Raw genomic sequence first — 57,671 nt, forward strand, 5'->3', positions numbered from 1 at the left:
GCTAACCTATGCTGAAATCCTTGAATTTTTAGAAATGGCAGGGGAGGACCCTAGTGGAATTATTTTTTACCCGTATCTTACTGGCAGTGGAGCACCGTACTCCAATCCGCATGCAAAGGCTGCTTTTCTTGGACTAAAGAAAAGTCATGGTAAAGCTGATCTGCTAAAAGCAGTGCTCGAAGGAAATTCCTATCAGATGGAAATGATCCGAGAGGAAGCAGAAAAAGCGACAGGAATTAAATTGAACAAAATGAGTGTAATTGGCGGTGGCGTTCGTAATCCTATTTGGATGAAGATTAAAGCAAACATTTCTGGGATTGAACTTATCCTTCCGGATATAACCGAAGCTGCACTTAGTGGAGCAGCATTAATCGCTGCTACTGGGGAAGGGGTATTCTCCTCTTTAGATGATGCTGTGGCTAATACATTTTGGAAGTCAGAAAAAGTGGTCCAACCAAATAAAAAAATCTATAAAAGTTATCGGACAATCTACGAAAGTCAGTTTAAATCGATTAATCAGATAATTGGAAAAATTCAATGATATGATAATGAACATATAAAAGAAATCCAGCAATAGGGATAGGAGAGCCAAATGGTAGAATTTCGATTGCTAAAAGATGACGAGTTTGATCAAGCCGTTGCTTTAGCTGACCAAACCTTTCGAGATGATGAGAATACTTCGATGGGTGAAGCATTCCCCCAAGTATTCTCGCCTGCACTAAAGCAATCATACGGAGCTTTTATAAATGGTAAATTAATTTCCTTTATCGGTTTAGTGCCTTCCGTAATCCACTTAGGGTCTGCGGAAATTCAGGCATACTCAATCGGATCTGTTTGTACACATCCCGATCACCGAAAGAAAGGCTATGCTAGCATTCTTTTAAATATAGTTTTTGACCATGTTAAGAGGGCGAATGCTGCCATTTTGTTTATATCTGGAAGTCTGCCTTTGTACATAAAAGCAGGCTGTTTGTTCTATGGGAAATTAAATAAATACGATATCCATAAGCATGACTTGCAAATATCCGAAGGCTACTCAGTTAGAGAATTGCTCCCTTATGATTGGTTTTATTTACGAAAATTAATTCAAGCTCGTAAGGTCTATTGTGAGCAGAGCATATTTGAGTTTGCAGTTTTAAATCAAGCAAAAAGTTATGCAAGCATTCTTAAAATGAAACACAGAATTCTTGTAGCTGAAGCGGAAAATGAAATGAAAGGTTTTGTTGTTTTGGGAGTCTCTGATTCCTCAGCAGGTGAATCAACATCCCGGGTCATTGAATGGGGAGGAGACCCGCAAGCTATTCAAGCAATTCTGGCCGAATCGTTCCAGTATGGGTTCTCTTCAATCAGGATGTCAATTCCTACGTATGAATGGGAACTTAATAGACTCCTTCATTCTTTTGAAAAGACTGTAGCAACATTTCCAGGGACCATAAAAATTACTAACTTGGATTTGTTTTTAGAGCAATTAAAACCTTATTTAAGCGGAAAAATAGAAATCATTAATGTTGATGAGAAACATAAAAAAGTACTATTCAATCAAAAGTCGATGATCGTTGACAACGATGCTTTTGAAAGATTAATTCTTTCGGGAGATTCCAATTTAGACGGTTGTTTAAATGATATTTTTCCAATTCCACTCCCATTTCCTGAAGGCTTAAACTATGTTTAGCGATTAGAAGTCAGTCAATCAATTTAAACACTATATTATAGAAGAAAGTGGGGTTTGTATGTTACTAGGTTTTCAAACAGCAAATTACTTTGCCCGGTCCACTAACTATCAAACTAGTATGGATGATTGGGGATCTGCCGAACGAAAAGTTATAGAAAATTTTAGTCTGACTGAATTTGAGCGAATTTGCAGTGATATTAAAGGGGCAGGATTCCAACATATCGAACTTTGGATGGGGCATGCGTTTCCAAAGTTTATGACTCCCTATTTAGCAGATGAATTAAAGTCCATTTTGCAGCGCCATGGATTAAGTGTTTATTCGTATTCTTGTTCGCTTGGTGATCCGGTTAGATATCCTAGATGGACACGCCTTTGTTTTGAAACAGCAAAAATGCTGGGTATTAATATGATCACCAGTGGAATTACGAAAGAGTCAGCTCCAATCATTTATTCATTATGTAATGAGTACAGCTTAAAGGTCGCAGTTGAAAATCATCCTGAAAAACACCCTGATGAGATAAAGGCTGTTATTGGAGATTATGGAGATCTGCTTGGGGCAGCAGTCGATACTGGCTGGTTTGGTACACAAGGATTTAATGCACCTGAAGCACTATGGCAGTTAAAAGATTCTCTTTTTAATGTCCATTTAAAGGATGTTAAAGAAGTTGGGGAACATCATCCAGTATCCCTAGGTTCAGGGATTGCCAATATTGAAGAATGTGTGCAAGCATTGAAAGAGATGAACTACAATAAAACGGCTTCGATTGAGCAAGAGTCCGGAGACCATGATCCTACGAATGAGTGCGCAATTGCTCTTAAATGGATAAGTGAAATGCTTGAAAAGAATCCTATTGCAGACAAATCTATTAAGAAATAACACTAAGCATTAATTTCTAATTAGGAGAGGATCTAAAATGGTACGTTTAGCTGTGGTTGGTTCTGGTTGGCAGGGACAAGGTCATTTAAATACCATGAAAGACATAAAAGGTATTGAAGTGGTAGGTATTTGTGATTTAAATGAAGAGATGTTAAAGAAGGCGGTAAATAAATTTGAAGTAAAAGGCTTTAACAACTATGTGGAAATGCTCGAGGAAACAAAACCAGATGGAATCGTCATTTGTACCCCGCCAGAAGTCCGTGAGTTTCTGGTTCGTGAGGCAGCAGAGCGCGGAATTCATTGCTTTATTGAGAAACCACCTGCAAAAAATCTCGAAATGGCAAAAAAAGTCGATGAAATTTTAGACCGTACAGGTGTTATTAATAGTGTTGGTTTTATGTACCGATATAGCGGTGCAGTAGAGAAAACAAGAGAATTGATTGCCGGCAGAAGTGTGGCGCTAGTACGAAGCGCTATGCTTGATGGACTTGCGCTAAGACCAAATTGGCCTCGCTGGTTTTTTGATAAAGAACGTTCGGGAGGACCGGCATTTGACCAAGCCATTCATATCTTTGATGTATCGCGGTATTTGCTTGGAGAAGTAGACCAAGTAACGGGGTACCAAGATAATCTTGTAGTACCTAAAGCGGAAGATTTTACGATTGAAGACAGCTTTAGTGTCACCATGAAATATACCAATGGTATTTTGCAATCGCATACACATACCTGGTCATATCCAGGTGTTTTTACCCAAATAGAGCTTATTTCAGATGAACTGCACTTAACCCTTGACCTTGCAAAAGGAATTGTCAGCGGTAAAGTTGAGGAACAAGAAATCTTTTTTGAATCAAAAGATGATGCATTGTACCGTCTTGAATTAGAGGCATTCGCAATGGCGATTGCTGAAAATAATCAAGAACTCGTCCTTTCAACCTATAAAGATAGCATTCAATCACTTTCAGTTGCATTAAAAGTGGTTGAGGCTCTTGAAACAGGTACAAAAGTAAAAATTTAGTACAATCAATAATGGGTCTCCCCTGCGGTTTTCTTAATTTTTTTATGATTAATAGGAGGGGAGACTTTTCTTTCAACCCGTTTAAAATATGAACATTCATTAGGCTAAACCAAAATAAGGGGCTTTCAAAATTATGGATACTATTTTAATTCGTAATGTTCGTTTGATAGGTAATGATGAACCGAGCCTTGGGTGCGTACTTATTCGGCATGGAAAATTAGTATCAGTTCAAAGCGGTGATGACCTATCTGTTTTTGCTGCAGATTGTGAAATCGATGGAAACGGACATTTGCTTATTCCAGGAATGATTGATGTGCATATTCATGGTGCAGATGGCTTTGACATGATGGACGGTACCATCGAGAGTATAGAGGCCGTATCCAAAGCATGCGTTCGAACAGGCTGCACATCCTTCTTGGCCACTTCAGTATCCTCTTCATTAGAGGACCTACTTAAAATGATTGCTAACGTAAAAGAGCTTTCAGGCAAGGAACCAGGAGCTCGAATTTTAGGACTTCATATAGAGGGACCGTATTTAAATGTAAAACGTAAAGGAATGCAAAATGAGTGCTATTTGCGGCACCCTGATTTGGAGGAAATGAAAAAGCTCATAAACAAATCAGGCTCGCTGCTTCGAATGGTAACATTGGCACCGGAGCTCCCGGGCGGCCTTGAAATGATACGTTTCTTAAGGGACAAAGGAATCATTGCTGCCATTGCCCATTCTGACGCAACCTATGAAGAAGCGAAGCAAGCATTTGCGAATGGTGCAACCCATGTTACCCATTGTTTTAATGGGATGAGGCCCATACACCACCGGGATCCTGGATTAGTCTTAGCTGCATTTGAAGAAAGCAGCGTTAGTGTACAAGCGATTGTGGATGATGTACATCTTCATCCAGCTATAGTAAGGCTGTTATATCGGGAGAAGGGACCAGAAAAAATGGTTCTGATTACTGATGCCCTTCAGGCTATGGGTTTGGGTGACGGAACCTACTTATTCGGAGGACATGAGGTTAGAGTGATTGACGGGGTCGCTAAATTGGGTGATGGAACACTTGCATCAAGTACGGTGACAATGAATGAAGCTTTGGAGAAAACCATTCAGACAGGAATACCATTGAGGGATGCCGTTAGGATGGCGACATTGACACCGGCGAACGTTTTGGGCTTAGAGCATAAAGGGCGGATTGAACCTGGTGCGGATGCTGACTTAGTTTTAATGAACGACCGCTTCGAAGTTTTATGGACAATGGTAAATGGGAAAATAATATATCGTCGTGCCTAAAATCCTTTAAATACAACAATGAGGCGTGAATCCATTTAGTTTCGGCTCCCGCCTCATTGTTGTTAAAAATTAAACCTTTAAATGCTTTTTTATGATTGACGAAGAAAACCTCTTAAATAATTTATTGAAAGTTGAACATCTTCTGTCATTGATCTTTTTGGTTTAGTATTTTGGGGATGCCAGAGTTCGAGTGCCAGCCAGCCCCTATACTGAGCTGATGCAGCTGAATCTATCAAGGAGGCGAAGTTGATATCTCCTTCAAGTAAGTCTTCAGTTGGAACGTTCCCATTTTGGTTGCGTAGGTGAAAAGCATATATCCGATCAGGGTAGGCATTTACCCACTCAATTGGATTGCAGCCAGATACATAGGCCCAACTGGTATCGACACATAGTCCTACACGTGGATCTGCATATTGGACGACCGAGCGGAGGTCTCCCGTTGCATTATGGTTATCAGCTGCATGATTGTGCAAGCAAACCTTTAATCCCATTGGGGCAACAAGTTCAGAAATACGGGACAAGTTTTCTCCCTGTTGCTTAAAATGATCTTCCGATTTGGCTATCGGAGTTTTCCAACTAATAGGATCAGCATTTAAAAGCAAATCTGTGCCATTCGCTGCTGCTAAGCGTTCGGCAAATGGCAGCACATTTCGCTCCACATCAAGATTGTTGAATGGCTCATGTAAAGGGAGGCCGATATAGGAGGCTGAGACCTCCAATCCGTAGGATCGTGCAAGTTTAAGTTTTTCTGGATCGGCATCGATTTCAACAGCATCGAGGCCCGCTTCGGCACAAGCCTGGAAAATCTCGTTCCACTCGATTTTTTTACCGTCCATTTTCCAGCGTTCAGTCCAGCCATACATATTAGATGAGAATCCTAGTATGTTCAAATTGTTACTCCTTTCTGCGCCATGTCGATTGTTTGTTTTTGGCCCGTTTCCGCAACAGAATATAACGATGATATGCATTGGAAATTATTCAGCGCTTGTTGATTAACGTTCGCGTGTGATTCAAGTCCTTTCACTTTTCGATAAAAGTGAAGAAGAGGGTTATCAAAAATGGTGTACTCACTCCTAGGTCCAGTTTCTACTTGTTCTTCAACTATTTGACCTTGGTGGTCGTAACGACGGAAGACTGGCTGTTTTGAATCAAATGGAGTCCATCTGAGTGAGCCAAGTGTTCCTTCGATTTCCGCCTTTACATATCCTTCACCATGTGCACATGAAGCACGCTCGTAATGGACTTGGATTGGATGGTTATCCTTGTTGTATGTCATAAATGCGCTAACATGTGTTTCAACGTCAAATGGTATATCGCTTGGATCTATTTCCGTAATCGGTTTAGCAATCCAAGCGGCATTGATTTCAATTTTGTCTGGACTAAGTATGTCGTTCAGTGTTGCAAAGTCGTACGGTCCCCAATCCATTAGAACACCACCGCCGCTTTGTTTGGAATCTAAAAACCAGCGACTTGTAGGTTGATATTCAATTCCTGACCGGCTTCGCTCCCATTTGTTTACGAACGTAACATGGTAGATGTCTCCGAGACATCCAGAGCGGATTACGTTTTTTACTGTTTCCATATGAGGCATACCTTTAAAACGTACGCTGCAACATCCTATCGATCTATTATGTTTTTCAGCGATTTGGACCATCTCTTTGGCTTGTGTGACGCTCATCGCAAGAGGTTTTTCACAAAGGACATGACGTCCCGACTCGAGTGCGAGCTTTGTTGGATCAAGATGCGCCATAGGAGGCGTACTTACGATTACGATATCATCATGTTGTGCTGCCTCGGAACTGAGCATTTCTTCCACCGAAGAAAAACTTGTGGCCTCAGGGAATTTCTCACAAAACATAGTTAGGGCATTTGGGTTTGTATCAGCGACACGCAATTGAATCGGTTCGGAAAGTTTATTTGCCGCTTCTGCATGTGTACGTCCAATTACACCAGCGCCTATTATATAAAGTCTCATATCTTTCACCTCAGGACTAATTTATGGTTCTACAATACCATAGCTAAAAAATTAAGTTCTCCTCAAAATGGGAGAGAAACTTATCATTTTGTACAAAGTCGAAACTAGTGCAGGTGGTGTGAAAAATGTATGTTGAACATTTACATTTGCCGCGTTCTTTCGCGTTTTGCCGCGTCTGGGGGTCAAATGAGGAGCATGACTTGCATGTTCATGACTGTTTAGAAATTGGAATTGTCCTTAAAAATGAACTTGAATATAGATTCAACGATCAGACTTACCTCGGTCAGCCAGGGGATGTATTTATTTGCCGACCTTTCGAGCCTCATTGGAGTTTTGCTCAGACTGAAAGGCCATTCGAATGCATTCTTGTTTTGTTTACACCGTCTGCTGTAAAGAAAATTCCAGATGGAAATCAGCTGCTTCAACCTTTTTATACTGCACAAGGTCTACAGCCTTTGATTCCGGCTGGAACGATTTATGCACAAACAATAAAGCAGGCGGCAGAATCAGCAATGAAAGCACAAGAACAGGGAGCAGATAAATGGGTGACACGTCAGTACATGCATTTAATCGATATTTTGTTACAGGTAAATCAGTATGCTAAAAAATCGCAATCTATTGATAATTTAAAGTTACCACCCACTGAAATAGCTGAAGTAGTAGGATATTTACTTGATCACTATCAAAAGCCAATTGATGTTGAAACACTTTCCCGGCAAACAGGAATGGGACGAACCATGTTTTTTAAAGATTTCCGTATGTTAACAGGACTTTCACCAAATGAGTTTCTCAATCGACTTCGCGTACAATGCGCAATGGATTTACTTCGTTCTACGAAAGAAAGTGTGCTTGAACTTGCATATGCAAGCGGATTTCAGTCTTTAAGTTCCTTCAACAAGCAATTCAAAAGGTATACTGGTCAATCTCCTCGGGAGTATCGAAAGAGGGATTAAGTTTCTCTATTTAAAAGTAATATAATCATAAAAAAGAGCGACTATTATAGTCATTCCAGAGGAGGATTTTCGTGGGCAAAAGGCTAATCGTTGTTATAATGAACTGGATTTGGCGGCTTTCATGGATTAATTTATTATGGTTACTATTTTCAGTTCCTCTCATTACCATTATTCCTTCAACCTTTGCCATGTATTCAGTAATGAATAAGCTGGTCAAGGAGGATGAAGATATTGATATTTTACCGGTCTTTATAAAAGAATTTAAAACATATTTGATAAAGAGTTTTCCGCTTGGGGTAGCTTTAGTCCTACTTAGTGCGTTTATTTATGTAGATTTGATGGTTCTAAAGGAACAATCAGAAGGTATCATGCTAATTCTACGCTATGCTATTCTAATTCTAGCAATTTTATTCATTCCGATTGCCCTTTATAGTATCCCGGTATTTGTAGAATACGAGACTCCGTGGTTTAAATCGCTGCCGCTTGCCTTTATTTTAGCAATGAAAAAACCAGTCAACATAATTATGACTACCTGTGGAATTCTGGGGGTTTTATCTGTATTATTGTTTTCTACCGGTATTGGAATTCTGTTTTTTGGGAGTTTGTGTGCATTGCTTTGTACGAAAGGAGTACTTTCAGGGCAAAACAAGGAATAGTCTTTTATTACTAAAGATCGGGATTTTACCCCGATCTATTTTTTATTAAAAAAATTTTCAAAATATTATTGACTTTGAAAGCGCAACCATAGATAATTTAGGAAAGTCAACAAAATCCCACATAAATAGTTAAAATCACAAAATAGGAACGTTACCAAAATAACAAAACGTCATTATTCCAATTAAATCCACGTCATTCAACATTTTGGTAGATTTTAAATTTGTGAATTTATCAAGTTAAAAGTGAGATTGTGTCTGACTTAAACGATTTTAAATTATAAGGGGGAAAACGTATGAATGGTTTAAGAAAATCTTTCGCATTACTTTTAGTTCTAGTAATGGGACTAGCAACCTTTTTAGCCGGATGCTCAGGGTCTGACAAAGCAACAACCAAGGAATCTACTAAAAGTGGTGGCTCAAAAGATGAAGTGGTTGAACTAGATTTTTGGTCATTTTGGGGATCTGAAATTCGTAAACCTATTATCGAAAAAATTGTTGATGACTTCAATAAATCTCAAAACAAAATCCACGTAAAATATACATTTCTTCCATTTGGGGATATTTGGACTAAAGAGCTGGCATCAGTGGCGGCCGGTAATCCGCCGGATGTAATTATCAATGACATCAACACCGTTCAACAACGTGCAGATAAAAACCAAGTTCAAAGTTTAGAAGAATTCATTAAGAAAGATCCAGAATTGAAAAAGCAATACTTTCCGGAACTATGGAAAGCGGTTCAGAAAGATGGAGTCCCATATGCACTTCCTTTCAATACAGATACCCGTTTACTTTTCTGGAACAAAGATATATTTAAACAAGCAGGTTTAGATCCAGAACAGCCTCCAAAAACATGGGATGAACTAAAAGAGTTTGCTCAAAAAATCGACCAGAAAAATGGAAGCCGTTATACACGAATGGGATTCATGCCAAGACAAAGCATCAATTCAGATATTTGGATGTTTAATGCTACTGGAGGTGGATATTGGGATTATAAGCAAAATAAACCGGTTGTGAACGATCCTAAAGCTATCGAAGCACTTCAATGGGTTCGTGATTATGAACAGCAATATGGGGATAAAGTCATCAATACGTTTAAGGCCCAATTTGGTGATAACCAAGCAGATCCATTTGTTTCAGGAAAACTTGGAATGATTATTCAATCGGCAACTAGCTACACGAAACTCCGTGATTACGGAAAAGGAATGAATTTTGGTGTTGCTCCACTTCCTGAATTCAAATCAGGAAATGGTAATACTTCTTGGGGTGGCGGATTTGTAGCAGAAATACCAAAAGGTGCAAAACATGCGGAAGCTTCTTATGAATTTATCAAGTATTTAACAGGTGCAAAAGCACAAGAATACTGGGCTGTTAAAAACTTTGATAATGTTGCAAATATTGAAGCGGCAAAAAATGCAGGCCAAAGTAGTGAAATGTCCGAAAACGACAAGCGTGTTTATAATGCAGCAGTAGAGAATCTTAAACAAACAATTCTGACACCAATCCCACTTCAAGCCCCTGATATGATTAACCTAATCAATCCTGAGTTGGATAAAGCGTTGTTAGGAAGTAAGTCATCTAAACAGGCTTTGAATGATGCTCAAAAAGCAGTAGAAAATTTAGTGAAGAGTTCAAAATAATTCATTTGATTAAACAGGGAGTGGAATTCATATTCGCTCCCTGATTTCATAACGGTACAAAGAGGAGGACAGAAGAATATGCAAACTGAGATTTCGACAGAAGTTAGTACGAAACCAAAAATGAAGAAGTTTTCCAAAAAAATGACACTTGAGCAAAGGGAAGGGCTGAACGGGTATATTTTCATCTCACCATGGCTAATAGGGTTTCTCCTCTTGACTGCGGGGCCAATGTTGTTTTCGCTATATGCCAGCTTTACGAATTACGATATTACCTCAAGAATGGACTTTATTGGATTTAAAAACTATATCCGCATGTTTACCCAAGATGACCTTTTCTGGGTTTCATTGGGGAATACACTTTATTATGTTGCCATCTCCGTACCTTTATCAACCGCTGGCGCCGTGTTATTGGCACTATTATTGAACCAAGGGGTACCAGGAATGAGGCTTTTCCGCACAATCTTTTATCTTCCAGCCGTATTATCTGGTGTCGGTGTTTACTTGCTGTGGATGCAATTATTAAATCCAGATTCAGGTCTAGTCAATACTGTTTTATCTTGGGTAGGAATATCGGGTCCCGCCTGGTTATTAGACCCAAATTGGACGAAACCTGCATTAATCTTTATGAAGCTTTGGAGTCTTGGCGGCGGCATGCTTTTGTTCTTGGCGAGTTTACAGGGAGTTTCCAACTCACTATATGAAGCTGCAGAAATAGATGGAGCAAATGTTTTTCAACGTTTTAGACATATTACCTTACCAATGATCTCGCCTATTATTTTCTTCGAATTAGTCACAGGATTAATTGGAGGTTTCCAAGTTTTCCAGGAAGCTTACGTTATGACGAGTGGAAGCAGTAGTGGATCTTCTGCACTTGGCGGCCCAGCTAACTCCCTTGTTTTCTATAATTTACACATGTTTGAGAAAGCATTTAAATTTTTTGATATGGGATATGCCATGGCCATGTCGTGGATTCTATTTTTCATTGTTTTAATCTTCACTGTTATTAATTTAAAATTAGCTCCGCGATGGGTGCACTATGAAGGGGATGAGCCGAAATGAGTTTAGTTTCACATAAGAAAACATCATACTTCGAAAGTGTAAAAGTTCGAAAAAAGATCTCAAAAACCATTATTACCATTATTCTCATAATGGGAAGTCTTTTAATATTATCTCCTGTGTGGTGGATGTTTGCCACTTCGGTCAAAAGTATGGGAGAGATCATGCAATTTCCTCCAACCTTTATCCCAAAAGAATGGCATTTTGAAAATTATATAGAAACATGGAAAGCTGCTCCATTTACACACTATTTATTAAATACTCTGATTATCTCACTTAGTGTTGTAATTGGGAATGTAGTATCCAACTCTTTTATTGCCTATGGATTTGCGAAAATTCGCTTTAAAGGCCGGAACGTTTTATTTGCCGCGGTGCTGGCAACTATGATGATCCCTGGTTTCGTTACCATGATTCCGCATTATGTTATGTATTCCAAAATTGGCTGGTTAAACACTTATCTGCCATTAATTGTCCCTTCGTTTTTTGGAAGTGCCTTTAATATCTTTCTACTCCGTCAATTTTTCTTAGGGATACCGAATGAATTAATCGAGGCAGCAAAAATTGATGGTGCCAGCCATTTTTATATTTGGTCAAGGATTATGATTCCACTTGCCAAACCGGCGATTGCTACAGTAACCATTTTCTCGTTTAATGGCGCATGGAATGATTTCTTAGGTCCTTTGCTCTACATAAACAATGACTCACTTTATACATTACAATTGGGACTCCAAGTATTTAAAGGGCAGCTTGAGACACAATGGAACTATTTAATGGCAGGTTCTATACTCGTTTTACTTCCGGTTATTACTTTATTTTTCATTTTCCAGAGATATTTTATTGAAGGAATGAATTTATCATCTGGATCAAAGGGTTAATACTATATGGATCACCCTGTCGTTATAGGAATGGATATAGGCGGTACAAAAACCCTCATTGGCTTAGTGGATTCTCAAGGGAAAATAATTGCCAAAAAACAATTTCCTACAAACATTAGCAGCAAGCCAGAAGAACATTTAATGAAATGCATAAACGTTTCCCAAATCCTTTTAGAACAAAATAAAATCAGCGAAAATTTTGTGTTAGGAATGGGTGTCAATGTCCCGGGGTTAGCAGATTCAAGAAATGGTATTTTAACCTTTGCTCCATATGCTGGTTGGAAGAATGTTAAGGTACGGGAGATAATCCAACCGTATTGGTCTGGGAAACCTGTATTAATCGCTAATGATGTAAATGCCTGTGCCCTTGGGGAGCTTTTGTTCGGTAAAGGGAAAAATATTAGGGATTTCCTCTGGATTACGATTAGCACAGGCATCGGAGGCGGAGTAATAGTAAACCGTCAATTGGTAGAAGGGAATACCTTTATTGCAGGGGAGATTGGACACTTTGTTGTTGAGTGGGAAAATGGCAATCAGTGTTCCTGCGGAAATAGGGGATGCTTAGAGGCTTATAGTTCTGGAACCGCAATTGCAAATCAAGCAAAAATTCAAATCGAAAGTAATATAGGTGCAGAACTTGCCCACTATCTAAATAAAAGAAAGTTATTCATTTCTGCAGAAACTGTGGCAAGAGCAGCATATGAAGGGATTAAATCAGCAAAAGAAATTTATAGAAATGCAGGAACTCATCTTGGCAGAGCACTTTCTTATGCTATTATTCTACTAAATCCAGGGGCAATTATTATTGGCGGGGGTGTCAGCCAGTCATTTGACTTACTTGAACCATCAATAAGAGAAGTACTTGAAACATCAGTTATAAGTGAGAAAAATCATACGATCCCTATTTTTACTACAGGACTGGGCTATGAAGCGGGATTAGTTGGAGCTGCAAGCTTGGTTTACTTGAATGAAGATTCTATTCAATCAAATTAAAATGGGGGATCGGATGATGTTTCAATCTTATTTTAGTAACTACAAAAAAGAATTTTTGGAGACAATTGATTCTTTGGACGTAAATGTGATTCACAAAATCTACGAAACGATGGAAGAGGCACGGAAAAATAGAAGGCAAATTTTCCTTATTGGAAATGGAGGCAGTGCCTCTAGCGCTTCACATTGGGCTTGTGATTTTGCAAAAGGTGTTAATGTAGGGGAAAGTATCCGCTTTCGGTTGATTGCTTTGACTGATAATACTCCATTAATAACTGCATATGGGAACGATGCTGAATATGCAGATATCTATGTTGAACAGCTTAGAAATCTCTTAAATCCAGGTGATGTAGTAATTGGATTATCTGTCTCAGGCCATTCTGAAAATATTGTTCGAGCTTTTCAGTATGCCCAAGATCAGGGAGCAATAGTTATATCATTAATTGGGAATCGAGAGTGCAGGATGAAAGATTTTTCAGATATCTCTCTTGTTATTCCTTCTAACAATTATGGTGTTGTAGAAGACGCACATATGTATGTGAACCATGTTATCTCACAATATATTAAAATTACAAATCAAAATAAAACAATAGAGACACTTTAATCTAAAAGGGAGTTATAGAGTTATGACAAAGCAAATGAAGCTAAAAAATGTACTAACATTAAAAGGTGCCTTAGTAAATGCTGAACAAAACGGCTATGCGATTGGATCCTTTTCACCACGCTATACTCCAATGATACGACCTATTCTACGTGCAGGGCAAAAAACACAATCCCCATTGATCGTTCAAATATCACAAAAAGAACTTGAACGTTATGGTATTACACCATTTGAATTTGCAGAGGAATTTTACACGGCCTTAACCGAAGAAAAAATCACGGTACCTGTTGTCCTGCACCTTGATCACACAAAACAATTTTCAGTTATTAAAGATGCGATTGAAGCAGGATTTACCTCTGTTATGATAGATGCCTCAGAAAAAGACCTTGAGGAGAATATCTCCATTTCTAGAAAAGCTGTAGATTATGCTCATGCGAAAGGCGTATCAGTGGAAGCGGAATTAGGGAAGATTGGAACTACCGATTTTGTAGAGACAGATAAAGATGAAGAACTTTATACAGATCCTGAGGAAGCATTAAAGTTTGTGAACGAGACTAAATGTGATGCCTTGGCTGTTTCAGTTGGTACTGCACATGGAGTCTATAATGTGAGACAGCCAAAAGTGGACCTTGCACGTTTAATAGCCATTCGCGACCTTACTCCAGTTCATTTAGTTCTTCATGGAGGATCCGGAGTTCCATCTGAGATGATGAAAGATGCAATAAAACTTCCTAAGGGCGGAATCAGTAAAGTAAATATTGCAACGGATTTAGAAAATGCATTTCTAAAAGCTATTTCTCGAGAGGAAAGACTGACAAATACGGAGTGCAAAGCCTTAACACCAGAACAGTTAGAAATTGGGCGAAAAGCCGTTGAAACTACTGTGATTGAAAAGATTCAAGATTACCTAAGCAGTGGCAATCAATCAGGAAAATTCGTTCTATAAAAGGAGAGGCTTTCCCATGAATAATTCCCCATTTCCTATAAGAGGAGTAGTAGAAGGATTTTATGGTGCTTTTTATACAGCTCCTGAACGAAATGATTTAATTTCATTTATCTCTGAATATGGATATAACCTATATGTTTATGGACCGAAAAATGACCGCCAGCATCGTGCCCGCTGGCGGGAGCCTTATCCTGACTTTATAATGGAACAATTTGCAGAAACAGTCAGCCATTCCAAAAAACTTGGAGTGGAATTTTGTTATTCCATCGGATCAGGCGTTTCGATTAATTATGCAGCAGAAGAAGATTTCCAATACATTACTTCTAAATGGAAAGCGTTCTATGATATTGGGGTAAGAACATTTATGATCATGCTGGATGACATAAAAGCCGAATTTTTGCATGATGAGGAACGGAAACGTTTTAAAAGCTATGGAGAAGCACATGTCCATTTAACAAACAGGCTTTACAATTGGCTGAAATCAATAGACAAAATGTGTACTTTGTCCATTTGTCCTACAGATTACCATGGCAAAGCACCTTTTAGTGACTATATTCATGAACTTGGTGAGGGGTTACTCTCTGGTATCGATATTTGTTATACAGGTCCTGAGATTTGTTCAAAAACAATATCTGAGCAAGATGCTGCTAATTTTGCAGAGGCTATCCATCGAAAACCTATAATTTGGGATAACTATCCCGTTAATGATTTAGCGATGACTTCGGAAATGCATATTGGTCCAATTACAGGGCGTGATGCTTCCCTACCATCTGAATGTAAAGGATTTATTGTGAATACCATGAGCCAAGCAGAAGCATCAAAAATTTCCTTAATAACATACGCAGATTATTTTGAAAATCCTGAAGGCTATAATGCTTGGGTTTCATGGGAAAAGGCATTAAAAAGGGTTGGTGGTGAGGATAACTATAATGCATTGAGAACCTTTGCTGAAAATTCATTATATTGCTGTCTCGGTTTTGCAGAAGCGGAAAAGCTGGAAGCTCTTACTTCCAACGTCTTACTTGAACTCCATTCTGGTGAAAGTGCATCAACAAGCCAAGCAATGAACAAACTGTACAATTATTTAGATTTACTAGATGAGGCAGGGTATCACTTAAAGTTTAGGATGACTAATTATGCGTTGAGGAATAACCTGCTTTCATGGATTGAATTGATGGAAAGCTGGGCCTGGGCTGGCAGAAGGGCTATTGCTGTTTTAAAGGCATTAGAAAATAAAGAAGAAGTAAATGGCTTGCTTTGCTGGTTAAAGGATTCAATCGGAGAAGTGGAAAAACATCCAAAGCGTTTTGCAGGATCGGTACTATTGCCTTTAATAGAGTATACAAGGGTGAAGGTTGCAAAGGATTTTGGAGCGTTGGTTTTCCAAAATGAGTAGTAAAGTTATCTATATTTGATTAGTAAATAATTGGGGCTGTGAACCGAAAAATGAGACAAATAACTACTAACCTATTTATATACGAAAGTACTTGTCATGTCTATGTGATTAAAACAGGGGAAAGGGCAATCTTAATAGACTTTGGAAACGGCAATGTTCTAGATAAATTACATGCAATTGGTGTAGATAGAGTCACGGACATTCTAATGACCCATCACCACCGCGATCAAGCACAAGGTCTGGAACTGGCAAAAGAGGCGGGAATTCGGATTTGGGTGCCTCATACGGAGCAAGATTTATTTGACAAAGTGGATGAACATTGGAAAGCAAGAGCAATAGATAATAACTATAACATGAGGCAGGATCGCTTTTCCCTTCTTCAATCTGTCCCCGTTTATGAAACATTAAAGGATTATTCAACACCGATGATAAACGGAATAAAGTTCACCATTGTTCCATCACCAGGCCACACCATTGGATCAATTTCTATTCTGGCTGAAATAGATGATAAAAAATTAGCGTTTACTGGGGATTTAATATACTCCCCTGGAAAAGTATGGTCTTTGTCCGCAACCCAATGGTCGTATAACGGGGGAGAGGGACTGGCATTAAGTGTTCTTTCATTACTGGATTTAAAAGAGAGGAATCCTGATATGCTTCTCCCTTCACATGGACACGTAATGGAAGAACCCTTAAAAGCGATTAATCTTTTGGTTGAACGATTGAAAGAGCTTATGAAGCAGCGAAAGCATAATCCACGGCTGCACCAGCTTCGCGAAGAACCATATGAAGTTATCACTCCGCATCTGTTAAAAAATCGTACAAGTATGGCAAATTCATATGTCGTTCTATCTGAAAGTGGTAAGGCGCTGGTGATTGACTTTGGCTATGATTTTATTGGGGGAATTGCGTCTGGAAGTGATCGCGCTTCGAGGAGACCTTGGTTATATACCCTTCCAAAATTAAAAGAACAATTTAATGTTGAAAAAATTGATGTGGTGATTCCAACCCATTATCATGATGATCATGTAGCTGGAATGAATTTATTGAAGGACATCGAAGGAACAGAAATATGGTGTCCAGAAAATTTCTCGGAAATTTTAAAACATCCAAAAAAATATAACTTGCCATGTATTTGGTATGACCCAATTAAAGTAGACCGAATCCTTCCACTTGAGGAAAAAATAAAATGGGAGGAATATGAATTTACCATTTACGAACATCCAGGGCATACTCTTTATGCTGCTGCCATCTATTTTACTGTTGATGGAAAAAAAGTACTTGCAATAGGTGATCAGTATCAAGAAACAGGAGATTACAACTATGTTTATCATAACAGGTTCCGAATAAGAGATTATGTGGATAGTGCTAAGCTTTACAAAACTCTTAAACCTGATTTTCTTATTTCTGGCCACTGGGATCCAGTATTTGTAAAGGAAGACTTTCTTAAGCAAATTGAAGAGAAAGGTAAAGTGCTGGAAGAGCTTCATCTGGAGTTATTACCAGAAGATGTGGATTTTGGCCCAGAAGGTTTTGGGGCGTTTATTCAACCCTATCAAACTTCCATTCAAGATGGAGAAACATTCACGGTAACGGTTGAATTAAAAAATCCCTTTTCCGAAGAAAAAGAGATGTCTGCCATGTTAATTACACCGGAAGGCTGGCTTGTAGAGAACAACGATTTTCGAAAGCTATTGGCTCCAAAAGGATCGATACAATATAATGCATCCATTACCGTCCCAAAAGGACAAACAGGGTACCGGGAACGAATGGCAGTTGACCTAACAGTCGGAAACCAATGTTTCGGTCAACATGCAGAAGCATTTGTTTCCATTATTAATATACAAGCATTAGGAGGGAAAAGCCTTGCCTGAGAAAACAGTTGCCGTGGAGGAAAAATCCCTTCCGAAAATGAAAGATAAAACATTACATATGATTGGAAATGCCCATCTTGATCCTGTTTGGTTATGGCAATGGCAGGAAGGGTTTCAAGAAACAAAAGCAACCTTTCGATCAGCTCTTGACCGCATGAAGGAATATCCTGAATTTGTGTTTACAAACAGTTCTGCCGCTAACTATGTATGGATTGAAAATAACGAGCCTGAAATGTTTGAGGAAATCAAACAGCGTATAAAAGAAGGACGCTGGGAAATTGTCGGGGGCTGGTGGGTTCAGCCGGATTGTAATCTTCCCAGTGGAGAATCGTTTGTACGGCAAGGGCTATACGGACAAAGATATTTTCAAGAGAAGTTTGGTGTGACAGCTAAGGTTGGATATAATGTGGACAGTTTTGGCCATCATGGAATGCTTCCGCAAATTTTAAAGAAAAGTGGTATGGACTATTATATTTTCATGCGTCCAAGCCCGCAGGAGAAGGGCCTTCCTGGAAGATTGTTTTGGTGGGAATCAGATGATGGTTCAAGAGTATTAGCTTTCCGGATCCCATACGAATATTGTACATGGGGGAAGGATGTAGAGAAACATGTCCGCCGTAACGCTGCAGAATTAAAAGCACCATTTAATGATTTAATGTGCTTTTATGGGGTTGGAAATCATGGCGGTGGCCCTACAAAGGAGAACCTTGAAAGTATTAAACGGCTAAACTTTGAACCAGAATTCCCTTCATTAATCTTAAGTACTCCAAATAAATTCTTTGATGAATTGATGAAGAAAAATCTTTCATTCCCTGTTGTTCATGATGACCTGCAGCATCATGCCAGCGGATGCTATGCGGTTCATTCAGGAATAAAAAAATGGAATCGTGAAGCGGAAAATATGTTACTAAAAGCGGAAAAATTCTCAGCACTTGCAAATTGGACAACAGGGCAAAAATATCCGATTACGGACTTAAACTGTGCCTGGAAAAATGTTCTGTTCAATCAATTTCATGATATTTTAGCAGGAACAAGTTTGGAAGAAGCATATGATGATGCTCGGGATATGCATGGAGAAGCAATGTCCATTGCATCGAGAGGAATGAATTATGCCGTCCAATCATTATCCTGGAGAATCGATATTGAAGAAAAAGAAGGCATGAAACCAATTGTTGTCTTCAATCCCCATTCTTGGCAAAGCAAAGTAAATATTGAGCTTGAAGTTGGTGGATTAAAACCTGGTGATATTCTGGTTGATCAAGAAGGAAACCAAATTCCAATGCAGACGGTTCAATCACATGCAACGGCTGGCGGCCGTTATCGAATAAGCTTTATTGCTGAACTTCCCTCGATGGGATATAGGGTTTACAAAATCATTCACTCTGACGATTCAAAAGAGTTTGCACCCATTAAGGCAGCCGACACTTTCTTGGAAAACGAAAGATTACGAGTTGAAATCAATCCAGTAACTGGATTTATAACTAGTCTATTTGATAAATCAAAGAAGCTTGAATTGCTTGACGGGCCAGCAGCAAGACCAATTGTAATCAATGATAAAAGCGATACCTGGTCCCATAATGTTCTTCAATTTAAGGATGAAGTTGGATTCTTTATGGCCAAAAGTGTGAAGCTTGTGGAACACGGTTCAGTAAAATCGGTTATTCGTGTGGTAAGTGAATATGGAAAATCTACATTCGTTCAAAACTTTACATTGTATAAGAATTTAGACCAAATCGATGTTCAATGTACATTAAATTGGCAGGAACAATTTAAACTATTAAAGCTTAAATTCCCAGTCAATCTGATATTTAGAAAAGCGACATACGAAATTCCATATGGACACATTGTCCGAGAGTGTAATGGGGAAGAGGAACCAGGGCAAAACTGGATTGATATTTCAGGGACTCATCCTCCCACAGGAGAAATGTACGGTTTAAGTCTATTAAATGACGGGAAATACAGCTTTGATATCCATAACAAAGAAATGAGTATGACCATTTTACGCAGCCCCATTTATGCACACCATGATCCAACTGTTCCAATTGATAGCGGCCATTACACATTTATTGATCAGGGAGTCCAAAAATTTTCTTACTCTTTGCTTCCACATCAAGGGAATTGGGAAACAGCCGGAACAGTTAAGCGGGCAACAGAATTAAATCAAAAACCTATTAGCATTATAGAAACATACCATAAGGGCTCACTTCCACAGATAGATTCTTACTTAACCGTTGATGAAGATAATGTCATCGTAAGTGTTGTTAAAAAGGCAGAAGACAATGACGATCTCATTATTCGTGCTTATGAAACCGCCAATGAAGAAACTACAGCAGTGATCGATTTGCCAAAATGGAATCGAACGATTAAAGCGGAGTTTAAACCATCGGAAATTAAAACATTCCGAATTCCAAAGGATTCATCTGAACCAATTATTGAATCAAATTTACTTGAATGGGAAATGTAAGATAAAATCAGGTTGAGAGTTTAGCTCTCAATCCTGATTTTTGAAAAAAATTATTTCTTATAAGTCTTACTCACTTTAAAGAGAAAATGCATTTCCAGGGGGAATTAATTCATGATTGTAGCTGAACGGCGTAAGTTCATCAAAGAATTATTAATCAAGAATAAAAGTGTAAAAGTTTCTGACTTAGTAGAATTACTACATGTGTCTGAAGAGACTATTCGACGTGATTTACTTCAGCTTGAAAAAGACGGGATAGCAGAAAAAAACTACGGGGGAGCGATGCTTATTGAAGACGCTTCAAATTTACCTGTAATTCTTCCTGTTGGTGAAAGAAAGCTGCAATATTCACGGGAAAAGGATTTAATTGGGAAAGTAGCCGCACAATTAGTCAAAGATGGGCAAACCATTATTTTAGATGCTGGTTCTACTACTTGGTATGTGGCGAAAAACTTGCCTGACAATACGAACTTAACAGTAATTACAAATGCCATGAATATTGCTGAAGAATGCAGTAATGATGAGACAGCCTCCATTTATTTATTAGGGGGGAAACTCCGTAGAAAAACGATGAGTCTTATAGGGCCTCAAGTTGAAACGGAGTTAAAAAAATACAGCGCTGATTTTGTCTTTTTAGGGACATCAGGAATTTCTTTAAGGCAAGGGTTTACAAGCTCAGATTTATATGAGGCAGAGATAAAAAGGGGAATGGTTACGGCTGGACAAAAAATTGTTGTGGTGGCAGATCATAGCAAACTTGAGAAAGCTGGTTTAACCACTTTTTGTAAATTTGAAGAGACAGATATTTTTATTACAAGTGATTTAACTGATAAAACACTGATCAAGGAAATTGAAAAAAAAGGTGTTGAAGTCATTATTGCACCTGTATCAAAAGAGACATTAGCATAATTTTTTAAACACAAGCAATAGGAGTTGATTTCTTCGTGCTGAGTTATTGGAAGAGGCAGGATGTATCCCAAAAGTTTAGCACGCTTTCTCTATTGAGAAGGGAAGTGAGGAGAACAAACAGGTTGTTTGTTTTTCCCCCTGACTTCTATGAAATTAACATTCTATAAAAACAAACTGGCATAAGGGAGGTTGTTTCAATGGTAAATGTTGCGTTGTTAAGTAAGTGGCATGTCCATGCTGATGATTATGCACGTCAAGCTAATCAAAATAAGCACCTGCAGATCAAATTAGTTTGGGATGAAAATGCCGAGCGCGGTAAAGAATGGGCAAAAAAACTGGCGGTCCCGTTTGAACAAGATTTAATGAAGGTGTTAACCAATCCTGAAATTGATGCCGTTATAATAGATTCGCCAACAAATCTTCATAAAGAGATTATCATTCTAGCTGCTGAAAATAAAAAACATATATTCACAGAAAAAGTGCTTGCTTTTACCGTAGAAGATTGTAATGAGATTTATGAAACTGTGGAAAAAAACAAGGTAAAGTTGATGGTTTCACTTCCTCGCTTAACAGAAAATTATTATTTATATGCCGAACAGGTCCTGGATGAAGGTTTATTAGGGAAGTTAACTTATATTCGTTGCCGTTTAGCACATAATGGTGCGGTCGCTTTCGAGGGAAATCCCAATGGATGGCTACCTAAGCACTTTTTTAATAAAGAAGAGTGTGGAGGCGGCGCATTTATTGACCTTGGAGCACATCCGATTTATTTAACCAATCGACTGGCCGGAACTGTAGATGCTGTGACAGCGAGGTTACAGAAGAGATTTGGGTATGAAGTCGATGATAATTCCGTTGCAATTATAGAATATGAAAACGGTGTTTTAGGAACGATTGAAACAGGTTTCCTTTCAGGCGGCAGCCCATTCCAGCTTGAACTATATGGTACAGACGGCACTTTATTAATAGAAGATTCTAAGATTCGTATAAAAAGTAAGCGGTTAAATGAAGGGTGGAATATTCCTGAAGCATTGCCGGAAGGACTTCCGATACCGATGGAACAATGGGTAAACTCCATCATTGAAGGGACAGAACCAACAATTACAGAAACTGATGCTCAAGGGTTAACATTAATTAATCAGGCTGCGTTAATATCACACAAACTAGGCAGAAGAGTTGAAATTGCTGAACTAATGAGTTAAACAAAAGGTTAAAAATAAGGATGATGAATATGGGGAAAACATTGAAAATAGGGATTATCGGGGCAGGCGGTATAGCTAGAGATGCACATCTACCCAACTATGTGAAATGCGGGGATAAAGTTGAAATTGTAGCAGTAAGTGATGTTGTCAAAGAAAAGGCAGAACAGTTATCACTGGATTTTAACATTCCTCATGCTTTTTCAAGCTATGAAGAGATGTTGAAAAAAATTGAAATTGATGCCGTAAGCATTTGTACTCCTAATAAATTCCACTATCCAGCTACAATAGCTGCATTAAATGCAGGTTGCCATGTTTTATGTGAGAAACCGCCTGCCATGACAGCAAAAGAGGCAGAGGAAATGGCAATGGCGGCTGAAAAGGCAGGTAAAATCTTAACATATGGCTTCCATTACCGACATGCACCACAAGTAGAAGTGTTAAAACGATTCATTGATGGTGGAGAACTTGGGTCCATTTATGCTGCACGTGTAACGGCAATGCGACGTCGGGGAATTCCAGGCTGGGGTGTGTTTACAAACAAAGAGCTACAGGGAGGAGGACCTTTAATTGATATCGGTGTACATATGTTGGATACAGCTTTATTTTTGATGGGCTATCCAGAACCAGATACGGTTTTGGGTGTTACCTACCAGAAGCTGGGGACTAAAAAGGGAGTCGGTCTCATGGGATCATGGGATTGGGAAAACTTCTCTGTCGAAGATATGGCTCGCGGAATGGTAACGTTTAAAAATGGAGCATCCATTCTATTGGAATCGGCATTTGCGGCCAACATTGAAAAGGCCGATGAAATGAATGTGACATTAATGGGGGACAAAGGCGGTGCAGATGTTTTTCCGCTAAAAATCTACCAGGAAAAGCATGAGACATTAATTGATATTACTCCAACACATTTACCAAAGAGAAATTATCATGAATTAGAGCTTAAGAGATTTGTTGATGCCTGTATTGATGAAACAACTCCACTAAGTACACCTGAACAAGGCGTCTATCTCCAACAAATTATTAATGGACTTTATGAGTCTGCACTTAAAGGTGAAGCAGTCAAATTAAGTAAAAGTGTACCTTTTTAATAAAGCAGTTCAAATCCAGTCTAACAATACATTAAATATCTTAAAATATTAATTTCGGAGGCAGTTGTCAAATGCCAAACTCAATACCCAGGCCGGAATACCCGAGACCAGACTTCGCACGTAATGAATGGATAAACCTTAACGGGCAATGGAATTTTGATTTTGATGATAACAACATAGGGCTAAAAGAAGAATGGTATGTGAATCATAATTATTCGTATCAAATTACAGTTCCGTACGCCTTTCAAACAAAATTAAGCGGAATTGATACAATGGAGTTTCATGATGTTGTTTGGTATGAAAGAACATTTACTGTTCCGGAAAAATGGCAAGGGAAGCAAATTCACCTAAATTTTGGGGCTGTCGATTACCGTGCAACTGTCTGGATTAATGGAATGTATGTAACGTCCCATGAAGGAGGTCATACATCGTTTTATGCCAATATTACAGATGCTTTAAGAAACGGATTAAATAAGGTGGCAGTAAGGGTTGAAGATTTATCGACAGACCTGGAACAGCCCCGTGGAAAACAGTTCTGGGAAGAGGAATCAAAAGGAATTTTTTATACCCGAACAACAGGTATTTGGCAAACAGTTTGGCTAGAACCAGTGAATCATTCCTTCATTGAAAGAGTAAAACTAACGCCATATATTGATTCTGGTGAAGTGACGATTGAATATCTCGTTCAAAATAGGACGGATAACCAAGAAATAGGAATAGAAGTCTCTTATCAAGGTCAAATCGTTGCTCAAGAATGTCTAAAAGTGGATCTTGTTCAACGTAAGAATAAACATGCTGTTAGGTTAAAAGATTTCGAGGACGGGGAAGGGAAGCTATGGAGCCCTGAACAGCCGCATCTTTATAATGTTAAATTTTACTTAAAAGCTGAAAATGAAATTTTAGACAAAGCAGACAGTTATTTCGGAATGAGAAAAATATCCATTAATGATGGAAAAATTGAACTAAATAATAAGCCGTATTATATGAAGCTCGTCTTGGATCAAGGTTATTATCCGAATAGTCTATTAACTGCCCCGACAGATGAAGATATCGAGAGAGATATCAATTTAACAAAAGAAATGGGCTTTAATGGGGTGAGAAAACACCAAAAAGTGGAGGAGCCGCGTTATCTATACTGGGCAGACCACTTAGGACTTCTTGTCTGGGGTGAAATGGCAAACAGCCATACATTTACAGACAAGTCTGTCAAACGGATTTCTGCTGAATGGCATGAAGCAGTAGAACGCGATTATAATCATCCTTCCATTGTTGCGTGGGTGCCTATAAATGAAAGCTGGGGAGCTCCCCGCTTAAAGAGAGACCCCCGCCAGGCAAGCCATTTATTAAGTATGTACTATTTAACAAAATCATTGGATTCGTCACGATTAGTCATTTCAAATGACGGATGGGAACACGCCGTTTCAGATATAATGACCATCCATGACTATGAAGGTGAAAAGAAAGTTCTAAAAGAGCGGTACTCAAAGGTTGAGAATACCTTGCAGTTTACTCCTGCCGACCGTTTTTTATATGTCCCTGGCTTTCATTATCAAGGTGAACCTATTATTATTTCGGAGTTTGGCGGCATTGCTTATCAGAAAAGTGATTGGCAAGGGTGGGGCTATACTTCAGCCTCTAACGATGATGATTTTATTGAAAGATATTATAATGTCGTTTCAAGTCTGCTCGAATCGCCGCTTGTTCAGGGATTTTGTTATACCCAAATTACAGATGTCGAACAAGAAATAAATGGTCTATTAACATATGACAGGAAGCCAAAGGTTGACCTAAACCTTATTCGCGAAATAAATGAAGGAAAAAAGCCTTTTAAATTGTCGGAAAAATCACTTAATTAAGGAGTGTTATGGTTGTATTTTACAGTTGAAAAGATTGAGAAATATATAGGCGAAATGAAGAATTACATTTACAAAGAAATAAAAGATATCCCTGCCTTTCGCTATAAGGAGTGGGAATTCGGCAATGAAGACAAAGAAGCGTTTAAGCCTGATTATGATGACCAAAACTGGGAACGGTTTCAGATAGGGGATTATTGGGGCGGATATGATAAATCAGCCTGGTTCCGGACAACCGTTTCAATCCCAAAGGAATGGAAGAATGAACGCCTGGTCCTTCACTTTTTAGTAGGTCCGCGGGATGGCGGCGGTTCCACTGCCGAATCCTTGTTGTATGTAAACGGTATTTCATTACAAGGAATAGATGTATGGCATGAGGAGGCATGGCTGCCGCCAGAGTTACTGCAGCATGATGAGATTCACATTGCGATAAAAGCCTGGAGTGGTGTTTTAAATCCGCCTGACCGTCGTAGATTTAAAGTGGCAAGGCTTGCGTGTGTGGATGTTCCAACAGAGAAGTTTTTCTATCTCGTCCATACATTAGTAAATACAGTGAAGGTTCTGGAGGAAAATGACCTAAGACGCACAAGGATGCTTCAACTATTAAATGAAGCAATGTTAATGGTTGATTTCATTAAGCCAGGTTCAGATTTCTTCTATCAATCTATTCAACAAGCCTATGAGTTTCTGAAAACAAAAGTAGACCAAATGGGTGAAATGGAAGAATTAAAACCGTTGGTCACTGCTTTAGGGCATTCACATATCGATATGGCTTGGTTATGGCGCTTAGTTCATTCCCGGGAAAAAGCTTCAAGGACCTTTTCAACTGTATTGCATTTAATGCGCCAATACCCGGAATACAGATATATCCATACTTCTCCCCAATTGTATAAATTCTTAAAAGAGGATTATCCCGAAATCTTTGCCAAGGTGAAAGAAAAGATATCTTCAGGTGAATGGGAAATCACAGGGGGAATGTGGATTGAGCCTGATACAAACATTCCCAATGGAGAGTCATTGATTCGGCAAATCCAGTTTGGCAAACGATTTATGAAAGAAGAGTTTGGTGTTGAGACAAAGGTTGTATGGCTTCCAGATGTATTTGGTTATTCATGGGCATTACCTCAAATTATGAAGAAGAGTGGCATTGATGCTTTTATGACGACCAAGATCAGCTGGAATCAATATAATCGATTCCCATTTGATTCATTTAATTGGCGCGGAATTGATGGAACGGAAATATTCACCCACTTTATTACGACACCAGAAGTCGGGGCACGGGCCTATACGTACAATGGAATGGTGGAACCGGCCAGTGTGAAAGGAATTTGGGATGCTTATCAGCAGAAGGAAGTAAATGATGAGTTACTACTTGCCTTTGGGTGGGGGGATGGCGGTGGCGGTCCTACAAAAGAAATGATCGAATCCGCCATGGTTATGAAAAACTTGCCCGGACTGCCAAAAGTTCAGATGGACAAAGCGGAACCATATTTTGAACGATTAAAAGACCGTGTAAAAGAAAAGGATTTACCCGTTTGGGACGGGGAATTATATCTTGAGTATCACCGGGGGACATATACCTCGCAGGCAGCTTTAAAAAGAGCGAACCGTAAAGCAGAAATTACCTATCATAATGCTGAATGGGTAAGTGTATTATCGGATTATTTTACAAATAAAGAAAATTACCCACATGAAACCTTAAATGAGGGCTGGGAAATGCTGCTCCTGAATCAATTCCATGATATTTTGCCGGGGTCGTCTATCCGTCAGGTAAATGAGGATGCACGAAATGATTATCGGGCAGTGCAAGCGATTGGAGAAAGCGTTCTAAAAGAAGCAAAAGGTTCGTTTGAACAAAATATTAAAACCGAGCAGGACAGTATAGTTGTCCATAATACTCTTTCCTTTGAGCGCGATAGTTTAATAGAATTACCTGTTTCCCCTGCTTTACCTGAAACGACAACCATTTTAGATGAGGATGGCAACAAATTGCCGGCTCAAATAATTCAGGATGGACAAGATAAAAAGCTGTTAATCCAAACGAAAAATGTACCACCGCTAGGATATAAAACATTTAAACTAGTTAATCGCTCGACTGAAAAATTTGGAATAGTCGTGAAAAAAGATTATTTAGAAAACGACTTTTACCAAATTCGCTTAAATGAAAAAGGTCAGATCATCTCCTTGTTTGATAAACGATTAGAAAGAGAAGTTCTCGCCGACGGGGCCAGGGGGAATGTTCTGCAGACCTTTGAAGATAAGCCAATGAATTTTGATGCATGGGATATTGATCTTTATTACCAAGAAAAAATGCGGGAGATTGATCGTTTGATAGAAGTGCAGGTCCATGAGGAAGGTCCAGTCCGCGGAAGCCTAAAATTGATTTGGGAATTTTATGATTCTACCATTACACAATATATAACCATCTATACACATTCACCAAGAATTGATTTCCGCACTCAAGTGAACTGGCAGGAAAAACAAACATTATTAAAGGCTGCCTTTCCTGTTAACGTCCGATCTATAAAAGCAACCTATGATATACAGTTCGGAAATATCGAGCGCCCGACTCATTGGAATACAAGCTGGGATCATGCACGGTTTGAAGTGGTCGGACATAAATGGGTTGATCTTTCCGAAGGGAATTTTGGTGTCAGTTTGTTAAATGACTGTAAATATGGTCACGATGTTAAAGATAATGTTTTACGTTTAACACTCATTAAATCATCAATCGAGCCCGACGAAACAGCTGACCGCGGGATTCATGTATTTACTTATAGCTTGGTCCCTCATAAAGGAGATTGGCGTGAGGGCAATATTGTGAAAGAGGCCTATGATTTGAATGTTCCATTATTAGCAGCTGAACTTAAGGCCAATCCGAGCGGAAATTTACCAAATGACTTTCAATTTGCAGAAATTGATCGTGATAATGTTTTGTTGGAAACCGTGAAAAAAGCGGAAGACGATGATTCTATTGTGGTGCGTTTCTATGAATATATGCAATTTAGAAATAAAACAAATGTTTCCTTCGCAAAACCAATCAGAAAGGCAGTCGAATGCAATCTAATGGAGGAGGAAGAAAAGCCGGCGGATTATCAAGGTAAAACCCTCTCTTTCTCAGTTTCTCCATATGAAATTAAGACATTTAAAGTTTGGTTTTAAACATAAGCATAATGGCACTATAAAATTTTTTATGGTGCCATTTCTTAAATAAAGGGGTTGTTAGGATGGATGAAAATCTTTTATGGTCAATTGGTTCTCCGTTAGGCCGTTCTAAACAATTAATAGACAATTATAAGCAGCCTAGTCTTTTCTACAACCATGTATTCAAAGTAAACAAAGAAACAGATGGACAAAGATGGCCACTGTTCCATCCGAGTGAGGCCGATCCGGATGCTGGTTACCGCCTATATCCATATACAGTTAAATTCCATTTGAATGAAGAACCAAGCACGAGTTACAAATTAAAAATTGACTATCTTGTCATAGCCCCACGCCTGGCTTATCTTGAAGTTGCTATAAATGGGGTGAAAGGTAATGGGTATTTACGCCCAAAACCATCAGAAAAAGGTGAAATCACTCTTCATTCAGGCCTACATACGACGATTTACTCGGAAGGTGAATTGGAGATCATTATTCCGAAGCAGCTACTTGTTAGAGGTGAAAATTCACTTGTTTTGACAAGCCGTGATGGAGGAGTATTTATCCTCGTTGATAATCTGGAAAAGGTGAAGCGACTTGACCGGATGGCAAATGGTGCTGGTTTTATCTATCAATCTATTACATTTTCAAAACTTGATGAAGAGCTAAAAACACCCATTAGAAAAGTGGATATCAAACCATCGGTACTTTATAAAAAAACAAGCAGTCGAGAACTGGTAGAAATATGTCATTTCTATCTTGAATTAAATCAACCTATTCAAGAAACGGAATTGACATTAAAACTTCACTTTATAAATAAGATAGAAACCCTTAACATTTGCATTCCAAAACAAAGCTTCGGTCATTTTTTTACCTACTTTCATCTAAGTGATGGAGATGACATCGTTAATTATGAGTTAACAGGTAAAAATTTTTACCAAACCGGCAGGCTTAAGCGGAGGCGTAAATGGAAGGTATATATCACCCCTCATTCCCATACAGATATCGGCTATACACATCGCCAGTGGGAAGTGGCTGAAAGGCTATGCAGAAATATTGACACTGCACTGGAATTTTTAAAAAAAGAAGAAAAGGCCACAATGGATATTCCCACATTTGCCTATCACCTTGATGCATCCTGGGTGCTGGAAACTTATTTGGCTACCAGAAGCAAAGATAGAATTGACGAATTGCACAGATTTATTAAAGCAGGCCGGCTAGGGGTCCCGCACTCTTATGTAGACCTGTTAACCCAGTTTGCCTCTTTGGAGGAACTAATCCGTAACGGAGAGTACTCCGAATCACTGTTAAGGCCAAAAGAACAAAGAGCAAGCTTTAACACTATAGTGGATGTTCCTTCCCTTTCAGGGTCGTTGCCCGCTATTTATGAGGGATCAGGAGTCAAGTATTTAGTTCATGCCAATAATCAAGACCGTGGGCCTTTCAGGTTAAATGGGGGGCTTCATAAGATTTCTCCTTTTTATTGGGAGGGAGTGAATGGAGGCAAGGTTCTTGTTTGGCTTTCGAAAATGTACTGTGAGCTTCGAAAGGTTTGTGGCAGCCCTCCCATTAACAGCGCGGCTGAACGGGGGCTGGAAATGTGGCTGGATGAGTACGAAAACGATGACTATAAACCAGATGCCGTTTTGCTATATGGTCAAGAAGCTGATAATACGGATTTAGACCCACAGCCGATAGAGTTTACAAGAACTTGGAATGAAACCTATGCCTATCCAGCATTAATTGCCTGTGAAGTTAACACATTCTTTGAATATGTTGAATCCAATTTTGGAGATTCATTTGAAACAGTTAAAGGGGATGGAGGGGCCTATTGGGAGGATGGTGTAGGTTCAACGATTGTTCCAGCTGTACAAATCAGACAGGCACAAGCAATGCTGCCAGCAGCAGAGAAACTCGAGTCACTAGCAGTTATTCATAATGAAGGCTGGGAATTTCCACAACAACAATTTGAACAAGCTTGGCGGGCTAACCTCCAATTTGTCGAACATACATGGGGGGCCTTTTTAAGCGGGACAGATCCCGATGCCTTGTTGCAGCAAGACCAGTGGGCAATCAAAGAGCATTTCGCAAAAGACGGTTCACAGTGGGCTAAACGCCTCCTTCATACGGCCGCGGTAAGACATAGTTTAAATTGGAAAAATAACGGCCGGGAAATTGTTGTTTACAATGCACATAGCTGGCCAGTAAGCGGTGAGATTATCGTTGAAATTGCTAAAAATGAACAGTTGATTGATTCAGAAACCGAAGAAGTTATTCCAATCCGCTTAATCAGTACATTCAACTCACAGGCCATAGTTTCATCTTGGATTGGGAACGTTCCCAGATTAGGTTATCGCCGGATTGAATTAAAGGAAGCAGATATAGACAATGAAGAAATAGTTGTAAAAAAGAATGTAATGGGAGAAGAAAAATCAAACAATACCGTTGCTTTAGAAAATGACTTTTACCGGTTGGTAATAGACTTAGAAAAAGGCTGCCTGACAAGCGCATTTGATAAAGTGTTGCAAAAAGAATTAATCGATTTAGAAGACAAATGGGGCTTTGGACAATTCCTTTATGCAAAAGGAGGCGAAGGAACCCGTCTTGTTGGAAACCAAATGGATTTATTACAAGGAAACGCCGTCATTCTTTCTGATTTTTCAATACAAAAATATGAGACTCATTCCTTTGACTATGGGAAATCCATAAAAATGGAGGGAAAGGTACCTTTTGGAACGATAGAGATTGAGTGGAAATTGCTAGATAAAATAAAAAGCTTTGATGTTTCCTTTGTTTATCAAAAAGAAGAACGTTTGGAAAAAGAGGCAGTTTATGTGGCGTTTCCTTTATCCATCCGCCAAGCTGAAACCATGTCGGATTCACAGCTCGGATGGGTAAATTGGGATAAAGATCAATTGCCGGGAGGGTGTAAGGAATGGCTTCCACTTCAAACCGGGATTCTGGTAGATGGGAAGGATATCGATGTATATATTGCCTCACCCGATATACCGCTATTCTGTATAGGCGATATTGTAAAGGGGAATTGGCCAAAAGAATTACCTTTATCCGGAAGCCGCATATTCTCTTACGTCCTGAATAATTATTGGAATACAAACTATAGTGCCTCACAGGGAGGGGAAATTTCGTTTCATTATAGCTTTACAAGTCAGTCCAAAATTAAAAAAGAGGATGCTTATCGATGGGGATGGGAAAAACGTCAGCCTTTATACGGACATCGGATAAGCTTTCAGGATTTTAGAACTCCAAAATCCCCCTATCATCAACATGGTCAAAATACATTAGCGTCTATTGATGGTGAAAAGGTGGCTTTAATTACGATTAAAAAGGCAAGATGGAAAGACGGCTGGCTAGTAAGGCTTCAAGAAATTTCTGGTGAAAATCAAATCACAAAAATTTCATTACCAGGGAAGAACATTACAGAGGCATGGAAGATGGACTTACTTGAAAAAGATATCCATCCGCTGGAAGTGAATCCTGATGGATCCATTAATGTTGAAGTACCTGCATGGGGGCTGTTCACAGCACGAATCCTCGTTAAAAAAAACCTAGAATTCTAGGTTTAGTGTTTTCTTGAAAAAGAGTTTTGGCAGAATGGAGGTTTTAATATGCTAGGTGCAATTGAAGCTGGAGGAACAAAATTTGTTTGTGCGGTTGGAGACGAATTTGGGAACATCACCGATGTTATTCAGATTCCAACCACCATACCTGATGAAACAATGCCTGAGGTCATTAACTTTTTTTAAAAATATCCTTTAGATGCAATCGGAATTGGGTCGTTTGGTCCAATTGACGTAAATAAGGAAAAAGTTCACGGGAAATTGCTCCAAGGCCTTTCCCATCCTGAGATGGGGCATATTCTTTTAAGTCGTCACCCAAATGATAAATACAAAGGAAGCTGTCCGTACCATCATGATTGTTTGGAGGGATTGGCGGCTGGACCGGGCATTGAGGAACGCTGGGGAGAAAAAGGAGTAAATCTTGTAGAGCGAGAAGAAGTTTGGGATTTAGAAGGATATTATATTGCGCAAGCTCTTATGCAATATATTTTGATTCTTTTCCCAAAAAAAAGCGTCCTTGGCGGCGGTGTCATGAATCAAAGATGTAACAGGGGATGCAGCATTTTCAATAGATGATAAATATTTGTTAGTAACTGTAATTAAGGGAAAAGGTTCTCTTGTTTACAATGACGAGAAATATTCTTTACAAAAAGGAAATCATTTAATCATCCCTGTTGGACTAAGAAAGTTTAATATAAATGGTTCTTGCCAATTAATTATTTCACACTAATAAAAAATCAGAATATTTAGTGTAATATCTAAAAAACTGCAAAGAAGTGTTGTGTAAGAATGAAATTGGAATTACGGCAAATTAAGTATGTCACTGTCAGCTTGTTAGAAAAGTATTTTACTGGTGAATCAATTGAATACAAGAAAATATTTGAAATTATTATTCCAATATTCGTAGATCAGACCTTTTTAATCCTTATGAGTTTATTAAATACGGCAATGATAAGTTCAGCAGGGGTTGCGGCGGTCAGTGCAGTGAGTATGGTGGATTCGTTAAATATTTTCTTGGCCAATGTATTTATCGCGGTAGCGACAGGCGGTACCGTAATTGTTGCACAATATAAAGGTAATGGGAATGCAGCGATGGTGTCCAGAACAGCCACACAGGCCATAACAGCTGCTACCATTTTTTCAGTAATAACAAGTGTAATTGTTATTATTTTCTATACACCAATCTTAAACATCCTTTTCGGTAAAGCGGAAGCAGAGGTATTTTATAATGCCAAAATATACCTCATCGGTAGTTGCCTTTCTTATCCACTGATCGCCATTTTTCAAGCTGTAAACGGATCTTTAAGAGGAGTTGGAAATACGAAACCGTGTTTGAAGTTATCTCTGTTATTCAATTTAACTAATACAATATTAAATGTTGTGCTTATTTCAATTTTTAATTTGGGTGTGGAAGGGCTTGTGATTTCCACTATTGTGGCCAGAATTTTAGGAACGGCTACTTCGTTAATTTATATTGTAAGGTTCAATGAGTCGATCCATTTTCGATTAAAAAATGGATTGCGAATCGACTACTTGATTTTAAAAAAGATCATGTTTATTGGTCTCCCGTTTGCTGCTGAACAAATCTTTTTTAATGGCGGTAAGCTGCTGACGCAAACTTTTATAGTCGACCTCGGAACTCTGGCGTTAACAGCATTTGCAATTGCTAATTCCCTTGCCATGTTATTTCAAATAGGACCGAATGCCCTTGGCATTTCGAGTGTAACGGTGGTTGGTCAGTGCATAGGACGAAGGAATATACAGGACGCAAGGAAGTTTACTCAATCGCTGCTTGGTTTTTCCACCATCCTTTTTATAATTGCTGCGGCCGTATTATTGCCTTTGTTTCCCTTATTAATCAAAATGTACAACCCGCCAGATGAAATTATTCAAACCATCTTTACTATGATATTAATTTCCGCCATTGCTCAGCCCATTGTGTGGTCACAAAGCTTTATAATGCCATCAGCATTACGGGCAGCGGGGGATTCAAACTTTACTTCGATTGCATCGTTGCTTTCGATGTGGCTGATAAGGGTAGTTCTTGGTTATATTTTAGGAATAACTTTAGGTTTTGGTATTATCGGTGTTTGGGTGGCCATGATCGTGGAATGGGGTACCAGAGGAATCATCTTTGTCTGGCGGTTCAAAGGGAAAAAATGGTATGCTCATAAACTTGTCTAGTCACTTATAAATGCCAAATGCCTTAAAGAAGGGGTGTGATAATTCATTTACAAATCTCTTGAGAAACTATTACTGACAATGGACCTATTCTACTTTTGTCCATACATATATGGGGTGTGAAGGTAATAATATTTATTTATGTTTAAAGCAAGGCACGGGAGGAGGAAGCGGATTGTGCAAAGTTTGCGTTGGGTTTGGGTGTACATCAGGAACTTTCGCATAAGATTATTCAGCGGTCTTTTTCTTGCAATAGCAGTTTCGGTATTAAACATGCTAAACCCATATTTTGCAGGTAAAATCGTCGATAAAGTTATTTATGGTCATCAGAATGATTTGTTATGGACTTTTTTGGGATCTATGATTGGGATAACCGTGTTTAAAACAGTAATCCGATATAATTACCAATTAATGTTTGAAAGGATTTCCCAAAGTGTCATCTTTAAAATAAGAGAACAGCTGTATAATCGGCTTCACCAGTTAGATTTTAGTTTTTTCGACCGGACTAAAACAGGGGATATTATGGCTCGAATGACTGGGGATTTGGAAGCGGTAAGGCATTTTACGGCATTCGTGATTTATATGATCTTCGAAAATCTAGCCATTCTATTGTTTGCAATTGGGTTTATGTTTTATATTAATCCTCTATTAGCATTGACTATGCTGGCAATTACACCATTTATCGGATACTTTGCAACTCGCTTATCATTTACTGTTAAACCCACTTTTGCGGACATTAGGTGGCAGTTTGCAAGGTTAAATTCAGTAGTCCAGGAAAATATTAGTGGAACCCGGGTTGTAAAGGCCTTTGCAAAGGAAGACTACGAAATCAAAAAGTTTTCGAGAGAAAATCTGGCATTTAAGGAGAAGAATCTTGCCTCAGCAAGAGTCTGGGAAAGGTATTTGCCTGTTCTTGATTCACTGGCAGGGGTTTTAACGATTTTGATGATTTTAGTCGGAGGAAGTATGGTCATTAATGGATCGCTTACAATGGGTGAATTAGTCACATTTAATTCATTGATATGGGCATTAAACAACCCAATGCGAGTGGCTGGATGGTTAATTAATGATGTCCAAAGATTTATCGCTTCCGCAGAAAAAGTTGAGGATTTGTTAAATACAAAACCGGAGATTGTTAGTCAAGCAAAAACATTCAATGTTAAATCCATCAAAGGTATTGTGGAATTCAATCATGTTTCCTTTAATTATGGTGATGAACTGGTTTTAAACGATATCAGTTTTAAAGTGATGCCTGGACAAACGGTGGGCATCATCGGACCTACTGGTGCAGGCAAATCAACTTTAGTAAATCTCCTAAGCAGGTTTTATGATGCGACCAACGGAGAAGTTAGAGTCGATGGGGTTAATGTAAAGGATTGGGATGTCCTGAAATTGAGAGACAGTATGGCAATGGTTATGCAGGATGTATTTCTTTTTTCAGATACAATAGAAGGAAATATTGCCTATGGGAACCCAAATGCCTCCTTGGTAGACGTTAAATCTGCAGCCAAAATGGCAGATGCCCATGACTTTATTACCAAACTTCTAGAAGGGTACGACACCATTATTGGGGAACGGGGGGTAGGTCTTTCTGGAGGCCAAAGACAAAGGATTGCATTAGCACGGGCGATTCTAAAAGATCCATCCATCCTGATTCTGGATGATACCACCTCAGCCGTAGATATGGAAACAGAGCAACGGATCCAACGAACATTAAAGTCTATTCTGAAGGATAAAACCTGTTTTATTGTTGCCCATCGAATCTCTTCTATAAAAGAAGCAGATTTAATACTTGTCATGGAAAATGGCTCCATCATCGAAAGAGGTAATCATAAAGAACTCCTCGAGAAAAAAGGATATTATTATAAAGTGTTTCGAAACCAAAATGAGAATTTTGATGTTCAGCACGAAGATGAGGATGTGATTTATCTCAATGGCACGCAATAAATTCGACGTGGATGAGGAATTGGAGTCACCATTTAGTTTTATTCATCTTAAACGGTTGTTTGCGTATTTAAAACCTTACAGAATGAAAATTCTGTTAACGGTATTTATCATGCTGGCCGCCAGTGGGGCCAATTTAATCGGGCCTTATTTGATTAAAAAAGCGATTGATGAGGAAATTCCCGGCAAGGATGTTGGAGGCTTATTGGTCCTAGCAGTGATTTACTTAGTTGCTATTGTCTTTACCGGACTTTGTATGAAATATAAAATTAGAATGATGTCACAGATAGGGCAGAGTGTTATCCTCCATATAAGAAAAGATTTGTTTACTCATTTGCAGAAGCTGTCTTTTTCATTTTACGACAGCAGGCCGCATGGGAAAATATTAGTGAGAGTCGTAAACTATGTAAACTCTTTAAGTGATTTATTATCAAATGGATTAATCAATTTGATTACCGACCTTTTCAGTCTTATCGTGATAATAGGCTTTATGTTAGCCATTGACATAAAGTTAACGCTTATGGCAATGTGTGGTTTTCCAATCCTCGCAGTAGTCATCCTTCTTATTAAAAATGCCCAACGGAAGGCATGGCAAACCTTAAGTAATAAGCAATCCAATATGAATGCATATATTCATGAAAGTATCAATGGCATCAAAGTAACGCAAGCATTTACAAGAGAAGAAGAAAATAAACGAATTTTTGGTGAAGTATCCGAAAGCTATCAAACTTCATGGATGAAGGCAGTACGAATCCAATTCCTGTTATGGCCTTCGATTGAAAATATTTCAGTTTTAACGACTTCCTTCATTTATATTGTCGGTATATCCCAAATTGGTGAAAGGGTAACAGTTGGGGCTTTAGTCGCTTTTGTGGGATATATTGGGATGTTTTGGGCACCAATCGCGAATATTGGGAATTTTTATAATGCAATAATTAATGCGACAGCCTATTTGGAAAGAATATTTGAAATGATGGATGAACAACCGATAGTAAAGAATCGCCCAAATGCTGTGGATCTTCCCCTAATTAAAGGAAAAGTAGAATTTAATAATGTTATTTTTGGATATGAAGCGGGAGAGAAAATCCTTGAAAATATTAACCTTTGCGTCAATCCTGGTGAATCCATTGCACTTGTTGGGGCAACAGGATCAGGAAAGACGACGATTGTCAGTTTGATCAGCCGTTTTTATGAAGTAAGCAGCGGGCGAATTGAAATCGATGGGATTGATATTAACACGGTCACTATTCCATCCCTTCGAAAGCAAATTGGCGTTATGCTTCAAGATTCTTTTATTTTCTCTGGTACGATAATGGATAATATCCGTTATGGAAGGCTTAATGCCACAGATAAAGAAGTAATAGAAGCGGCGAAAGCTGTTCAAGCGCATCAGTTTATTATAGGGATGGCAAATGGGTACCAAACTGAGGTCAACGAAAGAGGTACAAGGCTTTCCACTGGACAGAGACAGCTTATTTCATTTGCCCGGGCACTCTTAGCCGATCCCAAAATTTTAATCTTAGATGAAGCTACATCATCGATTGATACAGAAACCGAGCTTGCGTTGCAAAGGGGACTAGAGATTTTACTTGCTGGCAGAACATCCTTTATTATTGCCCATCGACTATCCACTATTCAAAATGCAACCCGGATACTTGTAATCGATAAAGGCAAAATTATAGAGGAAGGAACTCATAAAGAATTAATGTGTCGAAAAAGTTACTATTGGAAGTTGCATCAATCCCAGCATAAATCATTAGAAGTGATATAAACAGAAAGAGAGCACTGATTTCACTCAGTGCTCTTTATATTAGAAATTTTTATTCGCAGGGGAATAAATCCTTTTATTTGCATTATTGATAAGGATAGGTAATATTTATTATATCTTGGACAACAATTTACATAAGGAGTTTGATCATGGCAAATAACAAAAATGCGAAAAATAATAACTCATCCTCCAAGTTTATCTTCTGGGTAGTTGGATTAGTGGCAGTCGGGGTTCTAGCGCTAATTTTCCTTGGAAATCATAATAAGGACCAGGATGATGTGGCATCCGAAAAAATTGATTATTCTAATCAACCATTCCTGGGTGATAAATCAGCTCCCGTTTCCATTATTGAATTCGGTGATTATAAATGCCCTAATTGTAAAAACTTTGGCGATACAGTTATCCCATTGATTCAAAAAGATTTGGTTGATACAGGGAAGGCCAAATTGTATTTTATGAATGATTCCTTTATTAATGTTGATTCGGAACGCTCCGCTAAATTTGCGGAATCTGTTTATCAGGAGCTGGGAAATGATACTTTTTGGAAGTTTCATGACCTCCTCTACAAAAAACAGCCAAAAGATAGTAAATATGAAAAAATCGATCTATATACCGAAAAATTCTTAACGGATACACTAAAAGAAGTAGCAAGTGATAAAGAAGTTGATAAGGTTGTCCAAAACTTCCAAGCCAAGAAATCAGATGCTGCCTGGAAAAAGGATATGGATTATGCCGAGCAATTAGGTGTTACAGGAACGCCAACTATTTTTGTAAATGGAAAGAAGTTTGATGGTCAAACAATGGATGATTTGAAAAAAATGGTAGAAGAAGCATCGAAGGGGAAATAAAATGAATAAATCTTTATTACTTTCGTGGCTTGCTGCCATTATTGCAACGTTAGGTAGCTTGTACTTTAGTGAAGTGATGCACTTTATCCCATGCACACTTTGCTGGTATCAGCGAATTTTCATGTATCCATTAGCTATCATATTGGGGATTGCTGTCTACCGAAATGATAAAGGAATTTATAAATACGTACTTCCGTTGTCCATCATCGGAATCCTGATATCTGGTTATCATACCTTATTACAAAAGATTCCCTACTTACAACAGTTTGAAATGTGTACAAGTGGGGTGCCTTGTTCAAAGGACTATATAAATTGGCTCGGATTTATTACAATCCCTTTGCTAGCATTGATTGCTTTTATTATCATTACGATCAGCTTAGTGATCCTTGCTCGCAGCCAAAAAGAAGAAGAGACTACCCAAGGATAGTCTCTTTTTTCCCTACATGTGTTGTTGCTCTTGTTGTTTTATTTTTAACCTTTGTTCTAAAACGTGAACCATTTGCAGGAAGTGATCGGCTTCCCTTACAACATGGTCTGCCAGCAACGGATCAATGACATTTTTAATTTGACAATTTTTGATAAAATCTAATCCGGCTTGTTTAAAAGCACGAATCTCTTGCGCTGCATTTTCACTATCTTTATTAAGCTTTCCGATAATCGGGTAGGTAGGTTTTTTCTTTAATAACATCGATTCCACATCTCTTGCTTGATTAAGCAGAACCTCAAAATCATCTCCAAATTTTAGTGCTGCTCTAACCAAATTCCGTTCCGATTGATCGAGGAGGGATGCAATAAAACGTGAGTGTTCCATCATTATTTTTAGCCAAAAGACATTTTCCTTAATAATCGCATCTTGAATAGGGTCTAATATCCCCTCATTAAATTTTTTAAGCGTTCTCATAAAATACTCCGCCTCACGGGCCGTATGGTCAACAAGAAGCGGAAAGTTAAAGCCCATGACCTGACAATTTATAATCATGATAAGCAAATTTCGTTTGAAATTTCTTATTCCTAACACAAGCTGAATGGAATCTTCATTTAACTTCCGTACAGCGGCTACATTATTAGGAGTTTGATATGCTCTTTTCTCCTGTTCTTCAAAATAATGGTAGAAACGGTCTGTTTGCTGAATAAGATGCCTATCTCTTCGACTAAACCCTTCCCCTAAAAAATAGGAATGTTCTTTCATGATCCGCAGCCAAAATTTATTTTCGATTAACGATCTTTCAATAAACATTTGTTCTGTTAATGATTCAGGTGGTGCCGCAAATGTTTCAGGGGCAATAAGCATTTGATTAGTTGCATCCATTCCATTAAATCCTTGCTGTACCATAAAAACCCCTCCTTAAATGGCATTATTACATTATATTGGGAATTCCTTTGTTTATGTAATATTTCAATAAAGTACTTGAAAAACAAAAAAAGAGCAGTAAAATCATTTGATTTTACCGCCCTTCTTTTTATGGTAGTGCAATGGCTGGTGCCATGATTAGTACATCCAAGATGCACCAACGATAATCAAAAGGATAAACAACACAACGATTAGCGCAAAGCTGCTGTGATGGTGGCCCATTCAAAAGTCACCTCCTACATCAAATAATTACAATTTATGCTTGAAGGTGAGAATCGGAAATGGACAAACGTTGAGAAATAGAAAAATGTATGAATTTGTAAAAGATAAAAAAGGCCGACTTGTGTAATTCACACACTAAAGTCAGCCCTCATCCATTATTGAAAAGACTACAAGTTGTCCGATAAAATAAATTAGCTATATTGCGGTCTTAATTTAGAGCGTTTATTAACGTGTTGCTCGGCACTTAAAGCAGCAATAGCACCATCAGCTGCAGAAATAACAGCTTGCTTGATTGGTGTTCTTCTGGCATCGCCGCCTGCAAAAACTCCATCCACATTCGTACGAAGAAGGTCGTCGACGATGACATATCCTTCTTCATCCCTCAAGACAGCACCATTTAGGAAGTCTGTTCCTGGTTTCATACCTCCAAGGTATAAGAAAATGCCGTCAACCTCCCAATTTTCCACTTCTTTTTTATCATTTAGAATAACAATTTTCTCAACACTATCTGTGCCTATTATTTCTCTGACACGGTGACGTCGATAGATTTCAACCTTTGGATTGTTTTCCAATGAAGAAAGATCCGTATCACCCTTTAACTGTTCTGTTGGAATTAATAGTTTTACGGTTTTGCAATACTTAGCAAGTGTTTCTGCTTCATGAATGGCCTCGTCGTTGTCTCCGACGACGGCAACAATTTGATCCTGATAAAAAGCTGCGTCACAAGTAGAACAGTAGCTAACCCCACGGCCAGTGAATTCTTCTTCTCCATTTATCTTGCTGGATGGAGCCTTTGCGCCAACAGCAATAAAGACGCTTTTCGCTTTAATCGTTCCCTCTGCCACCTCAATTTTCTTGATTTCGTCGGAAAAATCAACAGAAAGAACGGTGGAGCGAACGAATTGCGCACCAAAGCCCTTCGCTTGTGATTGCATTCTTGTTAACAGTTCAAGACCGGTTAATTCCTCCCGAACCCCTGGGTAGTTGGCTATTTTATGGGTAATGGCTAGCGTTCCAGCTTTTGGTGCCTTATCAATGACAAGTGTTTTTAATTTTCCTCTTGCAGCATAAACAGCCGCTGATGCACCAGCAGGTCCGCCTCCGATAGTCACAAGGTCATATACTTCTTCAAGTACCTTTTTATTAACAGATTGAAAAATGGAATCCTCGCTCTCAAGTTGTGGAGTGGACGAAACTACTGGCTTGCCCTCCTCTGAAAGTCCGAGAAGTTTGATAAATTTTTTCTCCTGGAAGCCCAAAACAAGCTTGCCATTAACAAAAGTTGCTGGCGTTCCAAAAATTTTCCGCTCTTTTAATTGATCAAAATATTCTTTATGTATAGAAGCATTACGCTCTTCAAATTCAATACCGTTGTCTTTTAGATACGATTTTACCTTTTCACAATAAGGGCATCCAGTACTGCTGTAAACAATGACTTCATGTTTTGTCACTTTTATATCCTCCCCAAAACGTTTTCTTAATTATTATAATAATATTAATACTAAATAAAAGTCAAACCTTTTTAATAATAATTATAATTAAAAAAAGACCCAACAAATAATGTTGGGCTTAAATGAATTAAAGTGTTTTACCTAGGAAGGCGGTAAGCATCCAAACATGTTTTTCTAAACCGGAATGAATCGCTAGCAGCATATCGCCAGTTGTTTCATCATCTAATTCACCGGCAAGACTCATGCCTTCTTTTAATTCACCAATGATAATCGAGAAATCGTTAATAATAGATTGGACCATTTCATCAGCCGTTTCTGTGCCAGCTGCTTCTCGAATAGATGAGAGCTCTAGACAATCTTTCATCGTGGCAACGGGATTTCCACCCACTGAAAGCAATCGTTCAGCTAATTCATCGACATGGAGCCCAGCCTCATTATAAAATTCTTCAAATTTGGCGTGAAGTGTAAAAAATTGCCCACCTTTCACGTACCAGTGATAGTTATGTAATTTCATATACAAGACGGACCAATTAGCAATTTGTTTGTTAAGTACATGGGTTAATTGTTCACTCATTTGGAATTCCTCCTTTATTATATCTCATTTTATTATTACCCAAATTAAACTTTAAATCCTATCGACAATAAAAGAAATAGTTGTCAATTTAGTGAAGACAGCTAAAAATAGTCAGCTTGAATTGTATTACAAACTGAAATAGATTGTAATAATCAATCCGGAAGTATCCATCAAAGCAATATAATGGAATGAAAATAAACTTGGTTATTTATTCTAATTGCTAGAGAAAAGCTTATAAACTAGGCACTTTACATTCAAAGATAAGTATTCCAGTTTTTGGGCAATGAATTAGTATGTTACACCTGTTAGCCTTAGTTGTAGAGAAACGAGCGACAAACTAGGAGGTTATTAAATGAACAAATTTAAAAAACTAGTAATTGCAGCAGGATTGATTCTATCTATGTCAGCTTTTACGGTAAATGGAAAAACAGAAGCGGCAACTACAACACACAAAATACAATATGGTGAAACATACTGGAAAATCGCAAAAGGGTTCGGTGTACCTGTAAACAGCCTAATGGCGGTAAATAGTTCGAAGCCTCTTTATGCTGGTCAAAATATGCTTATTCCGAACTCCCTATATACAGCAGCAGAAAAAGATTTAATGGCACGTTTAGTTCGTGCAGAGGCTGTAGGAGAACCTTATGCTGGAAAAGTAGCTGTCGCTACAGTTATTTTGAACAGAGTAAAGAGTTCTGAATTCCCAAATACAGTTCGTGGAGTTATCTATCAAATTTCAGGTGGACATTATGCGTTTACGCCTGTCCAAAACGGGCAGATTAATCAACCCGCTGATGCGGAATCTAAGAGAGCTGTTAATGAAGCAATCGCTTTTAGCGGAAAAGGGAACGGCTCATTATATTTCTTCAATCCAAAAACTGCACAAAGTCAGTGGATTTTATCGCGCCCGGTTACCGTAACGATCGGAAATCACAGATTTGCAAGATAAATCAATATCATTAACATTCCAAATAAAATAGAGGTTTATACAAAAAGCAGTGGACTCTTAAAATGAGTTTCACTGCTTTTTTTCATTTTTTATGCAAATCCGACTAGATTATGCAAAAGTACATAGATATAAGAGATGGCTGGATTTAATTTTATTAACGTTTTTTATTAATTAATTATTGGCATGAAAATTGCAACTATTTTGAATAGTTATATAATTAATCTGAAGGGGAGGTTCTATTCGTTTTATTGTTGGTTTGAACAAAAATGAAACTGCTTAAATTTATTTTTTTATAAAAGGAGAGTTGTTCAAATTGGAGAATGTTACCCTTAAGCGTTCACTTGGACTTTGGGCCATCGTAGGTCTTGGATTAGGATACATGACACCGACTATCGTGTTTGATACTTTTGGGATCGTGTCTGAAGATACAAATGGTGTTGTCCCGCTTGCCTATCTAACTGCATTGGCAGTAATGTTGTTTACTGCAATAAGTTACGGAAAAATGGTCCAAGTATTTCCAAGCGCAGGATCAGCTTATACGTATACGAGAGAAACAATGAGCCCACATCTTGGATTTATTGTTGGTTGGGCAGCATTGCTTGATTATATCCTTTTACCCATGGTGAACGCCTTAATTATCCGTATTTATATGGTATCTGTCTTTCCGTCGGTTCCAGCATGGATTTGGGTGGTTTGTTATGTTGCTGTCGTGACCGCCATTAATGTGTGGAGTATGAGTAAAACCTCGAATTTGAATTCCCTGCTTGTTATTTTTGAAGTGGTCTTAATTGGTGCCTTTATTGTCCTTGCTTTTGTGAAGCTGTCTCAAGGGATGGGGCAAGGAACTATTTTGACGACAGAACCGCTTTTTCATTCTAATGTACATCTTGGTGCAGTTTTAACAGGAGCCACAGTTGTTTGTTTCTCCTTTATTGGCTTTGATGCCGTCACCATGTACGCCGAGGAGGCAGTCGATCTAAAAACAATGCCAAAAGCAATAATGTTGACCGTCCTAATCGGCGGAGCCATCTTTTTCATCTGTGGATATTTTGCACAAGCTTTATTCCCAGATGTTTCGGGGTTTAAAGTAACGGATGATACGTTACCGGAAATTGGCTTGTTTGTTGGGGGGACACTTTTTAAATTGGTTTTTCTCGCCGGAGCATTTGCCGCTACTGTTGCTTCCGGACTTGCATCCCATGCAAGTGTGGCACGTCTTTTGTACGTGATGGGGCGAAACGGTGTCCTTCCGAAAAAGCTGTTTGGTTCGGTTCACCCGAAATTCCGTACACCTGCTTTTAATGTAATCCTCGTAGGCGTAGTTTCGCTTCTTGCGATTGCACCGAGTCTAGAGCTTATTTCATCCTTTATCAATTTTGGCGCGTTGATAGCCTTTACCTTTGTTAATCTCTCGGTAATCGCCCATTTCGTTTTCCGTCAAAAGCGGTACAAAACAGGAAAGGATATTTTCACCTATTTGGTAATGCCCATCCTGGGTGCAGGAACAACGGGGATTTTGTGGTATAACCTCCAAGCGGATGCCCTTATCGGGGGAATTGTGTGGATTGTGATCGGGTTAATCTATTTAGGCCTTAAGACCAAAATCTCTAAAACCAGTATTGCGAATCTTCATTTTGATGAGGCGGAGAAACCTTTATAAGAAAGTTACCTGAGCCAGGCTTGTCGCCTGGCTTTTTGACTGTTTTGAGGGGGTGGGGGAACGGGGATAGCGAGTAAAAAATTCCCCAGCAGGATACCAAAACCCAATTATGCAGAATTGAATAAGACCAGTCATTATTACATAACTCAATTTCTTTTTCAAAAAAGCCATTGAATGCCCATTTCGTAAGTTGGCACGGAACTTGCTTCTTCCTTAAGTAACAACAAAAAATGAGGTGTTATGATGGCAATCGATTCTTTAGATTTGAAAAAGAGAGAGGTATTGAAGGAGCAGGATAACTCCCTGATTGAGTTCCAAGAAACTCTAAAAGAGGCTGTAGACATCCTCAATTATCCTCCGCAGGTCTTTGAATTTTTAAAGAAGCCGATGAGATTTTTGGAAGTGAGTATTCCCGTACGAATGGATAACGGGCAGACCGTAATTTTTCAAGGATACCGGGCACAGCATAATGATGCATCTGGCCCTACAAAAGGCGGGATACGCTTCCACCCGGATGTTACCGCAGAAGAGGTTAAGGCCTTAGCGGGCTGGATGAGCCTAAAATGTGGGATTACTGACCTGCCATACGGCGGAGCAAAAGGCGGAATTGTCTGCGATCCCCGAAAAATGAGCCTAGATGAACTCGAACGGCTGAGCAGGGGTTATGTAAGAGCAGTCAGCCAGATTGTCGGCCCGACGAAAGATATCCCGGCACCAGACATGTACACGAACTCGCAAATTATGGCCTGGATGCTCGATGAATATGACCATATCCGTGAATTTGATTCTCCTAACTTTATCACTGGAAAACCAATTGCACTTGGGGGTTCAAAAGGAAGAGAAACAGCCACCTCGAAAGGCGTTTTGTACACCCTGGAGTTGGTATGCGAGTTAAAGAAAATACCAATAAAGGACCTAAAAGTTATTATTCAGGGTTTTGGCAATGTTGGAAGCTATCTTGCAAAGTATTTATTTGATCTAGGGGCTAAAGTAGTCGGAATTAGTGATGTTCTTGGCGGTTTATATAATGAAAACGGACTGGATATCCCATATCTCCTAGAAAATAGAGACTCATTTGGGATTGTATCAAATCGTTTTAATAGTTCGATGACAAACCAAGAATTATTAGAAAAAGATTGTGATGTCTTAATCCCAGCAGCAATATCCGGTGTCATTAATAAACAAAATGCAAGCCGCCTAAACTGCAGCACCATCATAGAAGCGGCAAATGGGCCAACCACAAAAGATGCGCTAAAGATTCTTGATGAACGTAAAATTCTCGTTGTTCCGGATATTCTGGCTAACTCTGGAGGGGTGATTGTCTCCTATTTCGAGTGGTGCCAGAACAACCAGGGTTATTACTGGACTGAGGATACGGTTGATGAAAGGCTTAAAGAAAAAATTACCCAGAGCTTTCTTAATGTATTTAATACATCTAAACGGTATGGAGTTAATTTAAAAATTGCTGCTTATATAGAAGGAATTCAAAAATTAGCCGAAGCCTCGAGATTAAGAGGATGGTTGAAATATTAAAAAGGGGGAAATAAGAATGAAGTTAGAAATTTTATCAGAACAAAAAGAACGCCAGTTAATACATTATTTTTGCCTTATCTCCAATAACCATCGTTATGATTTGACAATCGGATATTCGGAACACTTTTTTGGCAAAGCCATGGTAACCTCAATGCAAACAGGAAATATGATATTACTTTGCCAAGAGGATATTTATGCAGATGACCTTTGGGCTGACAGGCTGGGAATCCAGATTGAAGATATTCCGGAATTCCAAGAGTTTTTTGGATTAGTATTACAGACGGCGCCTTTTCAAGAACAATATTAAATCGAGATTGGAGGAAGATGCTCCATGTATTTAGGAGTAGTGATTAGCCCTTGTTACGGGAGAGTTGAAAAAATTTCAATCCAAAATGACGAAAGGATTTATGAATGGGAACCATTATTCATGATAAAAACAGATGACGGACATGTCGAGATGATTCAAACCGGTGTAAGTGGAGAAATAGAATCTCTTGAAGTCCAGGAAGGAGATGACGTCATCCCAGGTATGGTTCTTGCCTATATTAAAGAAGACTTATATGTAACCGGCAGTGATTAAGCTTGTAAAAAAAGAAGATGGAGATGCATCTTCTTTTTTTGTGAGATTATATTAAAATATTCAAAATAAAGTGATAGTATTGAATTGATAAGGGTAAAGGGGGATGAAAAAATGTTTTCCGTTGCAAAGGAAAAAATCAAGCCGATTATTTCAGTCACGATAGAACAAGAAGATGCTTTAAAATCAGCCTTAAACAAAATAAAAGAACCCTTTATATTCTTAGAAAAGCAAAATAAATTATTTGCCTATGTATCTATAAACAATCAATTGCTAGAAAAGCTGACAGAGCATCATTTTTCAATAGATATGTTGCTACAACATGCCAAGTTGATCGAAAGCATTTGTCAGCTTAGTGAAAATATATCTTTGCCTTCTTTGTTTCAAATAATTGGCGAGCCCTTTGCCATCATAAAAGGCGAAGATGATAAGCCTTTAGGTTACATAAGCAGGGAAGACGTCCTGGCTGAGCTTTTTAAACAGGAGAATAAGAGCGTTGATTTACTTAAAATTATTTTAACCTCCATTCCGATGGGGATTTTTGTGTTAGATAAAGAAAAGCGCGTCATTAATTGCAATGAGGCCGGGTTACAAATGATAAAATCAACGGCCGAAAAGGTATTAAATTTTCCGGCAGAAACTATATTCAGCAAGCAGCATATTGACAATGTGTTTTCAACCGGAAAAACCCTCTTAAACCACTTGGAGATCACGAACGAAATGGGGGTCCTCGTCGATTACAGCCCAATTTTGAACTATGATGATGAAGTGGATGGGATCATTATCGTGGTCCAGGATTTACCCATGGTTGAAGAGATGGCAATGGAAATTGAGTATATTAAGGATTTGAATAAAGATTTAAATGCGATTCTTTCAAGCATTTATGACGAAATCCTTGTGGTAAACGCCAAAGGAGAATTAATAAGGTTTAGTGACAATATTATTCAAGATTTTTGGAAGGTAGATTTAAAAAAGCTAATTGGAAAAAATATTCTTGAGCTTGAAGACCAAGGGTTATTTACTCCGTCAGTTACTAGGCTTGTATTAGAGAAAAGAAAAAAAGTTTCCATTGTTCAGGAAACAAAATCTGGTCGAAAAATCCTTGCTGTTGGGAATCCAGTCTTTAATGAAAAAAATGAACTCGATCGGATTATTGTGGCATCGCGGGATATAACGGAGACTACACGTTTAAAAAGCGAACTGCTGGAAATGAGGAAAATATCCGAGCAATATAAAAAGGAATTAGATGACTTCAAATCGAAAGATCGCTTCTTAAAAAAGCTTATCTATTGCAGTCCAAAAATGGAAAAAATCATGAATCAGGTGAAGAAAATCGCCGACTTTTCCTCCACTGTTCTGCTGCACGGTGAATCGGGAGTCGGAAAAGAAGTGATCGCTCAAGCGATTCATCAATTAGGAAAACGGTCATCAAAACCATTTCTCAAATTAAATTGCGGGGCGATTCCGGAAAACTTATTAGAAAGCGAATTGTTTGGCTATGCGAAAGGCGCATTTACCGGTGCCGATAAGAATGGAAAAGACGGATATTTTAAACAAGCTAATGAGGGAATATTGTTTCTTGATGAAATCGGTGAAATGCCGATGCATCTACAGGTGAAGCTCTTAAGGGTATTACAGGAGCAGGAGGTTATTCCCGTTGGCAGCACAAAACCAATAAAGGTCAATGTTCAAATCGTCGCCGCTACCAACAAAAAATTAGAAAAAATGGTCGAAGAAGGGACCTTCCGTGAAGATTTATTTTACCGGTTAAATGTCATCCCGATTCATATTCCGCCATTAAGGGAACGTACAGAAGATATTTCCTTGCTGGCCTTCCATTTCCTTCAGCAGCTGAATGAAAAATATGACCGAAATTATCATTTAACACCAGATGCCGTTAATGTAATGGAATTTTATCCATGGCCGGGGAATGTCAGAGAGCTGCAAAACATTATTGAACGATTAGTGGTTACTGCTGATCATCCTGCAATTGATGCAGAGTTCGTCAGCCAGTTCTTATCACTGGGCTATGAGCATAAAAAAATGAAGCCTGTTATCACAAGGGTTATTCCGTTGCAGGAGGCCATTGATCATGTCGAGGAACAGCTGATTGTTCTGGCGATGAACCAGTACAAGACAACCACTAAAGCTGCAAAGGCTTTGGGAATCAGCCAGTCGTCTGTAAGCAGGAAATATCAGAAAATCGTAAATGAGAAAAATATGAATATCGAGAATTTGTCTACTCTTTAAGCGAAAGCTGCTTCAGTTTCTAAATCTGAAGCAGCTTTTTTATTATGCAGAGAAAAATAGAGTTATGCAAAAATGCATAACCGCACTTTTATATTTTTCTAAAACAACTATTTTAGGAGGGTTTATTTTTTGGCACACTTCTTGCATTAATTGTTAATGAGAGAAATAAAGGAGGATTTGATAATGGTCGAGGTAAAAAATCGAGTGATTAACCTAAAGATGTTCATTGATGGTGAATGGAAAGATGCTGAAAATCAAGAAACACGCCCAGTTATTAATCCTGCAAATGGTGAGGTTATTTCATATGCACCAGAAGGAACAGTTGCCGATGCGCGTGCGGCCATTTACGCTGCCCGCAGAGCATTTGAAGAAGGTACTTGGTCAGGAATTTCTGCACAGGAACGGGCCTCCTATTTATTCAAAATTGCGGACAAAATTGATAAGTATGCAGAAGAGCTTACTCAGCTTGAAACGATGGATAATGGCAAACCATTAAGAGAGGCGGGATTTGATGTCAGTGATGCTGCTGCCTGTTTCCGTTATTATGCAGGACTGATTACAAAGCCGGATGGTTATACGTATCAAGTAGCCGATCCGATGCAGGCGATGGTGGTTCGCGAACCAGTTGGTGTTTGCGGGTTGATTGTTCCATGGAATTATCCCCTTTTAATGAGCGTTTGGAAAATTGCCCCTGCATTAGCCGCAGGCAATACCATCGTTTTCAAGCCTTCTGAGGTGACTCCTGTTACACCTAAAAAACTGTTTGAGATTTTTGAAGAAGTGGGGCTGCCAAAGGGTGTTGCCAATATGGTATTGGGCGCGGGACCAGTGGTAGGAAATGAAATCGCCTCCCATCCAGAAGTGGATATGGTTTCGTTTACAGGCGGCACGAAAATCGGCAAACATATCATGAAAACGGCTGCCGACACGATGAAAAAAGTATCGCTGGAGTTAGGCGGAAAATCACCGAATATCATTTTTGCTGATGCCGATTTTGAAACCGCTGTCGATTATGCTTTATTCGGAATCTATGCTGGTGCTGGTCAAGTTTGCTCGGCCGGATCAAGGATTCTTGTTGAAGAGTGTATTTACGATAAATTTGTAGAACGGTTTGTTGAAAGAGCAAAGAAAATTCAAGTGGGACCTGGCAATGATCCTTTAACAGAAATGGGACCTCTTGTAAGCAAGGAACATTTGGAAAAGGTTCTTCACTATATTGAACTTGGAAAGCAGGAAGGTGCGAAAGTTGCCTGCGGCGGCAGCAGAATCGTTTGCGATGGCTTAGAAAAAGGGTACTTTGTGGAGCCAACTGTTTTCGTGGATGTAAAGCAGGAAATGCGGATCGTCCAAGAGGAAATTTTCGGTCCTGTTGTCGTTATTCAGAAGTTCAAAGATGAAAGCGAAGCGATTAAGCTGGCAAATAGTACAGTTTATGGACTTGCTGGGGCTGTATTTAGTACCGATGGTGCCAAGGGGCTTAGAGTGATTAAGAAGCTTCGAGCCGGGATAACCTGGATTAATTCCTATCACCCAACCTATAATGAAGCGCCATGGGGCGGATATAAGCAAAGTGGAGTCGGACGCAGTTTAGGAACATTTGGTCTTGGGGAATTCCAGGAGATTAAACAGATTAATATCAATTTACAAGTAGAACCAGTTGGCTGGTTTTCAAATTAAAAGCGGAAGCGCCCGTTTAGCGACGTATGGCCTGGAGCGCTCAAACTGAGATAAAGGAAACACGAAGAGCGTAAGCGATTCGATGTTGACTTATCGTAGGGCGGAGAGCGAAGGACACTAGGCGCTGGGCGCTGGAGCTGGATAGTTATCAGAGTTCAAAGAAGAAATTTTTTTTTCAAAAAAAGGAGAGATAACATGAGTATCGATTTATCCCGAGAGACTAAGAGTGAACAAAAGAAAAATGTCACTGACTATATTAACAAGGTTTTAAGTTTAATAGAAAAAGAGCAAATCAACGAGGAAGAAGCGGCTTGGATTACAAAGGAAACCGTCGATGGCTTCCGTGAGAACGTAAACCCTGGTTTTCTGGAATACCGCAAAACCGTTACCGAGGGTGGTCAATTCGCTGCCGTTGAGTGGTCTGATAATGGTGCCTGCTTTAAGGATGTAAATGGGAAGGAATACGTTGATTGTCTTGGCGGCTTTGGGATTTACAATGTTGGCCATCGCAATCCAAAGGTCGTGAAAGCTGTAACAGATCAGCTCAAGCGTCAGGCCCTTCACAGTCAGGATCTGCTTGACCCGCTTCGAGCGATGCTGGCAAAAATTTTAGCTGATATCACCCCTGGTGATTTGAAATATGCTTTTTTTACAAATAGCGGAACTGAAAGCGTAGAGGCCGCCCTGAAGCTCGCCAAAATGTATAGTGAGCGGACGACGTTTATTTCAACCACTCGTGCTTTCCATGGTAAAAGCTTAGGTTCGTTATCAGGTACTGCCAAAGGTATGTTCCGAAAACCGTTCCTCCCATTAATTCCTGGCTTCCGCCATGTTCCTTTCGGGGATATTGACATGATGAGAAAGACTTTCGAAGTGTGCGCATCAGTAGGAGAAGATGTTGCAGCCGTTATTTTAGAACCGATTCAGGGTGAAGGCGGAATTATTCTTCCTCCGGAAAACTACTTAAAACAGGTTCGTGAGCTTTGTGATCAATACGGTTCACTGTTAATTTTCGACGAAGTGCAAACAGGAATGGGACGTACTGGAAAAATGTTTGCCGCGGAATTGTATGACGTCGTTCCGGATATTATCTGTTTGGCAAAAGCTTTTGGCGGCGGGGTTATGCCGGCGGGTGCTATTGTTGCAAAAGAGAAGGTATTTAAAAGCTGGTTTCCTAATCCGTTCATGCATACGACAACCTTCGGAGGCAATCCCTTAGCGTGTGCTGCAGCGATTGCGACCATCGGTATTTTAATTGAAGAAAATCTTCCAGAAAGGGCTGCGGTAGTAGGGGAATATTTTCTTAATGAGTTGAAAGAAGCGTCGAAAGGTCATGAAGATAAAGTACAGGAAATTCGTGGCCAAGGTTTGATGATCGGGATAGAATTCCATAAAGATGAAATTGGCTATGAGGTATCAAAAGGCATGTTTGACCGTGGAATCCTTGTTGCTGGAACACTTATCAATTCGAAGACCATCCGTGTCGAGCCTGCTCTGACAATCAGTTATGAAGAGGTTAATAAAGTGGTCAGCACTTTCAAAGAGGTATTAGAGCAGGTGAAAGCATAAAAGGGATGTAGTTAAAAGGGGGAGCACGAAAGTGGAAAAGAAATACGTCAAGCTCCAAACAGAGATACCCGGACCGAAATCGAATGAAATCTTGAAGCGAAGAAATAAATTTGTCCCAAAAGGAATCAGCAATAACTGCCAATCCTTTGTCAAAAAAGCACAAGGAGCCATGGTCGAAGATGTGGACGGTAATCACTATATTGATTTTGCTGGTGCTATTGGAACGTTAAATGTCGGACATTCTCACCCAAGAGTGGTGAGGGCCTTGCAGGAACAGGCAAGCCAATTTGTCCATACAGGCTTTAATGTAATGATGTATGAATCGTATATCAATCTTGCCGAAAGACTTTGCGGGCTTGCACCTGGTGATTTTGACAAGCAAGCCGCCTTTTTTAACAGCGGTGCTGAAGCGGTTGAAAATGCGGTGAAAATTGCCAGGAGGTATACGAAGCGTCAGGGGATTGTTTCCTTTACAAGAGGCTTCCATGGCAGAACATTAATGACGATGACGATGACAAGCAAGGTAAAGCCATACAAGTTTGGTTTTGGCCCATTCGCACCAGAAGTCTATAAGGCGCCATATCCATATGATTACCGTCGCCCGGACGGAATGAGTGAACAGCAATATACAATGATGATTATTGAACAATTTGAACAATTCCTTCTAGCAGAGGTCGCGCCAGAAACCATTGCCGCAGTAGTGATGGAGCCTGTTCAAGGTGAAGGCGGCTTTATCGTGCCGGCAAAAGCCTTCGTTCAACTGGTAAGGGAAATCTGCACTAAGTATGGCATTTTGTTTATTGCCGATGAAATACAAACGGGATTTGCTCGGACTGGAAAGTATTTTGCGATTGATCATTTTGATGTAGTTCCTGACTTGATTACCATTTCAAAATCGATGGGGGCTGGAGTTCCAATTAGCGGAGTCATTGGTCGGGCTGAGATTATGGATGCAGCTGAGGTAGGCGAAATCGGCGGAACTTACTCGGGAAGCCCGCTTGGCTGTCGTGCTGCTCTGACAGTGTTGGATATTATCGAAAGTGAAAACCTTAATGACCGGGCGGATAAGCTTGGCTCTAGAGTGATTGAAAAAATGCAGCTTCTTGCTGAGCGTTTCGCATGCATTGGAGATGTCCGTGGACTAGGGGCAATGTGTGCAATGGAAATCGTCAAGGATAGACAGTCAAAAACTCCTGATAAAGAGGCTGTAGGGAAAATTGTAAAAGCAGCCGGGGAGCGAGGTCTGATGTTACTTAGCGCTGGGTTGTTTGGAAATGTCATTCGCATTCTGATGCCATTAACAATAACAGATGACCAGCTTGAAGAAGGCTTACAAATTCTTGAGGAAGCGATTGAAGAAGTTTATCTGAATGATCCTGCCTTAACAGTTGGGGGGAAATAAAGAATGGATTTGCTTAAGCAAAAATATCAAATCTATCCAATGTATTTAAATGGAGATTGGGTTGGCAGTGACTATGAAGTTTTTACAGAAGTCATTAACCCGGCGACAAAGGAAGTTGTAGGCGCCGTTCCGACAGGTGGTGCCTATGAAGCGGAGCAGGCAGTGGATGCTGCTCATAAGGCCTTTAAGCTCTGGTCGAAAAAAACAGCGGAAGAACGCTATCAGCTTTTAATGAAATGGTTTTATTTAATAGAAAAAAATAAACATGAGATTGCTAGAATTATGACGATTGAACAAGGTAAACCGTTGAAGGAAGCACTTGGAGAGGTTCAGTACGCAAACGGATTTATCTCCTGGTATGCAGAAGAGGGGAAACGAATCTATGGAGAAACAATTCCTGCCTCTCATCCAAATAAACGAATTCTGGTAAGAAAAGAACCCGTTGGTGTCGTGGCAGCAATTACTCCATGGAACTTCCCAGCTGCAATTATTACGCGTAAAGTAGGCCCAGCACTGGCAGCTGGTTGTACTGTCGTGGTAAAGCCTGCTAATCAAACACCGCTTACAGCTTTAAAAATGGCAGAACTTGCACATGAAGCCGGTATTCCAGATGGGGTAATTAACGTCATTACCGGCAGGTCTGCGGAAATTGGAAATGTCTGGTTAAAGGATCCTCGAGTAACAAAAATAACCTTTACAGGTTCGACCGAGGTAGGGAGAACCTTGATGCGTGGCGCTGCTGAAAATGTAAAAAAGGTATCTTTAGAGCTGGGCGGGAATGCTCCATTTATCGTCATGGATGATGCGAACTTAGCAAAGGCAGCAGTCGGACTCGTTCAATCGAAGTTCCGCAATGCCGGTCAAACATGTATTTGCACGAATCGGGTATATGTTCAGGAAGCCGTCGCGGATGATTTTATTAAACTTTTTCAAATGGAATTAGAGAAGCTTACGGTTGGTAACGGACTAGAAGAGGGTATCGATATCGGCCCATTAATCGATAAAGCTGCCTATAAAAAGGTTGAAGGATTGGTCAAGGATGCACTTAAAAAGGGGGGAAAGGTCACTTATAGCGGACTTAAACCTGCTGAAGTAAATGGCTATTTCTATTCCCCGACGATCTTAACCGATGTTCACGACGATATGGAATGTATGCAGGATGAAATCTTTGGACCTCTTGCACCAATTTCTACCTTTAAAACGGAAGAGGAAGTCATTGAACGGGCCAATAACTCCCGTTACGGCTTGGCTGCCTATGTGTACACGGAAAATTTAAACCGATCATTTAGAATCACGGAGCAGCTTGAGTACGGAATCATAGGACTTAATGATTCACTTCCTTCCGCTGTCCAAGTTCCATTTGGAGGCTACAAAGAGAGTGGACTGGGTAGAGAAGGTGGTCATTTTGGGATTGAAGAGTTTTTAGAAGTAAAATATATTTCAATCGGATTAGATATTTAATCATATTTTATTAAGTAACTGCCTAATTTACTTCATTCTCCTTCCAGAGGGGAAATCACGATTAAAAGCCAGTGAAACATTCAGTGATTCTAGTTGTCATGGGGTGTTTTCTCTGGCTTTTTAAGCAGAGGATGTATGAACTTTTCAGTAAATAACTCTATTAATTAGTTATGTAGCAGGGAGGAAATTCTTTGACCGGGCCGCTGCAAGGAGTAAAAATAATAGATTTGTCACGGGTTCTCGCAGGCCCCTATTGCACGATGATCCTGGGTGATATGGGAGCAGACGTAATCAAAATTGAAAGTGTAGATTCGGGAGATGAAACAAGAGGATGGGGGCCTCCATTTGTGGAGGGAGAAAGTGCCTATTATCTTTGTGCCAACCGTAATAAAAGGGGAATTACGTTAAATATTAAAACAAAACAAGGACAAGAAATTTTAAAAAAGCTTATTTCTGATGCCGATGTAGTGGTGCAAAATTTTAAGCCAGGGACACTTGATAAATTAGGCTTGGGATTTGAGGAAATGAACAAGGTCAACGAAGGGATTATCCTCGCCTCAATAAGTGGTTTTGGATCGACCTCTGCCTTGCCAGGTTATGATTATATAATTCAAGCCATGTCGGGATTAATGAGTATTACCGGTGAAAAAGAGGCACAACCCACAAAAGTCGGGGTAGCAATAGCTGATGTCCTCACAGGTCTTTACACATGTATCGGGATATTAGGGGCACTTTTGCACCGAAATAAAACAGGAGAAGGGCAGGATATTGATATCTCCTTATTTGATTCACAGCTTGCTGGCTTAGTGAATGTCGCAAGCAATTATCTATGTTCAGGGCAAATCCCTGAACGTCTTGGGAATGCACACCCGAACATTGTTCCCTACCAGGTGTTTTCGGCCAGTGATGGAGACTTTATTATCGCAGTCGGTAATGACCAGCAATATCGTAAATTTGCCATGTTGCTTAAAGATGAATCACTTTTATCAAAGCACTACGAAAAAAATTCAAGCAGGCTGAAAAATAAGGACGGGCTCTTAAAAATAATCGCTGCAAAAATTAAAACAAGACCTAAAGCGGAGTGGAAACAACTTCTTGATGAAGCAGGTATCCCTAATGGGCCGATTAATAATGTAAAAGAGGCTTTGGAATCAGACGAAGCTGCAACAAGGGAAATGGTTGTGCAGGTGAATCATCCGGTGATTACTGACTTAAAGCTTGTCGGTTCACCATTAAAATTTTCTAGAACACCTGTAAAAATAAAACGGCATCCGCCAATGCACAGTGAGCATACCGAGGAAGTCTTGAAGAAGCTGGGGTACTCAAATATGGAAATTAAAAAAATGAAACAAGATGGAATTTTTTAAGGGGGAAGAGAAAATGAATTTTTCATTAACCGAAGAGCAAAAAAGCGTGAGAAAGGTCGTTCGTTCATTCGTGGATCGGGAAATCATTCCTTATATTAAGGAGTGGGATGAAAAGGGACATTTTGAAACGGATATTTTAAAACGATTGGCTGAACTGCAGCTAATGGGTGTATGTATTCCGGAAGAATATGGCGGGGTGGGCATGGATTATAACACACTTGCCATTGTGTGTGAGGAGCTAGAACGCGGGGATACAGCTTTTCGTACCGCAGTGTCCGTTCATACTGGCTTAAACAGCATGACGTTGCTTCAGTGGGGGACAGAGGTACAAAAGCAAAATTACCTCATCCCGCAAGCGAATGGAGATAAAATCGGCGCTTTCGGACTTACTGAACCGAATGCTGGGTCGGATGTAGCAGCACTTGAAACGACAGCAGTAAAAGACGGAAATTTTTATATATTAAATGGATCCAAAACCTGGATTTCATTATGTGATGTGGCTGACCATTTCTTAATTTTTGCCAAAACAGATCCGAAAGCTGGACACCGTGGAATTTCCTGCTTTATTGTCGAGCGAACTTTTGAGGGTGTGTCATCGAAGGCGATTAAAGGAAAATTGGGAATTCGTGCAGGAAATACTGGGGAGGTATTTTTAGATAATGTAAGAGTACCAGCTGAAAATTTGCTTGGTTTTGAAGGAGAGGGCTTCAAAATTGCGATGTCTGCTCTTGATAATGGCCGCTTTACTGTAGCAGCAGGCGCCTGCGGGACGATCATGGCCGCACTTGAAGCAAGCCTCAAATACTGCGAGGAACGAAAAACATTTGGCAAGGAAATTGGA

General features: G+C 39.3%; 46 protein-coding genes and 1 pseudogene (2 of these 47 only partly in view). 41 read left to right on the forward strand and 6 right to left on the reverse strand.

The features are described 5' to 3' along the window. The 5 genes from ABES02_RS12075 to nagA form a co-directional block, all read left to right on the forward strand. On the forward strand, nucleotides 1–541 hold the 3' end of the coding sequence (locus ABES02_RS12075; RefSeq protein WP_430134744.1) for an FGGY-family carbohydrate kinase. It extends 944 nt beyond the left edge of the window; only the last 541 of its 1,485 coding nucleotides appear in the window; the start codon falls outside the window, past its left edge; it ends in the stop codon at nucleotides 539–541. A 51-nt stretch (nucleotides 542–592) separates the two neighbouring features. Then, entirely contained in the window at nucleotides 593–1,672 is a 1,080-nt protein-coding gene (locus ABES02_RS12080; protein ID WP_430134746.1) for a GNAT family N-acetyltransferase, read from the forward strand. Nucleotides 1,673–1,730: 58 nt separating this feature from the next. Further along, nucleotides 1,731–2,549, forward strand: a complete 819-nt coding sequence (locus ABES02_RS12085; RefSeq protein WP_430134748.1) for a sugar phosphate isomerase/epimerase family protein — start codon at nucleotides 1,731–1,733, stop codon at nucleotides 2,547–2,549. Between the two features lie 37 nt (nucleotides 2,550–2,586). Then, nucleotides 2,587–3,564, forward strand: a complete 978-nt coding sequence (locus ABES02_RS12090) for a Gfo/Idh/MocA family protein (protein ID WP_430134751.1) — start codon at nucleotides 2,587–2,589, stop codon at nucleotides 3,562–3,564. 133 nt (nucleotides 3,565–3,697) lie between these two features. Beyond that, nucleotides 3,698–4,852, forward strand: coding sequence for an N-acetylglucosamine-6-phosphate deacetylase (nagA, locus tag ABES02_RS12095; protein ID WP_430134754.1), 1,155 nt, complete (start codon nucleotides 3,698–3,700; stop codon nucleotides 4,850–4,852). An 89-nt stretch (nucleotides 4,853–4,941) separates the two neighbouring features. Here nagA and ABES02_RS12100 read toward each other — a convergent pair whose 3' ends face one another. Next, nucleotides 4,942–5,742 carry a sugar phosphate isomerase/epimerase family protein gene (locus ABES02_RS12100; RefSeq protein WP_430134757.1) on the reverse strand — a complete coding sequence of 267 codons (801 nt, stop codon included), beginning with the start codon at nucleotides 5,740–5,742 and terminating at the stop codon, nucleotides 4,942–4,944. Beyond that, the gene (locus ABES02_RS12105; RefSeq protein ID WP_430134759.1) at nucleotides 5,739–6,827 is read right to left on the reverse strand and encodes a Gfo/Idh/MocA family protein; all 1,089 of its coding nucleotides are present in this window, start codon (nucleotides 6,825–6,827) and stop codon (nucleotides 5,739–5,741) included. The genes ABES02_RS12100 and ABES02_RS12105 overlap by 4 nt, the downstream gene beginning before the upstream one ends. A 125-nt stretch (nucleotides 6,828–6,952) precedes the next feature. On the opposite strand from ABES02_RS12105, the gene ABES02_RS12110 reads away from it, so the two are divergent. The 24 genes and pseudogenes from ABES02_RS12110 to ABES02_RS12225 all read left to right on the forward strand — a co-directional run bounded on the left by ABES02_RS12110 (nucleotide 6,953) and on the right by ABES02_RS12225 (nucleotide 39,214). After that, complete coding sequence (locus ABES02_RS12110) at nucleotides 6,953–7,780, forward strand: helix-turn-helix domain-containing protein (RefSeq protein WP_430134762.1); 828 nt, start codon at nucleotides 6,953–6,955, stop codon at nucleotides 7,778–7,780. Nucleotides 7,781–7,851: 71 nt separating this feature from the next. Next, complete coding sequence (locus tag ABES02_RS12115) at nucleotides 7,852–8,436, forward strand: YesL family protein (protein WP_430134765.1); 585 nt, start codon at nucleotides 7,852–7,854, stop codon at nucleotides 8,434–8,436. A 293-nt stretch (nucleotides 8,437–8,729) separates the two neighbouring features. Continuing rightward, the gene (locus ABES02_RS12120; protein ID WP_430134768.1) at nucleotides 8,730–10,073 is read left to right on the forward strand and encodes an ABC transporter substrate-binding protein; all 1,344 of its coding nucleotides are present in this window, start codon (nucleotides 8,730–8,732) and stop codon (nucleotides 10,071–10,073) included. A gap of 120 nt (nucleotides 10,074–10,193) precedes the next feature. Continuing rightward, nucleotides 10,194–11,132 carry a carbohydrate ABC transporter permease gene (locus ABES02_RS12125; RefSeq protein WP_430134930.1) on the forward strand — a complete coding sequence of 313 codons (939 nt, stop codon included), beginning with the start codon at nucleotides 10,194–10,196 and terminating at the stop codon, nucleotides 11,130–11,132. Beyond that, complete coding sequence (locus ABES02_RS12130; protein ID WP_430134771.1) at nucleotides 11,129–12,004, forward strand: carbohydrate ABC transporter permease; 876 nt, start codon at nucleotides 11,129–11,131, stop codon at nucleotides 12,002–12,004. The genes ABES02_RS12125 and ABES02_RS12130 overlap by 4 nt, the downstream gene beginning before the upstream one ends. Nucleotides 12,005–12,010: 6 nt before the next feature. Continuing rightward, nucleotides 12,011–12,997 (forward strand): ROK family protein, encoded by a 987-nt coding sequence (locus ABES02_RS12135; protein WP_430134774.1) that lies wholly within the window; start codon nucleotides 12,011–12,013, stop codon nucleotides 12,995–12,997. Between the two features lie 16 nt (nucleotides 12,998–13,013). Continuing rightward, a complete protein-coding gene (locus ABES02_RS12140; RefSeq protein WP_430134776.1) occupies nucleotides 13,014–13,598 on the forward strand; it encodes an SIS domain-containing protein in 585 nt (194 codons plus the stop codon). 22 nt (nucleotides 13,599–13,620) lie between these two features. After that, the gene (locus tag ABES02_RS12145; RefSeq protein WP_430134778.1) at nucleotides 13,621–14,541 is read left to right on the forward strand and encodes a class II fructose-bisphosphate aldolase; all 921 of its coding nucleotides are present in this window, start codon (nucleotides 13,621–13,623) and stop codon (nucleotides 14,539–14,541) included. A gap of 16 nt (nucleotides 14,542–14,557) precedes the next feature. After that, nucleotides 14,558–15,937, forward strand: coding sequence for a protein O-GlcNAcase (locus ABES02_RS12150; protein ID WP_430134781.1), 1,380 nt, complete (start codon nucleotides 14,558–14,560; stop codon nucleotides 15,935–15,937). A 50-nt stretch (nucleotides 15,938–15,987) separates the two neighbouring features. Beyond that, a complete protein-coding gene (locus ABES02_RS12155) occupies nucleotides 15,988–17,811 on the forward strand; it encodes an MBL fold metallo-hydrolase (RefSeq protein ID WP_430134785.1) in 1,824 nt (607 codons plus the stop codon). Beyond that, on the forward strand, nucleotides 17,804–20,275 hold the full coding sequence (locus ABES02_RS12160; protein ID WP_430134788.1) for an alpha-mannosidase: 2,472 nt from the start codon (nucleotides 17,804–17,806) through the stop codon (nucleotides 20,273–20,275). Before ABES02_RS12155 ends, ABES02_RS12160 begins: the two co-directional genes overlap by 8 nt. Nucleotides 20,276–20,386: 111 nt before the next feature. Next, complete coding sequence (locus ABES02_RS12165; RefSeq protein ID WP_430134790.1) at nucleotides 20,387–21,181, forward strand: DeoR/GlpR family DNA-binding transcription regulator; 795 nt, start codon at nucleotides 20,387–20,389, stop codon at nucleotides 21,179–21,181. A 197-nt stretch (nucleotides 21,182–21,378) separates the two neighbouring features. Further along, a complete protein-coding gene (locus ABES02_RS12170) occupies nucleotides 21,379–22,383 on the forward strand; it encodes a Gfo/Idh/MocA family protein (RefSeq protein ID WP_430134792.1) in 1,005 nt (334 codons plus the stop codon). Between the two features lie 29 nt (nucleotides 22,384–22,412). Next, the gene (locus ABES02_RS12175; protein WP_430134795.1) at nucleotides 22,413–23,474 is read left to right on the forward strand and encodes a Gfo/Idh/MocA family protein; all 1,062 of its coding nucleotides are present in this window, start codon (nucleotides 22,413–22,415) and stop codon (nucleotides 23,472–23,474) included. A gap of 71 nt (nucleotides 23,475–23,545) precedes the next feature. Next, a complete protein-coding gene (locus ABES02_RS12180) occupies nucleotides 23,546–25,330 on the forward strand; it encodes a glycoside hydrolase family 2 protein (protein WP_430134798.1) in 1,785 nt (594 codons plus the stop codon). Nucleotides 25,331–25,342: 12 nt separating this feature from the next. Then, entirely contained in the window at nucleotides 25,343–28,489 is a 3,147-nt protein-coding gene (locus ABES02_RS12185; RefSeq protein ID WP_430134801.1) for a glycoside hydrolase family 38 C-terminal domain-containing protein, read from the forward strand. A gap of 65 nt (nucleotides 28,490–28,554) precedes the next feature. Continuing rightward, nucleotides 28,555–32,046 carry a glycosyl hydrolase-related protein gene (locus tag ABES02_RS12190; protein WP_430134804.1) on the forward strand — a complete coding sequence of 1,164 codons (3,492 nt, stop codon included), beginning with the start codon at nucleotides 28,555–28,557 and terminating at the stop codon, nucleotides 32,044–32,046. Between the two features lie 48 nt (nucleotides 32,047–32,094). Beyond that, a pseudogene (locus ABES02_RS12195) lies at nucleotides 32,095–32,586 on the forward strand (ROK family protein); the annotation flags it as partial. 43 nt (nucleotides 32,587–32,629) lie between these two features. Then, complete coding sequence (locus ABES02_RS12200; RefSeq protein ID WP_430134807.1) at nucleotides 32,630–32,776, forward strand: hypothetical protein; 147 nt, start codon at nucleotides 32,630–32,632, stop codon at nucleotides 32,774–32,776. A 59-nt stretch (nucleotides 32,777–32,835) separates the two neighbouring features. Next, on the forward strand, nucleotides 32,836–34,230 hold the full coding sequence (locus ABES02_RS12205; RefSeq protein ID WP_430134811.1) for an MATE family efflux transporter: 1,395 nt from the start codon (nucleotides 32,836–32,838) through the stop codon (nucleotides 34,228–34,230). A 174-nt stretch (nucleotides 34,231–34,404) separates the two neighbouring features. After that, nucleotides 34,405–36,174 (forward strand): ABC transporter ATP-binding protein, encoded by a 1,770-nt coding sequence (locus ABES02_RS12210; RefSeq protein WP_430134814.1) that lies wholly within the window; start codon nucleotides 34,405–34,407, stop codon nucleotides 36,172–36,174. Continuing rightward, nucleotides 36,161–37,942: an ABC transporter ATP-binding protein gene (locus ABES02_RS12215; protein ID WP_430134817.1), complete on the forward strand. Its 1,782-nt coding sequence runs from the start codon at nucleotides 36,161–36,163 to the stop codon at nucleotides 37,940–37,942. Before ABES02_RS12210 ends, ABES02_RS12215 begins: the two co-directional genes overlap by 14 nt. A gap of 146 nt (nucleotides 37,943–38,088) precedes the next feature. Further along, complete coding sequence (locus tag ABES02_RS12220) at nucleotides 38,089–38,787, forward strand: DsbA family protein (protein ID WP_430134820.1); 699 nt, start codon at nucleotides 38,089–38,091, stop codon at nucleotides 38,785–38,787. Nucleotide 38,788: 1 nt separating this feature from the next. After that, the gene (locus ABES02_RS12225; RefSeq protein ID WP_430134823.1) at nucleotides 38,789–39,214 is read left to right on the forward strand and encodes a disulfide oxidoreductase; all 426 of its coding nucleotides are present in this window, start codon (nucleotides 38,789–38,791) and stop codon (nucleotides 39,212–39,214) included. Nucleotides 39,215–39,226: 12 nt separating this feature from the next. Here the strand turns inward: ABES02_RS12225 and ABES02_RS12230 are convergent, their stop codons facing one another. The 4 genes from ABES02_RS12230 to ABES02_RS12245 form a co-directional block, all read right to left on the reverse strand. Further along, the gene (locus tag ABES02_RS12230; protein ID WP_430134826.1) at nucleotides 39,227–40,120 is read right to left on the reverse strand and encodes a DUF2935 domain-containing protein; all 894 of its coding nucleotides are present in this window, start codon (nucleotides 40,118–40,120) and stop codon (nucleotides 39,227–39,229) included. Nucleotides 40,121–40,276: 156 nt separating this feature from the next. Then, nucleotides 40,277–40,360 (reverse strand): YjcZ family sporulation protein, encoded by an 84-nt coding sequence (locus tag ABES02_RS12235; RefSeq protein WP_430134933.1) that lies wholly within the window; start codon nucleotides 40,358–40,360, stop codon nucleotides 40,277–40,279. 191 nt (nucleotides 40,361–40,551) lie between these two features. Next, the gene (locus tag ABES02_RS12240) at nucleotides 40,552–41,811 is read right to left on the reverse strand and encodes an FAD-dependent oxidoreductase (RefSeq protein WP_430134829.1); all 1,260 of its coding nucleotides are present in this window, start codon (nucleotides 41,809–41,811) and stop codon (nucleotides 40,552–40,554) included. Nucleotides 41,812–41,938: 127 nt separating this feature from the next. Beyond that, complete coding sequence (locus ABES02_RS12245; RefSeq protein WP_430134832.1) at nucleotides 41,939–42,385, reverse strand: Dps family protein; 447 nt, start codon at nucleotides 42,383–42,385, stop codon at nucleotides 41,939–41,941. A 352-nt stretch (nucleotides 42,386–42,737) separates the two neighbouring features. On the opposite strand from ABES02_RS12245, the gene ABES02_RS12250 reads away from it, so the two are divergent. The 12 genes from ABES02_RS12250 to ABES02_RS12305 form a co-directional block, all read left to right on the forward strand. After that, nucleotides 42,738–43,334 carry a cell wall hydrolase gene (locus ABES02_RS12250; protein ID WP_430134835.1) on the forward strand — a complete coding sequence of 199 codons (597 nt, stop codon included), beginning with the start codon at nucleotides 42,738–42,740 and terminating at the stop codon, nucleotides 43,332–43,334. A 313-nt stretch (nucleotides 43,335–43,647) separates the two neighbouring features. After that, a complete protein-coding gene (locus tag ABES02_RS12255; protein ID WP_430134838.1) occupies nucleotides 43,648–44,994 on the forward strand; it encodes an APC family permease in 1,347 nt (448 codons plus the stop codon). Nucleotides 44,995–45,237: 243 nt separating this feature from the next. Further along, complete coding sequence (locus tag ABES02_RS12260) at nucleotides 45,238–46,527, forward strand: Glu/Leu/Phe/Val family dehydrogenase (protein ID WP_430134841.1); 1,290 nt, start codon at nucleotides 45,238–45,240, stop codon at nucleotides 46,525–46,527. A 16-nt stretch (nucleotides 46,528–46,543) separates the two neighbouring features. After that, entirely contained in the window at nucleotides 46,544–46,834 is a 291-nt protein-coding gene (locus ABES02_RS12265; protein WP_430134844.1) for an SAV0927 family protein, read from the forward strand. A gap of 24 nt (nucleotides 46,835–46,858) precedes the next feature. Then, entirely contained in the window at nucleotides 46,859–47,107 is a 249-nt protein-coding gene (locus tag ABES02_RS12270) for a hypothetical protein (protein ID WP_430134847.1), read from the forward strand. Between the two features lie 111 nt (nucleotides 47,108–47,218). Next, nucleotides 47,219–49,354: a sigma 54-interacting transcriptional regulator gene (locus ABES02_RS12275; RefSeq protein WP_430134850.1), complete on the forward strand. Its 2,136-nt coding sequence runs from the start codon at nucleotides 47,219–47,221 to the stop codon at nucleotides 49,352–49,354. 204 nt (nucleotides 49,355–49,558) lie between these two features. Beyond that, a complete protein-coding gene (locus tag ABES02_RS12280; protein ID WP_430134936.1) occupies nucleotides 49,559–51,031 on the forward strand; it encodes an aldehyde dehydrogenase family protein in 1,473 nt (490 codons plus the stop codon). Nucleotides 51,032–51,226: 195 nt separating this feature from the next. Continuing rightward, nucleotides 51,227–52,600, forward strand: coding sequence for a putrescine aminotransferase (locus ABES02_RS12285; RefSeq protein ID WP_430134852.1), 1,374 nt, complete (start codon nucleotides 51,227–51,229; stop codon nucleotides 52,598–52,600). A 31-nt stretch (nucleotides 52,601–52,631) separates the two neighbouring features. Next, on the forward strand, nucleotides 52,632–54,002 hold the full coding sequence (gene gabT, locus ABES02_RS12290; protein ID WP_430134855.1) for a 4-aminobutyrate--2-oxoglutarate transaminase: 1,371 nt from the start codon (nucleotides 52,632–52,634) through the stop codon (nucleotides 54,000–54,002). A 39-nt stretch (nucleotides 54,003–54,041) separates the two neighbouring features. Continuing rightward, entirely contained in the window at nucleotides 54,042–55,463 is a 1,422-nt protein-coding gene (locus ABES02_RS12295) for an NAD-dependent succinate-semialdehyde dehydrogenase (RefSeq protein WP_430134939.1), read from the forward strand. Between the two features lie 191 nt (nucleotides 55,464–55,654). Then, entirely contained in the window at nucleotides 55,655–56,830 is a 1,176-nt protein-coding gene (locus ABES02_RS12300) for a CaiB/BaiF CoA transferase family protein (RefSeq protein ID WP_430134858.1), read from the forward strand. 13 nt (nucleotides 56,831–56,843) lie between these two features. Next, nucleotides 56,844–57,671, forward strand: partial view of an acyl-CoA dehydrogenase family protein gene (locus ABES02_RS12305; protein WP_430134860.1) — the 5' portion only. Its footprint extends 375 nt past the window's final position; 828 of the gene's 1,203 nt are visible here — the first part of the coding sequence; it begins with the start codon at nucleotides 56,844–56,846; its stop codon lies off the right edge, out of view.

The organism is Neobacillus pocheonensis (assembly GCF_050477905.1).
Classification (GTDB): Bacteria; Bacillota; Bacilli; order Bacillales; family Cytobacillaceae; genus Neobacillus; species Neobacillus pocheonensis_A.

Coding starts and splice junctions, on each gene's coding strand:
- ABES02_RS12080 (WP_430134746.1), top strand. CDS start 593: ATGGTAGAATTTCGATTGCTAAAAGATGACGAGTTTGATCAAGCCGTT.
- ABES02_RS12085 (WP_430134748.1), top strand. CDS start 1,731: ATGTTACTAGGTTTTCAAACAGCAAATTACTTTGCCCGGTCCACTAAC.
- ABES02_RS12090 (WP_430134751.1), top strand. CDS start 2,587: ATGGTACGTTTAGCTGTGGTTGGTTCTGGTTGGCAGGGACAAGGTCAT.
- nagA (WP_430134754.1), top strand. CDS start 3,698: ATGGATACTATTTTAATTCGTAATGTTCGTTTGATAGGTAATGATGAA.
- ABES02_RS12105 (WP_430134759.1), bottom strand. CDS start 6,827: ATGAGACTTTATATAATAGGCGCTGGTGTAATTGGACGTACACATGCA.
- ABES02_RS12110 (WP_430134762.1), top strand. CDS start 6,953: ATGTATGTTGAACATTTACATTTGCCGCGTTCTTTCGCGTTTTGCCGC.
- ABES02_RS12120 (WP_430134768.1), top strand. CDS start 8,730: ATGAATGGTTTAAGAAAATCTTTCGCATTACTTTTAGTTCTAGTAATG.
- ABES02_RS12125 (WP_430134930.1), top strand. CDS start 10,194: ATGAAGAAGTTTTCCAAAAAAATGACACTTGAGCAAAGGGAAGGGCTG.
- ABES02_RS12130 (WP_430134771.1), top strand. CDS start 11,129: ATGAGTTTAGTTTCACATAAGAAAACATCATACTTCGAAAGTGTAAAA.
- ABES02_RS12135 (WP_430134774.1), top strand. CDS start 12,011: ATGGATCACCCTGTCGTTATAGGAATGGATATAGGCGGTACAAAAACC.
- ABES02_RS12140 (WP_430134776.1), top strand. CDS start 13,014: ATGTTTCAATCTTATTTTAGTAACTACAAAAAAGAATTTTTGGAGACA.
- ABES02_RS12145 (WP_430134778.1), top strand. CDS start 13,621: ATGACAAAGCAAATGAAGCTAAAAAATGTACTAACATTAAAAGGTGCC.
- ABES02_RS12150 (WP_430134781.1), top strand. CDS start 14,558: ATGAATAATTCCCCATTTCCTATAAGAGGAGTAGTAGAAGGATTTTAT.
- ABES02_RS12155 (WP_430134785.1), top strand. CDS start 15,988: ATGAGACAAATAACTACTAACCTATTTATATACGAAAGTACTTGTCAT.
- ABES02_RS12165 (WP_430134790.1), top strand. CDS start 20,387: ATGATTGTAGCTGAACGGCGTAAGTTCATCAAAGAATTATTAATCAAG.
- ABES02_RS12170 (WP_430134792.1), top strand. CDS start 21,379: ATGGTAAATGTTGCGTTGTTAAGTAAGTGGCATGTCCATGCTGATGAT.
- ABES02_RS12175 (WP_430134795.1), top strand. CDS start 22,413: ATGGGGAAAACATTGAAAATAGGGATTATCGGGGCAGGCGGTATAGCT.
- ABES02_RS12180 (WP_430134798.1), top strand. CDS start 23,546: ATGCCAAACTCAATACCCAGGCCGGAATACCCGAGACCAGACTTCGCA.
- ABES02_RS12190 (WP_430134804.1), top strand. CDS start 28,555: ATGGATGAAAATCTTTTATGGTCAATTGGTTCTCCGTTAGGCCGTTCT.
- ABES02_RS12205 (WP_430134811.1), top strand. CDS start 32,836: ATGAAATTGGAATTACGGCAAATTAAGTATGTCACTGTCAGCTTGTTA.
- ABES02_RS12215 (WP_430134817.1), top strand. CDS start 36,161: ATGGCACGCAATAAATTCGACGTGGATGAGGAATTGGAGTCACCATTT.
- ABES02_RS12220 (WP_430134820.1), top strand. CDS start 38,089: ATGGCAAATAACAAAAATGCGAAAAATAATAACTCATCCTCCAAGTTT.
- ABES02_RS12225 (WP_430134823.1), top strand. CDS start 38,789: ATGAATAAATCTTTATTACTTTCGTGGCTTGCTGCCATTATTGCAACG.
- ABES02_RS12230 (WP_430134826.1), bottom strand. CDS start 40,120: ATGGTACAGCAAGGATTTAATGGAATGGATGCAACTAATCAAATGCTT.
- ABES02_RS12235 (WP_430134933.1), bottom strand. CDS start 40,360: ATGGGCCACCATCACAGCAGCTTTGCGCTAATCGTTGTGTTGTTTATC.
- ABES02_RS12245 (WP_430134832.1), bottom strand. CDS start 42,385: ATGAGTGAACAATTAACCCATGTACTTAACAAACAAATTGCTAATTGG.
- ABES02_RS12250 (WP_430134835.1), top strand. CDS start 42,738: ATGAACAAATTTAAAAAACTAGTAATTGCAGCAGGATTGATTCTATCT.
- ABES02_RS12260 (WP_430134841.1), top strand. CDS start 45,238: ATGGCAATCGATTCTTTAGATTTGAAAAAGAGAGAGGTATTGAAGGAG.
- ABES02_RS12265 (WP_430134844.1), top strand. CDS start 46,544: ATGAAGTTAGAAATTTTATCAGAACAAAAAGAACGCCAGTTAATACAT.
- ABES02_RS12270 (WP_430134847.1), top strand. CDS start 46,859: ATGTATTTAGGAGTAGTGATTAGCCCTTGTTACGGGAGAGTTGAAAAA.
- ABES02_RS12275 (WP_430134850.1), top strand. CDS start 47,219: ATGTTTTCCGTTGCAAAGGAAAAAATCAAGCCGATTATTTCAGTCACG.
- ABES02_RS12285 (WP_430134852.1), top strand. CDS start 51,227: ATGAGTATCGATTTATCCCGAGAGACTAAGAGTGAACAAAAGAAAAAT.
- ABES02_RS12295 (WP_430134939.1), top strand. CDS start 54,042: ATGTATTTAAATGGAGATTGGGTTGGCAGTGACTATGAAGTTTTTACA.